Below are 56,251 nucleotides of genomic sequence, written 5' to 3' on the forward strand. Positions count from 1 at the left end.
CATTCGGTAGCCGATGTCCGCTTCGGGGAAGCTGCATCGCGGCGTCCAGCGGGTCGGCCGATGTCTCCTACGGGCCGTACGTGGAGTTGGTAAGGCTGCCTGTGAGGGCTGATGCTGCGCCAGCTCGGATGTCGGCTCAGAGCCCAACCTGCTCGTTCTTCAGGTTGCAGCGAATGGCCGATTTCAGTCGCCGTTGACAGGTGCAGACGACATCTGCGCGGATTTGTGAACGACTACGCCGATTATTACGAGGACCACGCCCAGGGCATCCACACCGCTCGGAACCTGAGTCAGGACACCGGGTCCTGCCGTACCGCGTGGTTCGCGCGGAACTTGATGCCTTGACTGCTTGAGCCGTAAAGCCTGGATTTTTGCCACTTCGCAACCTCAAAGTTCCCGGGTTGGTTCAGCGGATTGGATATATACTTGCAAACTGCATTTAATTGCAGTACGCATTAAATAGGAGTTTACCTCTCCGCAATCAACGCGAAAAACTCTCCAGGGAGGAGATCATGACCTACAAGATGCTCAAGCCTTTGCTTGTGACAGCAGCCATGTTGCCGCTTGCGAGCGTGGCAACGGCTCAAAGCGAAGCTCGTACCGATCTGGTAATCGCTGACCTTGGCCAGCCGGAAACAAACCCTTGGGTTATCAACCGCCATCGTTTTGAACGCTGCGTAGCTGAAGCGCTGGGTGTCGAGCTGAAGGAGTTTGACGATCAGAACTCGGAAGAACAGCACGCGGCGCAAGCTGAATCCATCATCGCAAGCGGCCCGGACGGGCTGATCTTCAACCCGCTGACGTCGCCGGCCGGTATCCAGGTCGCGCGTCTTCTCGAAGAGAATGATATTCCTGGTATTGCCGTCGGTCGACTGGTGGTGTCCAGCTATGACGATGACTATGAAGGTGAGGATTTCATCGCGCAGGTGACCCAGAACAATGACACTTGGGGTCAGGCAATCGGCAAAGCCACCGCAGATCTCGGACACAAGAAAGTCGCGATGGTCTGGAACCAGAAAGGTGTGACTTCTGCGGAAGAAATCTGGGCGGGAGTTCAATCGGAATTGGACGCGGCAGGGGTCGAAGTGATCGCTGAAAGTTGGGATCGTCTGAACCGGGAGAATGGCCAGAAATATGCCGAGCAGTTCATTGCCCGCTTCGGACCCGGCGAGATTGACGCGATCATCGTGCTTGGCGCGGTCGCCGGTCTCGGCAGTCAATTTGCGGTGGAACAGGCAGGGCGTGACGACATCGCCATCATAACCACCGACATTGACGAGCAGGTCGCTCAATTCATCAAGGATGGCAAACTGAGTTTCTCGATCGGTGGCCATTGGATGGTTGGCGGGTTCGGCCTTATCCAACTCTATGACTACTTGCACGGTCACCCGATTGAAGACACCCAGCCGCGGGTCGGCCTCATTCCGGTAACAGCCGACAATGTGGATACCTATGCCAACAGTCTACTGAACGGATGTATTCTTTCACCGGAAACCGTTCGCAGCCTCAGCAAGGTCCATAATCCCGACGCTGATTTGCCCGGTTTCATCGACGCGTGGCAGGCAAACTGGCAAGACTACGTGCAATAACTCCCCTTGCACGCAGCGAGCCCTCCCCCGGTTCAATGGGTCGGGGGACTAAAAAATCAAACTCTTTTCGAGGTCCGCAGATGAGACTTTTCGGATACGCTCCGGAGCGCGGTGCTGCCGCTGGTGATACAATGCCATTCTACCACGATGGCACGTGGCATCTGTTTTTTTCCCAACCCCCTGTGGGCGCGTGGGAATATGTTGAGCGGGCGCGCGTCTCGACCGCTTATCTTCGGTCAGATGACCTCGTAAACTGGGAGGTGATGCCCGACGCTTTTGGCCCCGGCGCGCACGGTGAGTGCGACGGCGATGGGATCTGGACCGGCTCTGTCATTGAGCACAAGGGCGTGTTTCACTTCTTCTACACAGGTTACAATCGTCAATCTGCTTCACCGCAGTCAATTTGCAAGGCAACATCGACTGATCTCAAGTCCTGGGAGAAATCCGGATCCAACCCGATGATCTTCCCCGATCCCCGCTGGTACGAAACCGTCGATTGGCGCGACCCCTTTGTCTACCGCGACGAAGAGGCAGGGTGCTTCAAGATGCTGATCTCAGCGCGCCTCAAGGAAGGTCCGCAGTTTCGCCGGGGCTGTGTTGCCGTTGCCACGTCCGATGATCTGGAAAGCTGGGAGGTTGGCCCGCCGCTGGCGTCCTCGATGTTGACGCATTGCCCGGAATGCCCGGAAATCTTCAAGTTGGGCGACTGGTGGTATCTGGTTGAAAGCCGCTACTCGGAACGAATGCAAACAGTGTATCGGGTGTCAAAATCCCCGGATGGTCCTTGGGAAAGCCGCAAGCTCGACAGTCTTGACGGGCGTCGATTTTACGCTGCCAAATCGGCCAGCGATGGCGACCGTCGCATGAGTTTCGCATGGATACCGTTCCGCAAGCATCATGGCCCCAAGCGCAGCTGGGTTTGGGGCGGAGAACTGGGCAGCCCGCGCGAACTTGTCTCGCTGCCAGACGGCACGCTGACCTGCAAATTGCCCGATAACGTGGACCAGAGTTACGCAGAGACCGTGCCCCACAAGCTGCGCCCCATGTTGGGAGACTGGACCGGCGATGCAGACCCTCGGTGTGATGCGACAGGATCATACGGATACGCGTTCATCGACGGTCCGAACCGGGATGACGTGTTGCTCGATGTAGTGATTGAACCTGATCCCGCCACCGAAGCTGTGGGTATTCTCATCGAACCCCGAGGCGGCGATCATCTGGACAGCGGTTACAGCCTTTCAATCGAGCCCATGAAGGAGCGCGTCCTGTTTGATCGCTGGCCTGCCGCGATGGATCCACTTTGGGACAGCCTGGTGCTCAATGAGCGGCATGGCATTGAGGTCCGTCAGGAGATCGACAGCCCATTGGTCGAGCGTCCGCTCGCCTTCACACCGGAGGATGGGTGTTACCGGGTCCAGATCCTGCGCAACGGGTCGGCCATCGAGTGCTTTGTGGCCGGGCAGGTTGTTGCATCCTTCAGGGTCTATGACATCTCCAATACCGATGCCTGGGGTCTCTTTGTTCAGGAAGGCTCGGCGAAATTCCACAATCTCAACTTCCGCAAGTAAAGGCCTCGCCATGCCCCTTATAACCCTCAGACAATTGCTTGATTATGCGGCGGATCAAGGATTTGGTGTGCCGGCGTTCAACATCTCCAATATGGAGCAGGGCCTTGCGATCATGAACGCTGCGCGCGCCTGCGATGCACCGGTGATCCTGCAAGCCAGCTTGAATGTTCGCAGGGCCTATGCCGGAGATCGGATGATCGTCGCTATAGTGAACGCACTGGCGTCCATGTATCCCGACAACCCAATCTGTCTGCATCAGGACCACGGCCATGATGAGCAGGCCTGCGTCAGCGCCATCGCTGCGGGGTTCACCTCGGCCATGATGGATGGCTCCCTGATGGGCGACGGCAAGACACCCGCCAGCTATGCCCACAACGTCGATATCACGGCTCGCGTTGCACAGATCGCACATTGGACGGGTGCCTCAATCGAAGGAGAGCTGGGTGTTCTTGGATCGCTTGAAACCGGCGAGGCGGGTGAAGAAGACGGGTCCGGGGCAGAGGGCAAACTGGATCACGATCAGCTATTGACCGATCCCGATCAGGCAGCGGAGTTTGTTGCTGCAACCAAGGTCGATGCGCTAGCGATAGCCTGTGGGACGTCTCATGGCGCTTATAAATTCACAAGGGAACCGGATGGCGACATCCTGGCCATCAGCCAGATTGAGGCGATCCATCGTCGCGTGCCGAATACCCATCTTGTCATGCATGGGTCGAGCTCTGTGCCACAGGGTTTGCAGGACTTGATAAACGCCTCTGGCGGTGAAATGCCACAAACCTGGGGCGTCCCCGTCGAAGAGATCGAACGCGGGATCCGGCATGGTGTTCGAAAAATCAACATCGACACCGATTGCCGCATGGCCATGTCCGGCGCAATGCGGCGCTTCTCCCGGGACAACCCATCGAATTTCGATCCTCGGGCGTTTATCTTGGCCGGGATGGCGGAGCTTGAAACGCTGGTCCGTGACAGGTTCGAGAGGTTCGGGGTGGCGGGCCACGGGCGTAAAATCAAGCCGATCCCAGTTGCAGAAATGGCAAAGCGGTATGCTGATGGCGGGCTCGATCCATCCCGGAAGGCCGCGTGAGCCGGGCGCTGTTCATAGGCCGCTCGGTGATGGATGTCACCGCGCTTGTTGAGGATTTTCCGGGTCCGGACGGGAAGACCAAGGCTTTGAGCAATGATGTGATCCCGGGCGGGTCTGCTTTGAACGCTGCCGTTACGTTCGCCCATCTTGGTGGAACGGCGGCGCTGGCCACATCGCTGGGCGCGCCGGGCCCAATGAAGACAATGCTGACGTCCGATCTGAAGGACAGGAACGTTACGGTGCACGACATCAGTAATGACCCGGACTATCGCATCCCTCTTTCGACAGTTGTTTCAACCCGGAGCCTTGGGGCCAGGATGATTGTCAATGGCGCAGGGGATGAGTGCGAAAAGGTGCGTTCTCAAGAGGGTCTGATCCTGACGGAAGGATACGGGTTGATTCAGATCGACCAGTACGAACGGCATTTTGTTGCGGCGCACGCTGACGCCTTACGTGCGTTTGAAGGGCCAATCATTTTGGATGGCGGCGGCTGGAAAGACTGGTCACCGGATTTTCTAAAGCTGGCCGATATTCCAATTGTCAGCGACGTGTTTTGTCCCGAGGGACTGCGCGCCTTTGCCAATATGTGTGAGGAACTGGACATCCAACGCTGGGCAATGACACGGGGTCACGCTGGGGTCGTCTGGCATGATCAGGGACGATGGGGCGAGATACCCGCTTTGGAGGTGGACGTTGTCGATAGCTTGGGCGCAGGAGACATTTATCACGGCGCTTTCTGCCACGCGTATCTCGAGACCGGGTCATTTGTAGATGCGTTGAATATCGCCAACCAGATCGCGGGTAAGTCATGCACCCATGCGGGTACGCGGAGTTGGATGGATGCCTGAGCACCTCGCCGACTATGCCAGCCTTCTGGGCGCAATTGAAAAGCGGATAAGTGCAGGTCAACCGCCGCTCATTGTAGCAATTGCAGGGCCTCCGGCGACGGGTAAGTCTACGCTGTCCGAGCGGCTGTCCGAGGATCTACGCGCTGCCGGGCACATCGCTGCCTACTGCCCGATGGACGGGTTTCACAAAACAAACGCCCAGCTTGAGGCCGAAGGGCTTAGAAGCGTGAAAGGCCGTATCGATACGTTTGATGGCAACGCGTTTGCCCACGCGGTGGAACGTTTGTCCAGGGGAGATGCGTTTTGGTGGCCGCGATATTCCCGGCACATACATGACCCGGTCCCAGAAGGCGCCAGGATCGAAGGAAACGAGGCCCTTTGCATAGTCGAGGGCAACTACATTCTGATGAATGAAGCGCCTTGGATTCGAGCGGCATCGCATTTCGACCTGCGTATCTTTGTAGACACGCCGGATGAACTCCTGAAGCAGCGCTTGAAGCGACGCCACGAGCGTGGCGGCAGAGGTGAAGTCGAGACGCGGGAAAAGATCACCAAGACCGACATGCCCAACGCGGAGAGGATCCGACAAAGTGCTACATTCGCCGACATCCTGTTTCAGGAGGGCGTCGATGCGTAGCACCCGAGAGTTGATTGCAGGTTGCAAGCAAAACTCGCTATGTTTGAGCCAAATTGAAAAAATTGGGGTTCGGACATGAAACTTGCTCAAAAAGGCTTGTCGATCGAAGGTATTCAAGGCCACAACAGGCGCGCCATCCTTGCAGCTTTGCACGACATGGGAGAATGCTCGCGCAAGGAAATCAGCGTAGCCACCGGATTGGATCAGGCGACTGTCACACGTGCGATAGCACCACTTATTGACAATGGCATCGTTGAGGAAGTGGGACTTGTTCGTGGGGGGCGTGGTCGGCGATCGATCAACCTCAGCTTTGTTGGTTCCGGGCGATACATCCTCTGTCTTAGATTGCAACGCCGTAGCTTTTCCATTGCTGCATTTAATCTGCGCGGTGACCTGCTGGAGACCAGTGAATTCCCCATCGCACGGGACGGGTCCGCCAAGCAGACTTTCAAGGAGATCTCCGAGACACTGGATCGCCAGATTGGCAATTTGAAACAGGTCGATGGCATTGGCGTGGCTGTTCCTGGCCCGTTCCTGGAGCGCGATGAACGTGTCATCCTCATGACTGAAAGCCCTCAATGGCAGGGCTTCGATCTGATCCCCGAGCTGCGCTCCCGCTATCCTGACATTCCTGTTCACTCCACACACGACGCCAAGGCAGCAGCCTTGACTGAATGGCGCCATCATGGCCGGGCGCTGGGGGCCAAGGTCATGTTGTACGTGTCTGCCGGTCAGGGGATCGGCTCGGCGCTTGTCGTGGATGGCCATGTGCACCGGGGTGCGCAAGGTCTTGCAGGTGAATTGGGGCATACGTCCATCAGCGTTGATGGCGAGCAGTGCAAATGTGGAAATAGAGGCTGTCTGGAACTCTTCACGTCGCGCATTGCGCTACTGCGTGCCATACGGGAGCGCGCAGAGAACGTCAGCAGTACAACATTGACTTCAGACGCTGATTTTTCTCAGGTCCTTGACGCATACGCAGCGGAAGACGGGCTTGCCAGCGAAGAGGTGCACAGGGTTGCACGCTATCTGGCGCAAGGCATCACCAACTGCATCAACTTCGTCAATCCGGATTTGGTTGTGATCGGAGATGAATATGCCGGGTTCGGTCAAAGGTTTCTGGAACACATCAAGACCCATGTAAAAGCGACGGTTTTGCCAAGCATCTACGATGCCGTCGACATCGAGCTGAGCCAGCAAAGTGAAGATACTGTGCTGCGCGGGGCCTTTCTGGACGTACTTGCACAAACCTATCTCGGTTCTCCCAGAGCCGAGCCAGAAGCCCTTGTTGCTGAAGCAAGCGGATAGGAATGAAGGAGAACCCACTATGAATGACCAGACGGCTCAACCTCTTCTTTCGGTGAAACACGTTTCGAAGTCATTTGGTGGTGTCCAGGCATTGCGTGACGGCTCCTTTGATCTTCATCGCGGTGAAGTTGTCGCGATCGTGGGCGGAAATGGTGCCGGAAAATCAACGTTGATGAAGGTTGTGGCTGGGGCCCATGTTCCGGACGGCGGACAGATCATCATCAATGGCAAGGAAGTATCCCGGGCTGAGCACAGTGTTTCGCATATGCAGGAATGCGGGATCGAAGTCGTTTATCAGGATCTGGCACTGGTTCCCAATATGACGGCGCCCTACAACCTGTTTCTGGGGCGCATCCCCCGCAAATGGGGGATTTTTGTGGATGAACGAAAGATGCGCGAAAAAACCCGTGAAGCCCTCGCGCAGCTCAATGTCACCACCGTTCAGGATCTGTCGCAACCAATCTCCTCCATGTCCGGAGGACAACAACAAAGTATCGCGATCGGGCGCGCAATTGCCTGGGGGAGCGACATCGTAATCCTTGACGAACCGACCGCCGCACTTGGACCGAATGAAACGGCGGAAGTTGAGCGATTGGTTGAGGATGTGCGCGACAAGCAGGGCACGTCATTCCTTTTGGTAAGCCACAATCTCGATCAGGTGCGCCGCCTGGCTGACCGTATCGTAGTGACCCATCACGGGGTCACATCGCGCGAATTCAAACGCGACGAGATTACCTCGGACCGGCTCGTGAAGGCCATAACTCTCGGCGAATGAGGAGAACGACATGACCGAAACAACCGCCTCCCGCCCATTCCTGACGCCCAAACGCGCCGAAATGTTGCGAGACTATGTGCCTTTCATTGCCATTGTTCTGGTAATCTTGTTGTTCTGGGCGATCTCGGGCGACCGCTTCATGTCGATGCGCAACTGGACGTTCATTGCGCAGCAAACGCCTGTCTTGATGTTACTGGCATTCGCGCAGTTGATGATCGTGACAACTGGTTCAATTGATATCTCCATCGGGTCAAGCCTGGCATTTTCGGCGTTTCTGGGTGCACTTGGAATGCTCTGGTTCGGGGATGTGGGCTTGATCCTGGGAATTGTCGCAGGTGGCCTTGTTGGCATGGTCAACGGCCTGATTATTTCACTGCTCAAGATCCCATCATTTGTGACAACATTGGCAATGCTGATCATCGTGCGCGCCGTTGTGATTATCGCATCAGACGGCACGGCGATTTATATAACGGACGATAGCGTGTCAGGCGGCACCAACATCTCGTCTGTCGCAGCACCTTGGCTTCTGTCGATGGGCAAATTCCCCGCGATCTTCATCCTCGCGGCGATTGTCGCGCTGTTTATGTGGGCCTTTTATGAGAGGACTGTTTTTGGTCAACAGTTGCGAGCCGTTGGAGGCAACGAGAAGGTTCTCCGCCTGGTCGGCATCAATGTCACGACGTTCAAGATCAAGGTCTTTGCCGCTGCAGGGCTGATGGTGGGATTGGCGGCTTGCGTCAACCTGGCAAGGGCAGGAGCGGCGACGCCCCAGGCGGGTCTGATGATTGAGCTCGACGCAATTGCTGCGGTTGCGCTTGGTGGTACGCCGCTGACAGGTGGCTATGGCAGTGTGGTCAAAACAATCATCGGGGCATTGACCCTGACAATCGTCCGCAATGGGCTGACAATCGCGGGCGTACCCCCTTCGTGGAGCCAGGTCGCCTTGGGTGTTTTGCTGATTGCTGCAATCGCTATTTCGCTAAACAGAAGCAAGGTAGACGTTGTGAAGTGACAGCGATGACATCGTGGTGTGGCTGCCGGAGCTGTGCGCTACGATGCCGAGGAATCAAATATTGGCTGCGTGCACCGTCGACAATCGCAACGGTCAATGGTGTGCACAGAACCTGAGACATGTAACCGTGGGGAAGGACGTTAGTTGATTGCATTTACCGGCGCAACTATCATGCCAGAGGTCTAACATCGCGTGTTCCACAGCGTTGGAGTGATCCCCGGATGAACATGTTCGAACTTCGCGTACCCTTCTTTCTTCCGCTCTGGCGGCGGGTTGCCGTCACACTCTTGAGCGTTGGATGGGCGATCTTGGAGCTTGTAACCGGGAACTTGTTCTGGGCCATTCTGTTTGGCGCGATTGGGACCATCGCGACCTGGCAGTTTTTCCTTTCTGGTTGGCCGGACGAGGCGTCAGATCAAGAGTCTAAAGAGTGAATCCCCGCGGTCACAGTGCCCTTGATTACTGAACGATTGTGTCACGATGTTTCTAAAGCACTGCAAAAGCAGACGTTTGATCGGTCATCATGTAGGGCAGCAAAGTCCCGCAGATTGTGAGTTTGCCTGTCATGGAACTTCGCGGTCGCAGCGAATGACGGTAATACGGGCTGCGACCGCAGCATCTAGAGTGGTTGCCGGAAGTCCGGATTGGGCCGTCCCCGCCTGTGTTCGTGAGGTTATTGTCAGATGCTGCACTTGCTCCGATGGCAGCAGAGAGCCCAGAGTGGCCCTCATCGTGCAAATCGGAGAGCACTATCGGCTATCGCGTTGGCCTCTATTCCAATTTCACGGAGTTGGCCGGTCGGTGATGCTCGATAACTGCAAAAGTATATCCCGTCTCGCCCGCTATTGGCACCACTAAGCTTGGGTGCACCATCCTGCGTAAGAAGATCGCTGCAATCCGGAAGAAGATTTCGAAGGTCGGATCGAAATCCTGTTGCGAGTATTACCGCATCAAATTTATCGTGAGAACCATCCTCGAATACAACTGTCTGATCTTCGAAAGATTGAATGTTACCTCGTACCTCTATGACCCCGGCTTTGATCATATCCACCGTGCCAATATCAATTAGAGGAACCTTACCATCGGTTCTGATCTGTTCGAGAAGTCCGATTGACGATGCTTTAAGTCCAAGGGCGTTCAAGTTGCCAAAAAAAATCCGTTGAACAGTGCGATTGACCATATCGGCAAGCCAGATCGGCAGTTTTGTTTCCAAGATCGAAAGCGTGAGAATTGGAATTCCCATGACCTCTTTTGGAATGATGTTGACGGGGCTTCGAACGGATAGCGCGACCTTTATATTCTTCTCTGCTAGATCAAGAGCGATTTCCCCACCTGAGTTGCCCAATCCAACGACAAGCACACGCAATCCATCGAAGCGATTGGGGTTTGTGTATTCGGAAGAGTGCAGAATTTTTCCGATGTAGTTTTCTTGGCCTGGCCATGAGGGACGGTTGGGATATGATGCAATGCCGGTCGCCAAGATGACGATGTCGGCTGAATATGTGCCTCGATCAGATTGAACCTCCCATTTCTCGGCACGCCTGATAACAGATACCTCGGCACCATATTCAGGATCCAGACCGTGATGTTCCGCATAAGCTTCGAGATATTCAACAACTTGATCACGTGACGGGTATCTCGGAAATCCACGTGGCATGTGGTATCCGGGCAAATTGGAATGCGACTTGTCGGTGTGCAGATGGAGGCGATCGTAGTGATGCCGCCATGATGACGCCAGCTGAGTTTCGCGCTCCAAAATGGTTGCATCGATGGATCGCTTTCGAAACATAGCTGCGCATGCGAGCCCAGCGGGCCCTGACCCGACAACAATTGCCTTGCTTGCCATCGCTTCCCTCTCGATTTCTGGGTCAATACTATTTGGTTCGAGTGGCCATAACAAATTGAACTCCGCATGAGACCCTAAGGGCCGCAAAAGATCATTGGTTCACGGCTTTGGATCTATTTGTCGTCGCCCGGCTTGGATGAGATGGATGAAGATCGCTTCCGATGGCTGCGGGCGTCGAGCGCACCTCCACTTGCCGGGCCGCGCAGAGGCTGGACCAACATCCGGTCGAGCCAGAGGTCGCGGCGCGTGCGAAACTGCTTAATGCCGACCACCATACCCTTGTGTCCTTTCGCAGGCTGCGCGACGTATGTCCCCAGGAGCCGATCCCACCAGGGTAGATTAAAGCCGAAGTTCGAGTTGGTTTCGCGTGGATCAATGGAATGGTGCACTCGGTGCATGTCCGGGGTGACGATGATCCATCTTAGGATACGGTCTAGCGGGCGCGGAAGATCAATGTTGGCGTGATTGAAAAGCGCGGTCGCGTTCAGGATGACCTCGAACAAGAGCACGGCGACAGCGGGGGGACCCAAGGCTGCAACGACCGCGAGCTTGATCCCCATCGAGATGAGGATTTCTACCGGGTGGAACCGCAAGCCTGTGGTCGCGTCGAAATCAAGATCGGCGTGATGCATCCGGTGCAGCCGCCAAAGCCCCGGCACTGCGTGGAACATCACGTGCTGAAGATAGATCGCAAGATCGAGAAGCAGCATTGAGACCGCGATGGCAACCCAAACCGGTACATCTGTGTTGTTGAAGAATCCCCATCCGCGCTCCTCGGCCATCACCGCAAGACTAACTGCGAGGATCGGAAAAGTCAGCCGCAGGATCGCGGTGTCGAGCACGACGAGCGCAAGGTTATTTGTCCATCGCACAACGCGTGGTATTTCCCGTCGCCGCCGGGGTGCTGCAACTTCCCATAGCGCCATGACCGCCAGAATGCCCAGAAAGGCAACAAGGCGGATGGTCGGCTCAGCTGCGAGGATGGTGTCGGACATGGAGCGTGTCTTTCCGGGTTGTCGGTCGCGGCGGGTCTGCCATCATTTCTCAGTGACGAGTGTTCCTTTGTAAAAAATAGCAGTTTTTTACGTGAAATCATCTGAGGGCAGCTTTATCCAGCACCCAACTGCCTACCAACAATTGCTGCCGTTCATTGAGCAGGTTTGACAGATGCTCCCTGGTCTGAGACGCTCCCAACATTCGCAAGGGAGATTCTAACCATGGACCAGCATACTTTCTGATCCCGCCGCGCGCTGACCTTGATTGGCAGAATGCGCATTGAAACGCTCCTGCGGAGGACTCTGACAATGGACATACGGCGCTAGCCCATCTTGGGCGTTCGCAGTCGAGCATCTGCGCGACTTCAGCTTCCCTTTGTTATGAGGTGCATCATGCCCTTCAAACCACCAAAATCCACCTTCGGGCGGACCCTTCCTGCTGTGGAGGATACACCGAAATCCGCAAAGTTAGTGAAGGCCAAGGCCAAGCCGCAGCGCAATCTGCGTGTGAAGACACCACCGCGTGCGGCCAAACGGATGAACATGCCCGGAAAAGCGGGCAGTCGTTAGAGACTGGTGCGGGGCGTGTTGTGTGCCCCGCGCTTCTAATCATGATGGCCCAAAGCGCCCCACAAACTCCACGCTTCGTCGAACACCCGCATGAACTGGTTTTCAGGTATAGTCATCCCTCCATGGAGCGACCTTTGACTTGCTTGTTGAGATCGCTCACTTTGCGACGGCATCGCTCTCAAGAACTTCGCAAGACCCGGGGCCTCGAAGGTGATCCGCACCAGACATCAAACCAGCGGCAATCGAACCCAGACATCCAAGCGACAGAATTGTAACCGCCACCCATACCTGCTTCGACCGGGACCGCAGACCGATCTGCATGGCGAGGGCTAGACCCAAACCGATCTCGAAGATCAGGAAATACTGGCCGTAGTGGCGTGGATCCCAATAGGACACCGGCGAGCGGAAGATCCAGTTTGTAAACGGCATCCATTGCGCGCGCGCATCTTCATGGTGCAGCAGGAAGTCAGCCCCGACATGCAAAAGAGCGGAGCTGGCGAATATCATCACGATCAAAACCACTTTACGTGGCCACAAAGCAGGTACGAGCAGACCGACGACGCTCAGGGTGATGAGAGTGAGATATGCAGGGATCGAGTTCAGCAGAATTTGAAGCGTCGTCCATGGCTGTTCCCAGTAACGATAGTGGAACACTTCGCATCCGCTGGCCCCCCGCAACCGCTCGATGACAAACATCGCCCACACGTCAGTATCCGGCACTAGCGCGCCAATCAGGCCTGCCAGCACGACTGTACGGTTCCCCGGCCTGGCGAAGACAGCAGCCGCGACCAGAAGATGGGTTTGGGTGAACACTATCACCTCCACTATTTGACATCCAGGTTGTCATATTTAATAATGACACCCAAGTTGTCAATTGGAGACTCGGAGCCCTGTATGACGGAAAGACAAGAAGAGCTTATCGCGCTGATCAGTGAAATCCGGACCGGGTTCAACCGGCTCAAATCAGTCGCCGAAATCCTGCACAGTGATCTGGAAATCAACCCGTCGATGCGGGCGATCCTTCAGGCGCTGGTTATCAAGGCACCGCAAACGGTTCCTGAAATCGCCAAGGCTAAAGGTGTTTCGCGTCAACATGTCCAAAAGAACATGAACGCCTTGCTGGCGAAGCGTCTTATCCAAGCGCAAGGTAATCCGGATCACAAGCGGTCGGGTTTCTACCTTCCCACACCCGCGGGCAAAAAGCTCTTTGCCGAGATTCAAACCCGGGAAGAAGCACCGATGGCTGAGTTGGCTGAGGCCCTGGCCACGTATGACGTTACTGCTTCTGTTCACCTGTTGGCCCGCTTCAATGAAACGATCGAAACCATGATGGAGAAAGGAATCTGACATGGCACAGCAATCGAAACGGCACGGGAAGACCTTCGGGATCGCCTTTTTCGCGCTACTCGTCTGGGGTGTCATCGCCCTTTGGTCCTGGAATACCTTTGCGGTGGAGCTTCTGGGTCTTCCTGAGATGGCGTATCGCCATGCGATTGCCTTCGGCATTCTCGTCCTTTCGGCTGGCGCATTGCTGGTGTTGCCTCTGTGGACTTCTCGGGCAGGCAACACCCAGTGTCTGTGAAGTCGAAGATCGTAGCGCAGTTCGGTCATCCATCGGGCCCGTTTGGTGCTCTGGCCGGCCGGATCATGGCGGCGCGGAAGTCGAACCGCTTTCGAAATGAAAAAACCGTCGAGATAATGGACCTTCGCCCTCACAGCCAGGTGCTTGAAATCGGTTGTGGCCCCGGCCTCGCCCTGTCGCAATGCGCCTCTCTCGTGACGTCTGGCCGGGTGGTCGGTCTTGATCATTCCGGTGTCATGATCCGTCAGGCCCGTAATCGACTGCGCAGACAGGGCGTCGCAGACCGAGTTGATTTATTAGAAGGGGGGATCGACCTGCTCACCGCTTGGCCGGAGACATTCGACCGCGTTTACTCGTTGAATGTCATCCAGTTTCAAAGCGACAAACTCGGCTTTTTTCGTGCCCTGTTTGATACTCTGGCCCCGGGAGGGCTCTGTCTGACCACTTATCAACCACGGCTTGACGCGGATGGCTCCGCGACCGCACGCCGCATGATCGCCGGTATTGAGGACGCGCTCCATGCTGTCGGGTACGAGAACGTGAGAGAAATCAAAATCATTGGCGGTGCCGCTCCGGCGACATGTGTCGTTGGCCAAAAAATGATCCTCACCAAAGCTAACGCGCAACAAGCCAAAGGAGATTGATATCAAAGGCACGAAACGGAGTTTTGAAGGCGACTTACGACAAACCTGTCGCAGTTTAGGGAAATATCCGACCTGGCCTCCGCAATTAAACACGGATGGCTGACACAGCTGATTTGGTGACGGATACCGCAGATTACACCTCGAAATCGCAATCCAGTTTTGATGCGACCATCAATCCGGTGCCTGCAATTCGACATCCATCCAGTAGTTCACCAATGCCATTTCCGCAAATTCACCGAGATCAGGGTGATCGGCAAAATAATGCAAAACCCGTGCCACTACTTCCTTTTGCTCTGGTGTTAAGAGGCTGAACTTGGACTTCCTGAAATCATGCAGCATTTCCTTCGATGTACCGGGATCCAGTGCCAGAAGAGTGCTTTCATTGGCATATTCCGGGCTGTCCGAATTGCGAAGCGTCCAAATCAGATAAGCGGGCAAGTAGTATTGAAATGCCTTTGCGCTGAAAGCTGTGGGGGCAGCGTATCCGTGAATGATCATCTGATCGGTCATCTCCGGCCACCTGACGCCTCCGTAAAAATCAAGAATATCCACGTCGTCCATGCAGTCGGGATGTAAAAGTTCATCATCGTGGGGATGGTCAAGCCCGCCAAATACAGCATTGATCTGGGATATGAGCGCTTTTGTCGTTTTAGAGTCCTTTGACATGGTCAAATACTAATATGGCTTACATCCTGAAATCGAGCGCTTTGGCCGCTAGTCGAATTTGAGTAAGTGCCATGGATTCCAAACATAGGCTTTTTACAGACATCAATCATGAGTTCTACGATGCCTCTATCTACACACTTAAACTGACTTCACCCGACCCGGACAATGATGACTGGACTCTGTTGCAAAATTTGAAGCTGACCGAACACTCTTGGCGATTGCAACGAAACTAGCCAGTCGACTCAACGAATTGTTTGAACGGACAGAGTCCGGGCGTAAATTGGCCTTTGTGGATCATGTGTGACACTTCGATAACCAAGCTGCCATCGGTGCCTCAAAGGCGAAACTTGCCGCTTCCGCATGTTGGGTGGGTTTCAGTCCTCTTTTCTGAGGCGCTCTGCCATCTCCGCAAATCCGCGTAGTTCGGCGTGTTCGAGTGGCGTAGTTCCGTTACGATCGGCAAGCGATCGGTCAGCACCCGCTGCCAACAACGCATCCAGAACTGCAAGATGATCCGGGCCGCCGTCACCAAGCACAACGGCTTCGATAACGGCTGTCCAGTGCAGATTGTTCACATGGTCCAAAGGCGCGCCAGCGGCGATCAGTAGTCTTACAATCTCGACATGACCGAGATGCGCGGCTGCGATCAGAGCCGTTCCTTCATAAGGGCTGGTCGTTAGTCCGGGGTCGTTGCCCAACGCGATTGCGAGTGTCATCAGTTCTGGATCATTAGCAACGGCCGCAATCGTGACCACGTCGTAGGCCTGACCTTCTAGCGCGTTCATGTCGGCGCCGGCGTTAGCTAGCGTACGCAACGCTTCGTCCTCAGAAGCAAAGGCTGCCACATGGGCTGGCGTGCGGCCTCGCGAGTCCCGCGCGTTGACGTTTGCCCCCGCCGCAACAAGCTGCCGGATCGTTTCTTCGTTGCCGGTGTGAGCAGCAGCGAAGAGACCGTCGTAATGCGAGACCTCACCAACCGAAGGTGGCGTCTGCGCCGTACCCGCGTTGGCGGCAAGACCTATCACAAACGTAAATAGTAAAAGACGAAGCATGGCCAATCCTTATTCTTACACATTGGTCAGAAGGGTGCGATAATAGAAGCGGATTTATTCGATGCCAGCTCCATTCAGGCTCGGAATCCTTTCCGAAGAACTGATCTCGCGAAGTCATTGGACAGAAAGGCTGAGTTAACCGACAATCAGACTATGGAGCAGACAGCAACCATACCTGTCCACCTGATCCACGTAGACCCGGACGTCAACATGGCGCGGTTCTATGGCATTGAATTGCAGCCGACGCTGTTTGGTGAAGTTTCTGTGTTTCGTACCTGGGGACGAATTGGCACAAACGGGCAAGCCATGATGGTGACGTATGATGACGAAGCCGAGGCTGCCGACGCGCTCCAAAAACTCGACAGGCAGAAACGTCGTCGAGGGTATGTCCCGGTGGGTGAATAACGTCGAGGTTCATTCTGTCTCTATCTAGCAAATCCCGAGCCTGTCGTCTCGTGACCGGGCTCTAGGTTTCAGCCGGTAGGCCGACTTCCACCCAGAACACCCCAGCATGATCTCCCTGTCCCAGTAGCCCCTGATCCGTCTCTTGCGCGCCGGGGCAGGGGCTTTGGGTCATGGTCGCTCCATGCCGTTGTGATCTGCCCGTTTGGGTGACGATCCCTTTTGCACTCCCGCAGGATCGAAGATCCTTTGGCTTCTTTTGTTTGGTCAGGCGGGATTTGGACAAGCCAAACGCCACCTTCCGGCAGGGGGAAGGCGCGGCCTCCCCCCTCGGACAAGACAAATAGACAAGACCGTGTCCTCGCGCGGGGCGCTGCGGGCCGCACCACTCTTGTCGATTTGTCCTGTCTCGCCCCTCTCCGCGTTCGCCACGGGGCAGGTTTTAGAGACGACGCCCTTTCAGGGCTCGGCTCAAAACCAGCACCAAAGGGGATCAACCCCGGAGGTCACACCACAAAAGGAGAGACGGTTTTGATCCTTGAGACGACAAATGACATTGAGAATGACACCGGCCTTCGGGCGGCTGAAATCGCATCCCAGAATGATCTGTTCCGGAAAGCCCTGATCGATCCGACTACAGCGATTGAGATGCAGACAAAAGGCATTCAGGGGCAGGTGTTCGTCACGCCCGGCGTGTCGGGCGAAGGGGCGGAGTTCCAGACCGCGACTTTGAAGGCAGTGGCGTCGGATGACCGGTTTGACGAGGGCAACGATCCCTATGGCGATCACACTTTCGGAACAGTGATCGTCAGCGGCCAGAAGCTGTTCTGGAAAATTGACCTCTACGACGCGGATTACAAATACGGCTCCGACCGCTCTTTTGACACGTCGGTGACGCGCCGTGTTCTGACCATCATGTGCCCCAGCGAATATTGAGACCAGCCCTGTCCCAACGGGGCGGACCCCGCGCAGGAAAGGCCCCTCTCGGGACATGCAAGCATGCCCTGCCGGACAGTGGGTGAGTTCATGCCAGCAAACACCGGAAAGGGGGTGATCACAATAAATCAGGAAACCTTGCAGCAACGACGGCGCGAAGCCGTTGAGCTGGTCAAGAAGGGAGGTCTCTCCGCCAAGATCGGCCTCGCCTTCTTGAAACAACACGCAGCCGCCTAAGCAGCCCCGCTCTACCCCGGAAGGGGTAGGGCACCCTTAACACGAAGCAAAACTCTCAAACAAGGATTTGCCCCATGAGTAAAATCGAAACATTCGCCGCACCGGAAACCATCGAAACCATCGCCCTGTCCGATCTCTACCTGTCCGACATGAACCCACGGCAGGAGGTTTCTGAGGAAGGCATCGCGCTCTTGGCTGACAGCCTGGTCATGTGCGGCTTGATCCAGAACTTGAGCGGTTTGCGTGACAAGGACGGTAAAGTTGGCATCGTTGCAGGTGGTCGCCGTTTTCGCGCCCTCAACATCGCTGTGACCGAACGCTCCGATCTGGCACAGGTTCCGGTTAAGATCACCGATAACCCCTTTGTGGCCGAGCAGTGGGCCAATGCGGAGAACACGGCCCGCGAAGAACTGGACCCGGTGGACGAGGTCCGCGCCTATGGCAAGATGGCGGAAAAGTCCCTGTCTGTTGTCAAGATCAGCAATGCGTTTGGCGTGACCGAAGCCCATGTGCGCCGTCGCCTTGCATTGGCCGGTCTGCCCGCCGCCGTATTGGATGCGCTCAAGGCGGGTGAGATCAGCATGGGTCTGGCCAAGGCCATGACAGTCAGCACCGAGGAAGAGAAAATTCTACAAGTTCTGGAACAGGCCAAAGAATGCCAGTGGTTCAGTGAGCATGATGTGAAACAGGCCCTGATGTCGGAGGCTGTCAGCAGCACCAACCGCAAGGCCGTGTTTGTGGGGCAGGAGGCTTATGTTGAAGCGGGTGGCACGGTCACCGCTGATCTCTTTGCCGATGAAACCCTGTTCAATGATGGCGAGCTACTGGATCATCTGTTTGCTGAGAAACTGGCGGCAGAAGCAGCAAAACTGCGCGAAGCGGAAGGCTGGGACTGGGTGGACACCCATGATAAAAGCTACATTCCCTATGGGTTCTCAGGCACAGAAGGCATGCACCGTTTGGAGATAGTGAGCCGGGAGTTCACCGAAGAACAGTCTGAGCGGTATGACGAACTGGCCGAACTCTATGAAGGTGAGGCTCTGGACACGGATGGCGAGAAGGAGCTTGCGGCGCTCGAGGACCATGTCGCGCCGTTCTATTCTGATGATCAGCGCAAGCTGTCCGGTGTGTTCCTCTATGTCGGCAACACCGGCGAGATCAAAACATCATCTGCCTATGTCGCGGCGGAACATGTGCAGGCCGCCATTGAGGCCGGTGTACTGGCCCCGGTCAAAGAGCAGGAGATCAAAGAAGCACCAAGACCGGCCTATTCGCAAAAGTTCATTGATGACATGGTGGCGATCCGGCTGGCGGCAGTTCAAACAGCTTTGCTGGACAAGCCTGATTATGTGTTGAGCCTGTTTGCCTTCTCCACCACCCCGGCCTCTGGTCTGACCAGCACCCTGTTTGGGTTTGGCTATGGTGGGGCTGAGCGGAACACACCCGAGATCGATGACCAGTTCATCCTCGACCCGCGCCTTGGCGGAGAGCGGGATGAGGTGACAGAGGCGGCTTATGGCCAGTTCCAAGAGATTGCGGCAACAGGCAGCGTGGAGGCGTTCAAAGCGTTTCGCGATCTGGGCAAGAAGACCCGCAATGGAGAGATTACGGGTTTTCTGGCGCGGCGGTTCCTGACCCAACAACTGGAGTTCATGGCCGAGATCGAAGCTGAGATTGGTGCTGACATGCGCGCAATCTGGACGCCCTCGGCTGAGAACTGCTTCAAACGCCTGAAAGGCTGGCAGCTGGATGATCTCTACAAAGACCTGTTGGACCTGCATGTCGATACCGACATGTTCAAAGCCTTCGCAAAATCCAAGAAAGGCGCAAAGAACGAGGCGCTGCACAATCTCTTCAACGACAAAGAGCATCAGACGGTACTGGGCGTGACCGAAGCACAGAAGGCCCGGATTGATGCTTGGGTTCCTGATTGCTTCTGAAACAATCGGGTGGGGCGCCTAGCGCCCTACCTGCCAGCAGCGTTGTTCTATTTTAATTCAATGCTTTACGTTTCCTTCACTTGAAAGGATGTAGCTTGTAGGCTACATATAGGTATGATAGAAATTCGCAAGACTGCCCTGTTCGACAAATGGCTCAAGGGCTTGAAGGACCAAAGGGCAAAAGCCAGGATTTTGGTTCGCATCACGCGGTTGAGCCTGGGCAATCCCGGTGACGTGAAGCCGGTTGGTGAAGGTGTGAGTGAACTGCGTATTTCTGAGGGTAAGGGGTATCGCGTTTACTACGTGTCGCGCGGTTACGTTTTGATCGTTTTGCTTTGCGGGGAGACAAGTCATCCCAGCAATCGGACATCAAAACCGCCAAAGCGATGGCAAAAGAGTTGGAGTGAAAAATATGGGTGTCAAAACAACGAAGTTTGAAGCGGCTGACTATCTGGACAGCCCCGAAGCCATTCAAGCCTATCTTGAAGCGGCTTTTGAAACCAGTGACACGGCCCTGATCGCATCAGCGCTTGGCGATGTTGCCAAGGCTAAAGGTATGTCGAGCGTAGCCGACAAATCCGGCCTGTCTCGGGAAAGCCTCTATCGTGCGCTTAGCGAAAACGGCAATCCGGAATTTGGCACCATCCTCAAAGTGCTGAGTGCTGTGGGTGTGACACTCACCCCGAAAATGCACGTGAGTTAACCGTTTTAGAAGGCAACCCGCCATGTCTACCGATGCAGCTGCTTCAACAGCCGAGAAGACCATTCGCCGTGTCTGGAAATCCGCGCAGATGTTTGTCGGGTTTCATACGGATCAGAAGGGCAAGCCGCGCACGCAGCCGAAGCTCTGGCCGCCAAAGAACGGCAGCGCGTCGATCCATAGTGACCCAGACGCGCAGGAAGCAATTGTTGTTGTCAAAGCCGCTGATGCAGAGACCGCTCAAGACGTGCAGATCAAGCTGCATCCGAACCGCATTGTGGTGCGCCGCGATGCAGATATGTGGTGGCAGGGCGTGGCCGTGGACGAGCATTGTGTGACTGTGAGGATGGCCGACAACACGATCATCGAAATCCGGCATGACGGATCGGTGAAGCGTCGCTCGGCGGAAGACGAAACCCATGTCGAAGCAGATGGCAGCATCTTCAAGTTCACCGAGTTTGCTGAGGCGCATATGACGGGGGATGGCGTTGAAATGACCCGCCGCACCGAGGACCGCATTGCCACGATCACAGCTGACGGTGTTGTCGATCGCGCGCGCAAGCGGTAGCCTGTATTCAATACCTCTAGAGTTCCCTGAGGTGTACTGACTGGCCCGCTTCGGCGGGCCTTTTCTTAATGTGAACGATTGTCAATTGAGGTTCCGCCTCGGCTGCTTCATTCGCCCCCAATGGCCGTTTCAAACCCATATTGACTGTTGTTGCGATCGTCGCCAATGTCGCGCGTTCCCATTGGTGCATCTGCCTCAGCGTACATGTGGTGGAGCCGACCCAAATCCAGAAGGAAACGCAAGCAACATGACTGACGACTGGAATGACTATGCCGATGGTTGGGACGACAACAGCGACGTCAGATATTACGCCAGTTGCGCTTTTGCCTCGCTCGACGCGCATCTGGACCTTTGTGGAAAGAACTGGAAATCGAAGCGTGTGCTCGACTTTGGATGTGGCACCGGATTGCTGGCGGAGAGAATTGCACCGCATGTGGCGGACGTTGTCGCGGTTGATACCTCGGAGAAAATGATTGCGGTCCTGAAGGACAAGAACCTGCCCAATGTCAGGGCCGTTCACGGAGATATGCTGGCGGGAAATGTACAGGAGGTGGAGACCGGGGTCTCAGATTTCGATTTGATCTGTGCCTCTTCCGTTTGCGCCTTTCTCCCGGACTACAGGGGAGCCGTGGCGGTGCTGGCGGGTCTGCTCAACAAGGGTGGACAGTTCGTGCAGTGGGATTGGCAGGCGTCAGATGATGGCGGCTTTGGATTGACGCTGCATCAAATGAAGACCGCGCTTGAGGCGGCACGGCTTGGCTCCATTCGGGTCGAACAGGTATTCGAAATCAATTCGGATGCGCGGACTATGCCCGTTTTGATGGGAGCGGGTATTCGCAATCCGGAATGAATTTGAGTGTGGATGCGGGAGTATCCCGTGTGTCCGCTTAACCAAACATTGGCAATTTCGAATTGCGTTCAAGATCTTCGGATGAACAAGTAACCCCTCTTGGAAAGCTCCGTGCTCCAGTTCGATTGGTGAGATTGGATCACGTCCTTGAACCCGTTGATGTTGGATGCCTCATCAGCGATCAGAAGCCAGCCATCAACATCAACATGATCGAGTAACCGTTCCAATACGGCCTTTTGCGCTGTGGCGGAGAGCATGTGCAAAGTTCGGTCGACCAAAACCACATCAAACTTGCCCTCTGGCTCGTATGCGGTGATGTCGGCTACAATGCCTTCAACAGTCAGCTCTTCTGAATGTGCCGCCCTGATCAGGTCCTGAATACCGTTAGGGGAGATATCGACACCAACAACATGGTGACCACGTCGCGCGATGAACAGTGCATCTCTGCCTTGTCCACACCCAACGTCGAGAACGCGCGCACCCGTTTGATCGAACTGATCAAAAAACGCGACGAACACTTGTGTGGGTTCGCCGAGGGCGTTTGGTTTTTCACCGTAAAGTTTGTCGTAATTGTAAGCCATGAATCGGCAGATAGTAGATTTGACCGCAGAACGCTAAGTGAATTATTTCGTGATCAGCAGATGCTCACCTCACTGGCGGCGATACATTGGGATCGGGTATTCTCGTTTGCGGGGGCCAAGCTCACGCCTAACTGTTAGCGGCAACTATTTGGTCAGATATCGCCGGTTCAAATTGAGTCCGGCTGATTACCTGATCCGCGCTTGCGCGGATCAGGGCCGGACCGTCCGGCCTTTGGCCTCCGCCAATTGGAAAGGGCGGTTTTCAGCGCCAGTGACCCTCCATTCTTTGCCGCGAGGGTCATTCCGACCCAGAAAGGCTACCCGCACTCCGAATTGAGCACTGCGCCTGTGATGGACCGAGGTAATGTAGCTGCCACAAATCGTATCGCTTTGTCCAAATGACCCGCGCGCAGCGATCCCAGAGATTTTTCCCTTCATTTGGTCTGACAGGTTCAAACCCCGTTGCCGGAGATGATCCTCGGCTGCCGTGTTTCTGAAGGGATGAACATAAGCGGGCAGTCGGGGAAGACGCGCGGTGCCCGGTTTGGGCGCCGCGCTTCAACAGGTAATGTCCCCTGCGCCTGCGGCGCATTCCGCGCGGACCAAATTACCTGCTGACATCCCCTTGATGCCCGCTTTTCCCATGTTCATCGAAACACGCCAAAGCGAGGATCAAACAATGGCAACTCAAACTCTGAAACTGAACGTCAAGACCGGTGAAAAAGAAGGCAAGACCTTCTGGGATCGCTGTGGGGTCCTCTTCGTCAACACCGATGAGGCCGGCAACATCACCTCGATCCAGGTCAAGCACAGCATGTTCCCCGGCGTCGAGATGGTGGCCTTCCCGAAGCGGAACGATGACGATGCCGTCACCGAATGACATGAGGGCAGGGCGGCGCAAGCCGCCTTTTCCTCTGCTCCGGCCAAGAGAACCGGACCATTTGTGCGCCACAAGTGGCGCGAGGAATGAAGACCGGGAAGGGACAGCCAGCTCTTTTCAAAGCGGCAATCCTGGACGATTGAACCGGACAATATTCAATGGAAAATCCCACGCACGCACTGTCTGGCCTTTCCTTGGCTCATTCCGTTGTTGCCCACATCTACTGGCCCAAGAATTTTGGAATGGCCTCTCCGCTTGCGCGGCCGAGGGTTATCCAGTCGGGTCAATTTCAACCCCGGGCGAAATTGGCCTGGCCGAAGCAGGCTGTAAGCAGAGACACCAAATATCTCAGCGTCAGCCTGTGGTTAACCCTCGGCCAGCGGCGCCCTGGCCGCCAGCGTGACATCAGAGATTGGCGCAGTCAGACCAAATCAGGATCAGTGCAGTGTTTGATCCTTTATCGTCGTGCGGATCATTTTTGCGATTTCTTTGTCATTTTCCAACATCACTTGCCGGAACAACCTTCCGACATTCACACTCGCTCGCAGAGCAGGTGGAACATCTTCTAGCAGGTCCAGTATTTCTCTTTCAACTTCACCACCTTCAGGAGCCGAAATCTGGAACCGGATCGGTGTACGCACGTCACTCTTGATTTCACCAGTGGCTTTTTTTGCGCTTGGTTATTTTGCGTCCCCATTCAGGTTGTTCCGGATCATGGCCGCAATGACGGCATCGTTGTCCTGCAGAACCTCTTTGAAAAAGGCCCTAAGGTTGAAGTTCTTCTGAAACGCGGCAGGTATGTTGCCGCGGACTTCTTCAAGTGCAGCCGCAATCTCGCTGCCGTCTGAGGTTGATATCTGGACCCTGATCGGTTGCCCTGCCACGCTAGGCCCTTCGGATCTCGCAGGGGTATCTTGCTTTGGCCTGCCCGTGGCTGGTTTAGACCTTTTGGGTTTCTGGGTTGGTGCCTGATCTGCGACCGTTTCGGTTTTCGCCGGTTTGGCGGGGTCCGGTTTAAGTTCAGCCGAGGGTTCATCCTGCCGTTGTTTTTTAAGCTCTGTCACGGTTGGCGCGATTTCGGATTCCGACCCCTCAAACAGGCTCTCAATGCTCTTAGGCCGCGACATGATGCACCTCACTTTCCTTCAGAGCGTTCAGCACATAGTCGGCGTTGCTCAGCGCCTTTTTGCATCGATCCGCCATGCGGCGGGCATTCGACCTGGCCGTCTGGGTTTCCGCCTGTTCCATGGCTTCCTCAGCAAAACCCATCAACCGCCCGATCGTTGTCCCCGCCCTTAGCGCGTCATCCATCGCGGCGGAATCGGCAATGCCACCAATGCAGGTAAACTGCTTTGCCAGAGCTTGTTTGCCCTTCTGGATACCGGCTGACTGCGCAACGGACTGCCGGGTAAACATGATGCGGAATTTTTCTTTCGGGTCTGCCGTGCTGCCGATTTGCTGCAATGCCGCTTCGCAGGATCTGTACGTGACCATGATGGGCTTGTATTCCGCTGACGATCCATCAGACGGGCACAGCACCATGTCGGCAACAGCCATCGCCATCGCGGCCGTCATGCTGGGTTCGCCTTTGGTGTCGATCAGCAGGTAGTCAAAGCCCCCTGCCTTTTCCACCTCAAGAATGTGGGCATAAGCCAGTTTCGCATTCTCTGCATCTTCCTTGGCAAACTGCCCGGCCTCGATCAGTAGTTCATCGGCTGGGATCGATTCCAGTCCGTTTTTCGGATTCAACCATTCCGAGAGTGTCCCTTGTGAATCCAGATCGAGGATACGAACACGTTTGCCCTGATGGTGCAAAGCGGAAGCAAAGGCGACGAGCATGGAAGATTTCCCAGCTCCGCCTTTGGAGTTTACAGCGGCATAGATTTTCAATTTGGTCTCCGGGTCTGCGCCCGAAAGCCACGCCGCAGAGCGGCGTGCCACAACCGGGCTCGCGATTTCAAGTTATCGCGCGATCCCGCACCCGCGCTGAAATCTACGCTATTGCTTTTCTAAGCAATCATCAACGGTCAACCAGCTAGAAAGCCAAATTGCTATTGGCATCAGACATATGCCACATGCTTAATAGCGGCTGGCAACACGACTAATACCAACCGCCAAACGGCTGTTGTCGTATGCCAAATGGCGTTAGTCAGCGACCAAACGGCGGCAGCAATAGGGCATCGGCCACGCACCTACCGCCATGCGGCAACTGGCGTTCGGCAGGCGGCAAACGGTTGCGCCTCGTGCTACAGATCTTCTACATCCTTCGCTTACTTTGCGGGATATTAGTGAATGTAGTACCGACATTCATTAGGACTTGCAGTCGGCTTACAGATCAACTTACACTTGAATCACCATATGCGCGGCCTGCGGGGGCCTCGCCCGATTTCTGATCGAGGAGAGCCGCCCCGATGCCGTCTGGCATACCCAAATCACTTGTAAAATCCATGCGCTTTGATGAGGACGAATGGTCGTTCCTTGAACAGCGCAGGAAGGCCATGCGGCTGCGCAGCGTCACCGGCCTGGTGCGTATGTGCCTGCGTGTGGCCTTCGGGATTCCGACCAAAGAAGAATTCCGAACGCTGCAGTTCAAAGAACACCTGGTTCAGCTGATCGGTATGGCCAACAACCTTAACCAGATGACCAAGGCTGCGAACGCAGGGAAGTTCCGGCTCAACAAGCGCACCGAAGATCAGATCAAGGCCATGAAGGTCGAGATCCGCGAGTTGCGTCAGTTGTTCGCGGATTACTCGGATGCGGCCCGTGCGCGGTCTTTTACCCGCGCTCTTGAGATTGAGCGGCTGGCGGAAATCCAACGCGCGCATCGTGTGTCACCCAACGCAAAGAGTGACGGATGAGCAGCTTGACCTCCGCATATGATCCGGCCTGGGACGCGCTCTTTGGAGAGTTTCAGTTGATCCCGGATCTGAAGCCGCGGCCTGGTCAGAACCTTGCGCGGTCGCATCGGCGGCCGGCACAACGAGCGAACGCATCCAGTGGGGCAGCTGGCATGATCGCCAATGCACTTCTGACCAATCAGGCGGTAGTCAAGGTTGTCCGCGGTGGAAGCGTCACGGCATCCGGGCGTCTGGGTGGCCAGCTGTCTTACATCACCCGCAAGGGCACCGTCGAAATGGAACGCGGCGATACCGGCGAGCTGACGCATGGGATGGATGGTCTGCGCGACGTGCAGGACGACTGGGCGAAGGATTGGGCCCAGATGGATGCGCGTGTCACCAGCTACACCTACCATGTGATCCTGTCCTACCCCAAGGACACGGACCGGGAGGCCGCCAAGCAGGCTGCGCGCAGTTTTGGCGAGCGGTTGACGAACGGCGAGTATGGCGACCGCTACAAATACGTCATGGCCCATCACGACGACACTGGGCATCCACATACGCATCTGGTGATCAGCCGGGCAGGGGCCTTGGGCAAGACTCTTCAGCTGAGCCGGTACGGGATTAGCCCCCAAGATCTACGTGAGCTGCAGGTTGAGACCGCGCGGGACGTTGGCGTTGTTCTGACCGCTACCAGCCGGTTCAGCCGCAACCTGCGCCCCGAGCGCGAAAGCAGCGCACGGGTTCATGCACGGCGTGACGGCCGGGATCTGCGCGAGCGGCCAGCCCAAGAGCGGCGCAGCGGTTTCCCTTTCTATGGCATCGGCCGGGAGCAGCCAATTGCACCGGACCAGCTGCGGGTCCTGAACGACCAACGCAATTCCGAATACGCCGCTTTGGGCGAAACACTCCAGTCACATCAGGCCGGGGTCGCGCAGGGCATTTTCACAACACAATACCCAGGGCGGGCCGAGACCTTGGGCAATTTTTCAACGGCTGTTCTCGGCGCAGCTAATATCCTGTTGCGGGGCGGGGTTCTCAACAATGAGGAAATCGACATGAACGCTCAAGTTGCCAACCAGATGGACCCGACCCACGCGTCAGGAATAGACGGCGAGATGAAGGCCATTGGAACCGATGTACGTGAGTTTATCACAGGCATGGACGCCAAGGCCGAGGCTATGGAGAATGAAGAAAAGCGCATCCAGACCGAGGCTGCGATTTCTCGGGTTCTGCGGGACTATGAACCGCTTATGGATGAAGAGACTAGGACGTTCTTTGGCAAGCGGTTGGAACGGGACGATGAGGTTGAGGTAGGCCGCGACGATGTGGACCCGACACGCCAGCGTCGCGCAGCAGAGCGGGATGCAGCAGATCCATCACGCACCCAGCCCATCAGACAGGCGCGGACAGGCTCAGAGGGTCGGGAGCGCGCCGCTGCAAACGATCCGCGCGCTGCTGCCGCCAAGGCTGTGCTGAAGGAGGCCGACAGACAAGTGGCCGAGCGTTTGGAGGCAATGGGCATCAATGGCGACCTGGTGTTGTCGCGCATCCGCAATGGCGCCGACGTGGACAAGCAGACCCGCGAGAACTGGTTTGAGCGCGACGTAAAGACTTTGGCGAATGCCCACTCTCTCAGCGAGAACCAGGCGCGCGTTGATATGAAGGCCGCATATAAGGATGCTTCTGAGATCTACCGCGATGCCCGTGGTGAGATTCGTGACATCAACCGTGCCTTTGCCGAGGGCAGGGGAGAAGACTTCCTGCAGGAGAAGATCAAGACTGGCGTTCAGGATGAAATCCAGACCATGAAGGGGCAGGGTTTTGATCGGGCCGCGATCGGTGGACGATTGCTTGAGATTGAAGATCGGGTGCAGGAGCGTGTGACAGGTCGAACACCGGATCGTTTTGAGGGCGACACGCGCCCAGGTCCGGAACAGCAAGGGCAGGCACCAAATGCAAAAGCAGTCAGCTCAGCCCGGTATCGCCCTGATCTGGACGCAGGCGTGCGCGGGCAGATCGTCGAGGTTGGGTCTGCGCTCTACAAAGAAGACGAGAAAGGCAGCCTGTCGCCTTACGTCGATCTGAAAGTGGACGGCCGGGACAAACCTCTCCGCGTCTGGGGCGTCGATTTGCCCGACCTGATGCAGCGCGAAAACCTCAACATTGGTGATACGGCCACGCTTGCCCATGATGGCTACAAGAGAGTGACAGTGACCAAGATCGACAAAGAGACCGGCGAAGAGAAGACCATCGAGGCAAACCGCCGCGCCTGGAAAGCAACCGATATCGAGCGCGCACCGCGTGAGGAACAACGCGGGCTTGAGCCACTGCACGAGGCCGCGCGTATCAAAAGGGATGCGCACCAAGACCGGTCAGAAGAAGAGGGCGAGCAGGACCGTACTGTCGGGCAGGAGGTCTCTGTTGAAACCGGTGTCACGGGTGTCATCGTCGATGCCAAAGAGGCTCTGGTGCGCCCCGACGATCCAAACAGCAAGTCGTTCTATGTCGATATGAAGGTCGAAGGCAAAGATGAGCCGGAACGCATCTGGGGCACCGCCTTGCAGGACCAGATGGCTCGGAACAACATCTCAATCGGTGACACGGCCACGTTCGTCAAAGTGGGCAAAGAAGAAGTCACCCGGTCACGCCGGAACCCTGAGACGGACGAGCCGGAGCGCGTCAATGTCACCCGCACGGCCTGGGATGTGAAGAGCGTCGATCGACAGATTGACCGTGATCCGGCGGTACAGGAGCAGCGGCGTCGGGAACGGGAAGAACGGGCCAAGGGTGATCGGGGTGTCAGTCGATGAGCCGACACCTTGAAAGCACATTGAAACGTGTGTTCGGAGAGCAATTGCTCTCCGATCCTCTCCTGTCTGAAATCGTCCTGAATCCGGACGGTCGGGTCTGGATTGAGCGCAGCGGCGAGCCCGCCATGCGTCAGCTGGACGAGCCTATGGGAGAAGACGACGCTTTGGCGCTCGCGCAGGACCTGGCCGGTGAAAATCCCATTTCCAGCAAAACGCCGCTGGCCGGTTCGCAGTTCGAAATCGACAGGTCATTGTGGCGGGCGCAGGTCGCGGTCAAACCTGCTGTTGAGGCTGGCGTTGCGTTTGCCCTGCGCCGGGCCGTGGCAAAGCAACTGTCGCTCGATGATCTGATGCAGGGCTTGCCGGACCTGGACGCCAACATGGCTGATCTGAAATCTGGCGTTGATCCCGCCGATGAGGCTGTTTTCGATGCCTACGAGAACAAAGGTTTTGGTGATTTCCTGCGCGCGGCCGTCAAGGCCAAATGGAACATCCTTTTGTCGGGCGGGACATCCTCTGGCAAAACGACCTGGTTGCGCGCCTGTCTTGGCGAAGTTGACCACTCAGAGCGGATCATGACCATTGAGGATGTGTTGGAAATCCGGCCCAGCCAGCCCAATGCGGTGTCTCTGGTCGTCAACAAGAACGCACCGAGCAGCGATCTATTGAAAGCCTGTCTGCGATTCCGGCCGGAGAGGATTATCATGGGGGAGCTGCGCGGGGCCGAAGCCTATGACTTTCTGTCTGCCATCAACTCGGGCCATCCGGGCGGGATATCCACGCTGCACGCCGCATCACCGGAATCCGCACTTTCACGCCTGGCCCTGATGGTCCTGCAGGCGGATACCGGCCTGACCTATTCAGAGATCCTGGAATACTGCCGCTCGATGATCGATGTGATTGTGCAGTTTCGGAAAACCGGGGATCAGAGGCGACCAGTTGCCGTTAGGGTGTTGAGGGAGAAAGCGGTATAGGGTTCTCTAAACGTCGATGGGGAAGTGGCCGAAGGAGGTTCTTTCGGTCGCGCAGATTGCCAGTGGGGTCAAGCCGACGTTCAAGCAACCTGCAGAAAATGACAGCAAAGAGCCCTGAGCGGAAGTGTCAAAATCTTGCAGTGCGCGCTCGCAGCACAGGTTTTTTGCGGTTTCTGAATTATGGTTGTCGCAACGCGGCGAGTAAATCGGCCATTCGATCAGAGCGCAGCGAGATTCGTTGCACGAATAAACAGATCGCGGACATCGCTGCCGTTGGCCGAGTGTCGGCTTTACAAGGACAAAGCGACTCTTCGTTGCGCCCGAATGAATATGGGTTTTTGCATGCGCAATATTTCTATCGGGGCTCGCATGTTTCTAGGTGGCAGTTAGGCGATCCCATCCTGCGCGCCGAGGGCCAAGCCGTGGTCATTGGCCTGTGTAGCAGCATCCCGCCGGTGTGGTCTATGAAGAGCGTCCCGCACCGGATGGGATCAGGCGGCTACACCAGATATTGCTTCTATCAGCCGAATGTTCTCAGCGCGTGTTCGCAACGATACTCTGACTGAGGGCACACTTTCAAGGCCACGAAACGAGGTTGCGTCCACCACGAGAACCCCGTGTCTGGCCAATGCCCCAACAAACTCGGCGGCTGGCATATCGTCCACGGAGATTAGCATCATGTTTGAACACGATCCACGAACGCTTAGACCGGGGAAGTTTTCCAGTTCAGAGACCACAAATTCACGCTCAGCCCTAAATGCACTGCGCGTGGTTGCCAGAAAATCATCGTTCTCGAGAGCTGCCATGGCCATTCTGGCCGAGAATCCGGACACATTGAAAGGCGGCCTTACCGATGTCAGGGAAAAGACGGTGTCGGGCTGTCCCACGGCGTATCCAACCCTTAGTCCCGCCAGGCCGAAATATTTCGAGAAAGTACGCAACACCACGAGGTTGGAATACACATTGACCATTGGTATCGCGCCGGTTTCGCCTGGGTCTGCAAGGGCTTCGTCGACGACAAACTTCGTGGCAGGAAACTCTGCGACCAGATTTTCGATGTCCTTGACATTGATGCGGGCGCCTGTCGGATTGTTGGGAGAGCATAGATAGGCGACGTCAATTTGCTGTGCGTCCAGTGCGGCCCGGATCCTGGGTATGTCGATTTGCCAGGGTGTCTCTGATTCAACAAACACCAGGGAGGCATCCACGATTCGGGCTTCAAGCTCGTATCGCGGGAAGGTGGGGATGTGAACCAGCGCCACCTTGGAAGGGCCAAGCCACGCCTGGGAAATCAGTTTCAAAACATCATCTAACCCTGCGCCAAACATGAAACTCCCCTCGTCCAGGCCGTGCCGTCTGGACAGCAGTTGCCTCAGGCCCTTGAGGTGAAGATCAGGGTAAACGCCACAGGCTTTGATGGCCTTAGCGGCTTCGTCGAAAACAACCGGGGGCGGGGCAAACGGGTTCACATTGACCGAGAAGTCAACAATGTCACTGACATCTATTCCGAACTTCCGGCTGATGGCCTCGGGCGAGCTTTCCTCCTCGTACAGGCGCATTTTCTCACTTCCTGGATCTTGTCTCATGTCAACTCCTGGTGGGTGCCGTTCGGCGATGTTTGGTAGTTACTTGACATAGGTATATAATTGTATATGCATTTAGATACTAGAAAAAATATCACCGAGCGGCGTAATAAAATTACGCAAGATATGCGTTGCCGTTCCCACAAAAGGGGAGATGCCCAGATGAATTTACCTTTCACCACCACTGCAGCGCGGCTTGCAACGACCATCGCCATGGCCGGTGCGATCGCGCTGTCCGGCACCGTTGCAGCCAAGGCAGATGTGCTGGACGATGTAATCGCGAGCGGCACGCTGCGTTTCGGAACTGAAATGCAATATCCGCCTTTCGACATGATCGTTGATGGCGAATATCAGGGCGTCAGCCGTGATATGGCCGATGCAATCGCTGCACATATCGGTGTGAAAGCAGAATATACAGACCTGCCTTGGTCCAGCGTTCTTCCGGGTCTCGAAGCCGGGCGTTTTGACGTGGTGAATGCCCCGGTTACTGTGACTTCCGAGCGCATGACGCGCTATGCGTTCACGATCCCTTTCGCAACCGGCACGGTTGGGTTGGTCAAACGCGCCGATGACGACAGAATTAAGCAGCCCAGCGATATCGCAGGTCTGCCTGTGGGTGGGCAAAAGGCGTCGTCCGAGTTCAATCAGCTAAAAGACTATGTTGCAACTTTGGATGGCGGCGCTGATCTGCGTGAATATGTCGACAACAATCAGGCCTATTCCGATCTGATGGCCGGGCGTGTCGATGCCGTGGCCGGACCACTGCTCAACCTGGCCTACCTGACGCAATCGCGTACGGAGTTTGCAATCGTCGAGCCTGCCTTCGGGACGCCGACCTACTTCTCCATGGCACTGCGCCTTGACGGTGATTCCGAAAGCCTGAAGGCGGCGATTGATGATGCGATCAAGGCCATGCATGAAAACGGTGAGCTGGCGAAAATTCAGGAAAAATGGTTTGGGACTACGATTGATCTGCCGACCGAAGTTCCAGAGCCCAAAATCTGAGCATAGCTCACCCGCCCCCGCGCCAGCTTTTGGCGCGGGGATCGAATTGAACCGTTTCGCCGGAGGGCCGTATGGACATTCAGGTTGTCATTGATGCTTTGCCGTTTCTGTTTCAGGGGTTGATGGTCACCCTTGTCATGTCCCTGACAGGAATGCTGTGCGGTTTGCTGATCGGCGTGACGGTTTGCGCCGCGCGTGTTTCCGAACGCAAGGCCATCCGCCGAATTGGGGGCGTATATGTCAGCATCTTCCGCGGCGTCCCGCTGGTTGTGCAGTTGATGCTTGTCTACTACGCCCTGCCTGTCATCGGCGTTTCGCTGCCTGCCTTTATCGCCGGCCTGATCGCCCTGTCGTTTTGTTCGGCCGCCTATATCGGAGAGATTGTGCGCGGTGGGCTGATGGGGATTCCAAAAGGACAGATCGAAGCCGCCCGGGTGCTGGGATTTCCGATGACGCAGGTCTGGAAAAAGATCCTTATTCCGCAAGCTCTCGTTATTTCGCTGCCCTCGCTGATCAACGAGCTGATCCTGTTGCTGAAAGCGTCGTCCTTGATTTCGGTGATAGGCATCGCTGAACTGACCCGCACCAGCCAGAACATCGCGGCCTCGACCTATCGGCCTTTGGAAATCTATCTGGCGGCTGCGGCCCTTTACCTGGCCCTCAACCTTGTGATCGCCATGGCCGGTCGCGCGGCAGAGCGCAAACTCTCGCCTGCGCTTGGAGGAACATAATATGGATTTCGACCTGTTCACGCGCTACGGTCCAGCCCTTTTGAGCGGATTTGGCGTTACGATCCTGTGTTGGATTGCCGGGACAGTCCTGGGCGCATTGCTTGGCTTTGTTCTTGCCCTTGGCATCCGCGCCAAGATCAAGTTTCTCAACCCCATTCTGCGTGCCTATGTCGAGATCATCCGCGGCACGCCGTTTCTGGTCCAGCTTTTCATCCTTTACTATGGCGGGCCGTCGTTCGGCCTGGTTCTGGATCCGATCCCTGCCGGTATCGTCGGGCTGACCATCTACAGCAGCCCCTATTTCGCCGAGATTTTCCGGGCCGGGTTCGGCGCGGTCCCCCCCGGGCATATCGAGGCGGCGCAAATGCTGGGCATGTCACGGTTCACGATCATGCGCCGGGTGATGCTGCCGCAGATGCTGATTTCGATCATACCGCCACTGACGAATTTCTCGATCATCCTGACCAAGGAAACCGCCGTGCTTTCGGTGATCACGGTCCCGGAACTGCTGTTCGAAGTGACCACGATGTCAACCGAAACCTTCGCGTTCTTCGAGGCGACGCTGATCCTCGCTCTGTTCTACTGGATGCTGGTCGAGTTGACCTCGTATCTGGGCCGTTTGGCTGAATCGCGCTTCACACGCCATCTCACGATCCGCAAATAGGAAACCCCATGACCAAGTCACAAACACCCGTTGCGATCTCAGTGCAGAATATCAGCAAGACGTTCGGCGATTTTCAGGCGCTGAAAGACATCTCTCTGGATATCAATGAATCCGAAGTCGTGTGCCTGATCGGGCCAAGTGGCTCCGGCAAAAGCACATTGCTACGGTGCATGAGCTTTCTTGAGCAATACAACGAAGGATCGGTTCTGATCGAAGGTGAGCTTCTGGGATACACTGACAAGGGGGGCTCACGCTCTCTGATGTCCGAGAAAGAGCTTTTGCACGCCCGCCGCAACATCGGCTTTGTGTTTCAGCAGTTCAACCTGTGGCCCCATATGACCGTTCTGGAAAACGTGAGTGATGCGTTGGTGCGCGTGCGCAAGTTGAAACTGGCAGAGGCCCATGTCAAGGCGAACGAGGTGCTTGAAAAAGTCGGGATGCTTGAAAAGGCGGGCAGCTATCCGTCGCAACTGTCGGGCGGTCAGCAACAGCGGGTCGCCATCGCGCGCGGACTTGCGATGGAACCGCATCTGATGTTGTTTGATGAGCCGACCTCGGCGCTTGATCCTGAACTGGTGGGCGAGGTGCTTGAAGTGATCAAGGCCCTGGCCGCTGAAGGCATGACCCTGGTTGTCGTGACCCACGAGATGGGTTTTGCCGCGCATGTCGCCGACAAGATCGCCTTCCTCGATAAAGGCCAGCTTGTGAAATACACAACCACATCGGAGTTCTTCCAGGAAAATTCGGAACAGAGGATCGTGGATTTTCTGGAGTCTTACAAAGAGCGGAACGTCTTCTGAAGTGACAGTACTGCGGCGGCCCAACGGTCAAGCGACAAGCCCCCCGCGACACCTATTGTGAGTTCATTCTTCGCTAGGGTAGGTCAATCGAGTCGCATCCGTTGCGCATTGCGAGCAGGTGATCCGGTGCAAGGTCTCTAATATTGGGCAAGGGCGCTGCTTAGCGGCAACAACTGCCGATTCAAGTCACTTAATTATATAGGGACCCCAGGGGTCGGCCCTAAGGCCATTTCATACGAAACCGGTTAAAGCGGTGCAGGTTCGTCATTGAGATGGAAACAGTGAACAATTTGCACTAACACTTGCATCGAAAACACCGGTGCAGTCCATCCGCGCATAATGTAAATTCGAGTGAGCTTCGCTTTGCCAGAACAAAAGAATCAACCGATCTACAAGCATATTCAGGATTTTGTCAGGGAAGAGATCGATTCCGGTTTGCTGGTCCCGGGGGATAAAATCCCGACGGAACATTCTTTGATGGACAAATTTGACGCATCCCGGATGACCGTTCATCGGGCTATTCGGGGGTTGTCGGATGAAGGGCTGGTACAACGCATTCCCGGTTCGGGCAGTTTTGTCGCAGAAAAGAAATTCGGATCGTCCGTTCTGAAAATTGCAGACATTGCAGAGGAAATCGTGGCACGTGGGCACAGCCATCAGTGCAAAGTTGTGAAACTGACAGAAATTCTCTCGGACATTTATCTGGCTGAGCGATTCAACATCACACCCGGCCATCCGATTTTTTTCTCTAGCGTCGTTCACTATGAGGGCACGATCCCGCTGCAACTGGAAAACAAATTCGTCAATCCCTATACTGTTCCGAATTATCTTGAGCAGGACTTCAACTGCATGACAACCTATTCCTATATTCAAAAAATCAGCCCAGTCACACGTGCTGTGCAGTCGATTCACGCGATCATGCCCGACGCTGACACGCAGCGACATCTTGATATAGGCAAGGAGGTCCCTTGCTTGATGATTGAGCGAAAAACCTGGAGTGGCCGCACGGTGGCGACAACGAGCAACCTTATTTATCCGGGCAACCGCTATCACCTAAGCAGCTCTATTGAAAAAATCTGAATAGTCGACACTCATCAAGTGGGTACAAAAAACCGGCCAGAGCGATTGCTCTGGCCGGGTTCAATTGGGGAAGATGCACTTTTATGTAGAAGCTGCGGCCGCGGTTTCTTCGGTTCTCACTTCAGCCAGTTCTTCGTTAGTCATTTTACTGATCGTGATGCCCAGATACCCATATGCGATCGTCACCAGCGGCGATAACCAACAGAAGAATGCAAAGGGTGCATAGGCGATTGTTGGAACGCCCAACGTGGCCGTTTGATAGGCTCCGCCTGAACTCCAGGGAACCAGATTAGCGGTTACCGTGCCTGAATCCTCAACGACGCGTGAGAGGTTTTCAGGCGAAAGACCGCGGCGGCGATATTCCGGCGCAAAGGTACGCGCTCCAACGACGATGGACATATACTGTTCTGCCATCACAACGTTCGCCCCAAAGGTCGTAAGGGCAGTTGTCAGGATCAGCGAGCCGTTCGATTTGGCCAATGTCAGGATCTTGTCTGCCAGAACCTTAAGCTGACTGGTGCGCTCCATGACGCCACCAAACATCAGTGCCGAAATAATAAGGCCGAGCGTCCACATCATTGAATTCATGCCGCCACGTGACAAAAGCTTGTCAACGTCTTCAACTCCGGTATCCGCCTTGAACCCTTTGAAGCTAGCATTCACAAGATCGTCATAGCCCGCCCCTTGCAAACCGATGGCGCAGAGTGCCCCTGCGATAACGCCAAGCGCAATACCTGGTATCGCCGGAACTCTCTTGTAAGACACTACGGCAACAACAATTGGCGGGATAAGAAGCACGGGGTTGATCGTGAAGTTGGCCTCCAGGGTAGTGAGCATTGTCTGAACCCGCTCAAGATTTTCGGGACTATTACCGCCGTAAGAAAGACCCAGAAAATACTCAATGATAAGGGTTAGAATGATTGCTACTCCGGAGGTATAGGACATGTGCTTTATGTGGGTGAACAGGTCAGTTCCCACCAAGGCTGGTGCCATATTCGTCGTATCCGACAATGGTGACATTTTGTCCCCGAAATAGGCACCGGAAAGAACTGCTCCTGCGACAATGGGAAGGGGGAAACCAAGGCTTGCCCCAATACCGATCAGGGCTACACCAATCGTACCCGTAGTACCCCAGCTGGTCCCGGTTGCCAGCGAAGCAATCGAGCAGATGATCACCGTAGCAGGCAGAAAGATGCCAGGCGACAGAACCTGAAGGCCGTAGTAAATGAGCGTCGGCACCACACCCGCAAGAATCCAGACGCCGATCAAAATTCCGACAACAATCAGGATGATCACAGCAGGCAATGCGTTGGTTATGCCCCGAACCATGCCATTCTGGATGCTTTGCCAAGGGAATTTGCAGCGTAGTGCGACTGCACTTGCGACCGTCACACCCAGAAGCATTGGAATGTGTGGGTCAAGCCCGTACACGATAATGGACACCGCTATGCCCACTACCAAAGAAAGCAGTGAAATCATTGCTTCCCAAAATGTTGGTAGTCTTGCGCCTTCCGGCAATGTCGTCTTCATTTTTTCCTCCTGTTCGCATTTAAATTTGCTGCCTTCATCCTCCACAGCAGCGATCGCCGGATCTGTTCGACCCGGCGCAATTTTTCAGCCGAGAATGGCGGGCAGTTTCAGACCATGTTCACGGGCACAGTCTTTGGCGATTTCATAGCCGGCGTCGGCATGGCGCCAGACACCCGAGGCCGGATCGTTCCACAGAACCCGTTCCAGCCGTTTGGCCGCGTCATCGGTGCCATCTGCACAGATCACAACGCCCGAATGCTGGCTGAAGCCCATGCCAACGCCTCCGCCGTGGTGCAGCGAGACCCAGGTAGCGCCGGACGCAGTGTTGACCAATGCGTTCAGGAGCGGCCAATCGGAAACGGCGTCTGAGCCGTCCATCATCGCTTCGGTTTCTCGGTTGGGCGAGGCAACCGAACCTGAATCCAGGTGGTCCCGACCGATCACAACCGGAGCGCTCAGCTCTCCGTTCTTGACCATCTCATTGAAGGCCAGTCCCAGCCTGTGACGATCCCCCAGACCGACCCAGCAAATACGTGCCGGAATGCCCTGGAATTCGATCCGGTCGCGGGCCATGTCCAACCAGTTGTGCAGATGCGTGTTATCGGGCAGCAGTTCCTTCACCTTCTGGTCGGTCTTGTAGATGTCTTCCGGATCGCCGGACAGGGCTGCCCAGCGGAACGGGCCGATACCGCGACAGAACAGAGGACGGATATAAGCGGGCACGAAGCCAGGGAAGGCAAAGGCGTTCTCCAGCCCCTCTTCCAGTGCCATCTGGCGGATGTTGTTGCCATAGTCCACGGTTGGCACGCCGGCGTCATGGAAGGCAACCATGGCCTCGACCTGAACTTTCATCGAGGCACGCGCGGCTTTCTCTACTTCTTTGGGAGCGGTTTCGGCCTTGGCTCGCCACTCAGCAACAGTCCAGCCTTGTGGCAGATAGCCGTTGACCGGGTCATGGGCCGAAGTCTGGTCAGTGACGATATCGGGGCGGATGCCACGTTCGTTAATCTCGGGGAAGATGTCGGCCGCGTTGCCGATCAGAGCTACGGATTTTGCCTCGCCCGCCTTGGTCCAGCGGTCGATCATCTCAAGCGCTTCGTCAAGGCTGTGCGTCTTTTCATCGACATAGCGGGTGCGCAGGCGGAAATCTGCGCTTTTCTCGTCGCATTCCACCGCCAGGCAGCAGGCACCGGCCATCACGGCTGCCAGAGGCTGGGCACCGCCCATGCCACCCAGACCACCGGTCAGGATCCAGCGGCCTTTGAGGCTACCATCAAAATGCTGGCGGCCCGCTTCCATGAAGGTTTCATAGGTGCCCTGCACGATGCCCTGGCTGCCGATATAGATCCAGGAGCCCGCGGTCATCTGGCCATACATCGCCAGACCCTTTTTATCGAGCTCATTGAAGTGATCCCAGTTGGCCCAATGCGGCACCAGGTTCGAGTTGGCGATCAGAACACGTGGCGCATCTTTGTGGGTTTTGACAATGGCGACCGGCTTGCCGGACTGCACCAAGAGGGTTTCATCCTCTTCCAGGTTTTTCAGGCTTTCGACGATCAGATCGAAATCTTTCCAGGTCCGTGCCGCGCGTCCGATACCACCATACACAACCAGCTCATGCGGGTTTTCTGCCACGTCCGGGTGCAGGTTGTTCATCAGCATCCGCAGGGGTGCCTCAGTCAGCCAGCTTTTAGCATTCAGTTCGGTGCCCGTGGGGGGATAAATGTCACGGGTGTTTTTGCGAGGATCGGTCAAATCTCTCTCCCTTTCTTGATAAGCGCGTGTAAGCGCGCGAGTTCAGCTAGTCTTTCAAGAGCCTCCTGCAAATACAGGCGCACGCGGCCAGCACGGTCGACGTCATATTTCCAGGGTTGGGCTTCGCGCATGTAAGCTCGCTGGGCAATCTCCATCTGGATGGCATGAATGCCGATCTCTGGTTGGCCATAATGTCGGGTGGTCCAGCCTCCTTTGAACCGACCATTCAGAACCGCCGATAGGTCAGAGTTTTTGACCACCTGATGAACTGCGCGTTCAATTGCCGGTGCACAGGTTTCCCCGTCATTGGTGCCGGTGTTGAAGATCGGCAATTCACCTTCAAACAGAAACGGGATGTTGGAGCGGATCGAATGGCAGTCAAACAAGATGGCAATGCCGTGTTTGGCGCGGACCCGCTCCAACTCGGCCTTCAGCGCGTCATGATAGGGTGCGTGATAGGCTTGGCGACGCTCTTCGATCTCATCGTCCGACGGCTCCTGACCTTCTGACCAGATGGATTGGCCATCAAAATCGGTCAGTGGCACCAGCGTCGTGGTGTTTAGCCCCGGATAGAGCGAAACACCCACAGGATCACGATTGGCGTCAACGACGTAGCGATGCACATTGGATTTCACCACGCTTACGCCGGGCAGAAGCCCGTCATAAAGCCGGGTGATGTGCCAATCCGTATCTGCCAGCCCGGTGCCGGTTGCATTGAACCGGGCCGCGATAGCATCAGGCACAAACGTCCCGCCATGTGGCTGGCCCAACACAATTGGGCCATCACCAGTTATGACGTCAAAGACTTGCATCAACCAAGCTCCGGCAGCGCCGCGCCCATGGCATGCAGGATCGCGCCAGTCGCAACCAGATCATGGGCCGCCTTCAGATCGGGTGCCATATAGCGATCTTCCTGAAGGCTGGTGACATCCTCACGCAGACGCGTGATGGCCTTTTGCAGCGGCGGGCTGGTTTGCAGAGGCGCGCGGAATTCCACACCACGGGCCGCACACAGAAGCTCGACACCCAGAATATTGTTCAGGTTATCGACCATTTGGCGCAAGCGGCGCGCACCATGGGCCGCCATCGACACGTGATCTTCCTGATTGGCCGATGTGGGCGTTGAATCGGTCACACAGGGGTTGGCCAGATGCTTGTTTTCGCACATCAGCGCCGCTGTTGTGACTTCGGCAATCATCAAGCCCGAGTTCAGACCGGGATTGGGCGTCAGGAACGGCGGCAAATCAAAGCTGAGCGTTGGATCAACCATCAACGCCACGCGACGTTGTGAGATCGCACCGATTTCCGACAGGGCCAGCGCGATCATGTCGGCGGCAAATCCAACAGGTTCGGCGTGGAAGTTTCCGCCCGACACGATCAAGCCCGCCTCGGTCAGCACCAGTGGGTTGTCGGTGGCGGCATTGGCCTCGGTCAGCAGCGTGGTGGCGGCCTGACGCAGCACATCCATCGCCGCGCCCGTCACCTGCGGCTGACAGCGGATGCAATAAGGGTCCTGCACCCTGGTGTCGCCTTCGCGGTGGCTTTCGCGGATTTCGGAGCCGTCCAGAATGGCGCTCATGGTATTTGCCGCTTCAATCTGGCCACGGTGACCGCGCAGGATGTGGATTTCGGGCTGCAACGGGGCAGTTGACCCCATGATCGCATCTGTAGACAGCGCCGAGATTGCCAGAGCATTGCCCGACGCGCGCCAGACATCGAACAGACCCGCCAAAGCGTAGGCGGTGGAGAACTGCGTGCCGTTGATGAACGCGAGCCCTTCCTTGGGGCCCAGTTCAATGGGCGTCAGCCCGGCCTTGGCCAGTGCCTCGGCGCCGGGCATGACAGTACCGTCAAATTCCGCCTCGCCCTCACCGATGACCACAGCCGTCATATGCGCCAGAGGGGCCAGATCGCCCGACGCGCCGACGGAACCTTGTGCCGGAACAACCGGCGTGACGCCCTTGGCCAACATGTTTTGCAGCTGTTCGACCAATTCCCAACGCACACCGGAAGCACCGCGCCCAAAGCTGAGCAGTTTCAATGTCATCATCAGACGCACCAGGGTCCGTGGCATCGGATCGCCAACACCACAGCAATGCGACAGGATCAGATTGCGTTGCAGGGTCGCTGTATCTTCCGGTGCCACCTTCACGGAGGCCAGTTTGCCGAAACCGGTGTTCACGCCATAAACAGCGATGTCACCGGCTGCTGCGTCTGCAATGCGACCGGCCGCGTCTTCGACGGCGGGCTTGCAGGAAGGGTCCAATTGCACTGAAGTGGCGTTGCGGTAAATGTCTTCCAGTTGTGGCAGGCTTGCCTGTCCGGGAACGAGGGTGAGAATAGTCACGCGTGACCTCCATATATACGTTTATAAAGCGGGTTGAACCCGATGCGATAAGACAGCTCGGCGGGGCGGGCGACGTCCCAAATGGCCAGATCAGCGCGCATACCGGGGGCGATTGCCCCACGATCCCGCAGGCCAAGGGCACGCGCGGCATTGCGTGTCACACCTGCCAATGCCTCTTCGGGCGTCATGCGAAAGAGCGTGCAGCCCATGTTCATGGTCAGCAGCAGCGAGGTCAGCGGCGACGAGCCGGGGTTGCAATCCGTGGCCAGCGCCATCGGCACCTTGTGTTTGCGCAAAAAATCCACTGGCGGCTGCTGAGATTCGCGCAGCGTATAGAATGCGGCGGGCAGAATAACGGCGGTGGTGCCAGCGTTCGCCATCGCAATGACGCCCTCTTCATCAAGGTATTCGATATGGTCCGCCGACAGCGCCCCATAAGAGGCGGCCAGTTTTGTGCCACCCAGATTGCTGAGCTGTTCGGCATGTAATTTCACCGGCAGGCCCAGGGATTTGGCTGCATCGAATACGCGCGCAATCTGATCAGGTTGAAAGGCAATACCTTCGCAGAAGCCGTCCACCACATCTACCAACCCTTCGGCATGGGCTGCGTGCAGCGTGGGGATCACAACCTCGTCGATATAGGCGTCATCGCGGCCTTTGTATTCGGGGGGTGTTGCGTGAGCCCCCAGGTATGTGGTGTGAACCGTAACAGGCCGCAGTCGGGCGATCTCGCGCGCGGCGCGCAGCATGTTCAGTTCGGTGTCGCGTTCCAAGCCGTAACCGGATTTGATCTCAATCGTGGTCAATCCTTCGGCGATCATCGCGTCAACGCGGGGCACAGCCCCCTCGACAAGTTGCTCAAGACTGGCTTCCCGTGTTGCGCGTACCGTCGAATTGATGCCGCCACCTGCGCGGGCGATCTCTTCGTATCCGGCACCGTTCAGACGCATTTCAAACTCTTCGGCGCGGTCGCCACCAAAGACAACATGTGTGTGGCAATCGATAAGGCCGGGAGTGACAAGGCGCTGTTCGAGGTCCTCGACAGGGAAATCGGCGTATTGTACGGACACTTCACCGGCCTGTCCGACCCAGGCAATCACACCGTCCGAGATCACAACCGCACTGTTGGCGACTAGGCCGTACGGACGCTCAGAAGTCTGAAGCGTTACCAGGGTCGCGTTTGTGTAAACTCTGTTCTTGGACATTCCAACCGATTCTCAAGTTGCATAATGTGGAGCGTTTGTATAATGATAATATCATAATGTCTATACAAATGAGAAGATGATGGAGATCTACGCAAGAACAGTATTGTTGGGTCGTGAATGGGTTAGTTGTGTTCGTGTCGAATGTAACAATGGCCATATCGTGAAGATCACGCGCGATTGCGTGCCCCAGCCGGATGACCATCGTGTTGACGTCCTGCTTCCTGCTCTCGGCAATCTGCATAGCCACACGTTTCAGCGCGCGATGGCAGGCATGACCGAGTTTCGCGCTGCGGGGCGCGAAAGCTTCTGGACGTGGCGCGAACTGATGTATCGCTTTCTGGAACATCTGACGCCAGAGCAGTATGAAGCAATCGCTGCTCTGGTATTCATGGAAATGCAAGAAGCAGGGTACGCGTCAGTTGGCGAATTTCATTATGTGCACCATCAGCCGGATGGCAGCGCCTTTGGGCAGCTGTCGGAGCTGAGTGACCGGATCTATGCCGCAGCCATCCAGACAGGTATCGGCCTGACCCATCTGCCGGTGCTCTACACCTATGGTGGCGTCAATCAGGAGCCGTTGGCAGGTGGTCAACTACGCTTTTCCAATGATGTGGATCGCTTTCTGTCTCTTGTTGATACATGCAAAGCAAGGCTTGGCGATTTGCCCGCTGATGCGCAGGTTGGTATTGCGCCCCACTCGCTGCGGGCAACATCACCTGCTGATCTGGCCCGGGTGCTGAATGCTGTGCTGGAGGGCCCCGTGCATATTCATATCTCCGAGCAACTCAAAGAAGTGGCAGATGTCGAAGCCAAGCTGGGCCAACGCCCGGTTGCCTGGCTTCTGGACAATGTGGATGTCACTGATCGCTGGTGCCTGATCCATGCGACCCATATGACCGATGCCGAAACCCTCGCAATGGCCAAAAGCGGTGCCGTCGCCGGACTGTGTCCGATCACCGAGGCCAATCTGGGCGATGGCCCATTTAATGGCCCAACCTATCTTGAGCATGATGGCGCGTTTGGCCTGGGCTCTGATTCCAACGTGCGCATATCATTGACCGAAGAACTGCGGACGCTGGAATATTCGCAACGGCTGCGTGACATGTCCCGCAACGTGTTGGTGGTTGGTGAAGGATCAGTTGGCCATACGCTCTATACCGGTTCAGCCCGAGGCGGCGCGCAGGCGCTTGGTCGTGATGCTGGTGTAATTGCTGAAGGAAAATTGGCCGATCTGGTCGCCATCGACCGGGACCACCCGTCCCTCTGTGCTTTGAAGGATGAACAGGTACTCGATGGCCTGTGTTTCGCGGCACCCGACGATGTTGTCACCGACACATGGTCAGCTGGCCGTCACATGGTCAAATCCGGCCGCCACGTCGCCCGCGACAGCATTGTGACGCGGTACAGGGCTGCAATTGGCGAACTGGTGTCGGGCCTCTGAGGTGTTATGAGAGATCAGCGATGTGTCAGCGAAACGCAGATGCATCGTTGATCTTGTGTCAACGCAATCAAAGGCACCGGGTTGTCCAGCAGACAAGTATCCCCCTGGTCGAGCGTGACAGTGTCAGTGATGCTTATGCGTTCTGACAGAGCATAGATGGCACTCACTCCGGCTGTGGTTGTTTGCCCCATGTCAGAAGACCAGGCAGACAGAACATGGACGGTCGCCGAAATCAGGTTAGGGTTAAATATCAGATTAAAATTCTCGACCGGGCCGTTGTTACATGCGCCATTCAGAACAATGCCACCCGAGAAACACAGTGGCTGGAACGGGTCCGCGCGATAGGTTTTCCCCTCACCGGTCAGGATCATGCCGTCACCGGATATGACTGTCAGAATGCGCTCGAACCCCTGAAACATTGAAAATGGACCGTCAGAGGTGACACGCGCAAGGCTCAACCGCCAAACCAACCTGTCGCCATCATGCACACAGGTGATCTCTTTTGTAACACCAAGACCATTTTTCCAAGGCTGGGTCAGGTAGTCCTGTTTGCCAATAATTTTCATGATGCCATTCATCACAGATAACCGGATATGAACAGAACGAATGCAATTCGTAACCGGCGACACACCACACATCGGGCAAAGGCACGACCACTGCAATTTCTCAATTTGTCCGCTTCTTGAATATCGAAACCGACCGCAGCGAAAGGGTGCATGAATCCAGACAAGTTCGGCAAGATTGAACGGCTGGTCTGGGGACATTGGCTGCAACGCAGCAAATTCCTTGCTTCAAGCGCGATCGATTTCTGCGCAAGCATTGGCAGCGTCAGCATAAGGCTGGTTTGTCCGGCTTCTTGCCAGTTCATGCCCCACGCAGCGAATGGCCACTGATCTTCACGTTTTTGCCGCTGAACAGTGGCATCAGCCTTTTGACCAGCTCGTCAGGTGAGAGCCGATGTGCCAGATCGGCAAGCTTGGGCTCACTGTCCGGGCTGATCGTTGCCAGGTTCAAGAGGTTACCGAGGTTGTCCGCAAAGCTGGGTGCTTTCACCGTTTGGATTGCTTGCGTTAGTTGGCGGTCCTCGGCTGTTTCCTCGTCATCGGCAGTCTCGCGCGGATCTTCGAAGTATCCGTAGCCGGCCACACCTTGATCAAGATACCCCTCATACTCAGGCGGATCATATGAGCGTGGTCCAGTGACAGCCGCGCGCTGCGACAAGGGAGGTTTGGCGACAGGCTCAAGCTCCGGTTCTCCGGCCTCAGCCGATTTGGCCGACCCGGCACTTTTCAGGAATTCATCATAGCGGGTCACAACGCCATCCTTGACCACAGGCACATCCGGCCAAGACTTGCCCTTTTGGCTGTCATTCAGCGCTTTGAACCGATGGTCTTTGTAATAGGACACCCGGTTCGTGCGGATCGGGAACATACCCTTGCCGGTTATAATGACCTCTTCTTTGCCCAACCGGCCGATTTCTTCGGGGGTCAGCAGTGCCCGGCTTTTCTCTGACCAGCTTTCAGACCGGCCGGGCTCTTTAGACCAGTTGCGCCCCGAGACGGATTTCTGTGTCACCGTTTTGTTGCCAAGCGCCTTGGACAGCTTTTGTTTTGTCTCCTCAGAATTGGGCGTCAGCCACACATGCAGGTGCGAGCTTTCAGTCAGGATTTCCTCACCTGCAGGGCCATAGTGTTCGCGCAGCGATGCCGGCGATTGTACGACCAGGCACAGCCGGCCACCATAGCCGGGTAGGGTGGTTACAGCATCGAGGACGCCTTGCATTTTCCCCAGCGAATGAAATTCATCGATCAGAAACAGAACCGGCAAGAAATCCTCACCCGAAGCCATGAGCCGTCGGCGTAGCGCGTTGATGGCGCATTGGATGAACAGACGCACCAAAGGCCGCGACACCTGCTTATGCGCTTCCGGAATCGAGATGTAGCAAGTTTGAGGTTCCCAACGCATCGATTCAAAGTCAAAATCATTGGTCTTTGTCGCGCGCACGATCGCGGGGTTGCGCCACGCATTAAGACCACCGCCCATCAGGACCGACAGGTAGATCCCCAACTGCTTGTTGTCCTGGCCCGCCATGCGCAGCATCGCGCCTTTCGAGACTGGATCAGGCGCGCGCGGGGCAAGGGCGGCAAACATAGCTTTGTAATCTGGAACCTCATCGTCACCAGCGACCTCCGGCGTCAACACCTGCAGTACGCGCCCAAGCGAGGGTTCCGGCTCGTTACAAACTATCGCCGCCGCGGCCTCAAATATTTCCTGTGCATCTTCCATCAAAGACGCCTCAGCGCCGGTTGTGCTTTTAGGGGCCAACAGTGCCGCGCTGATTTCAGAGATCCGCACAAGCCGGTCTTCGAGATCTGCCATTGCGGCGACCTCGATCAGCGGGTTGAAGCTATGCGACCGGCCGACAAGCGAGCCATCCGGATTGTTGGGGAACTGGACGTCAAATGGCGACAGGACCCGTACCTTGTCCCCCTTGCCCAGCCGTCGCCGCGACGTGGTTTCGAAGAGTTCGCCCTTCACGTCATAGACAATGAGCGAGCCGGGATAGTCGAGCAGGGTAGGGACGATGATACCAACACCCTTGCCGGATCGCGGCGGACCCGAGACCAGCACCGTGCCCTGGTCATCGGTATGGGCGCGCAGATGCGGGGCTTTTCTCTCCGGTTTGCCCAGCTTGCCCAGCACCAGTCCCCAATCGCTGATCAGACGCGCTGCGCGGATCTCTTTGGCCGTGGCCCAACGCGCGTCGCCGTGGGCATCAGTCGCGGTCACACCAAACACCATCCCGCCAAAGAGATAGGCAAGGCCCGCGCCGGTCATCAGCCCGAGTGTCATGCCACCCCAAAGGACCAGGTCCCAATCCTTCTGGTGCAGCGTGTTGCGCTGGCTGAGCAAGAGCCACGGCCGCCATGTTTCAATATCGCCATTCACCTTCCAGGCTATCAAAAGCGCGGCCCAGAGCGGGATGCTGAGGACGCCTGCTGCAATCGTATAAGGGAGGTGGGTCTTTGCCTGTATGGTGCTCATGGCATTCTCCTTCAGGGCAAGAGTGTCAGGGTGTCGCAGGCTTCAAAGGAAAGCGGGGCACAACCCATGTTGCGCCCCGCTTGGAATGATGCTCAAGGCGTCACATATAGAGGTCTCGCGATACGAACACGTTGATGTTCTCCCCCTGGTCCACCCAGATTGTCGGCGGGATCGACAGGTACTCCTCAAAGGCATCCTGACCGGAATTCGCAAAGCCATCGGTTCCGGTGGACAGATCGTTCTCGCTCAAAGTGCGATTTCCGAAGCTGGAAATCCCCGAGAAGATCGAGATAAAGAACGCCGCTTCAAACTTGAGGCCAAAGTGGTGCTGCACATTGCCTGTCAGACCGGCGCGGCCCAGACCGTCGACGCCGCGCGAGCCGATCATGATGGAACGCTTATCCGTCGTGATCACCCGGTTCCAGGCCACCAGAACCCGGCGCTGACCAAGGGAGATATCCGACGAGTATTCACCAATCAGCGTTGAGCCTTTGGGGATCAGGATCGTGGTTGCATCCGCTGACCACACATCCAGGCTTATGGTGGCTTTCAATTCACCGGGAAGATCGGACGATATTGCTGTATCCAAAACGCCCGGAATCATGGTGCCTTGCGTGATCAGGCGATGCACATCCTGCAACTGGGTTGCCCGCGCTGTCTGGACTGTACGCGAGGCGGCGGCATCGAGGAAATCGTTGCCCGTGCTGTTATTCGCATTGCCGCCAGCACCCGCCCCAGCAGCATTGCGTCCAAGGCTATTGGTCAAAGGCTGGGTCAACCGATCTTCTTCAGCCGCAACGGCATCCCGTGCCGGATCGCCTTGCTGTGCCGGTTCAGACGCTTGGCCCGGTTCCGTGATCGGCCTGTTCGCTTGAATCCGCGCGAGCAGTTCCCGTTGCCGGCGCTCATCCGCAAGCCGATCCTCTTCCAGCTTCTTCAGGAACGCTTCAAGGGCCTTTTCTTGTCGCGCGGTGCGTTTTTCGAGCGCTGCGAGGGCCGCCGCGTCCAGATCCGAGGCGGGCGCTTGCGGGGCGGCCTCCTCAACAGGTGCCTCGGCCTGCGCGGCTTTGATTAACTTGCGCAATTCCGCCAGCTCAGCCTCCAGAATGGCAACGCGCGGGTCTGGCTCTTGTTCGACCTGGGGCAAAGGTCCCGTTGGCACGGCTCCGAATAGGGTGCCCCCCTGATTGCGCTGGTCCGGTGTCTCGTTGACTTCGGGAATGATGCTGCCGCGTCGGCCGGTTTCATCCCCGCCACTGTTGATCCAGAAGAACAGGCCAACAAAGGCAACGAATGCGCTGATGCCGAGGATCATGGGCAGGTTCAGGCCGCGTTTTTCCTCCTCAGAGCCTTCGATGCGGTTCTCAAGCAGTTTGTTTTTCTCAGACATCAGCGGTTCTCCCCACCATGACTTGAATTGCGCTGAGATGTGGATGCCGAAACCCTGCGTGGTTTGTTCGGGTTCCGGTTCTGGTCGACTTCATAGAGGGGGATGTTGAACACGCAGACCACATAAGGCCCGTCGCGCAGGACCAGGCGCGGATAAACACCGGTCACGACAATGGTGCCATCGGCCAGATCCGTTGAGTTGACCAGACGTTCGCGCCCTTTTGCGTCCATGGCGAAGACTGCAGGCCGCACGCTTTGCTGTTTCAGGCGCAGATAGGTTTTGCGCCCATCATCAAACGCCACTTCCGGCCGCAACAACCTGTCACCGCTGGCGCTGTATTGCAGATTGGCAGGCCGTCCGGTGGTGTTGAATGCAGTCTGGATGTTACCGGCCTGTCGCGGTTTGAATCCCTTTTTCTGATCCGGATAGCTGAACCGATAGAGAAACCCGATATTATCAGGTGGACCGGCTTCATGCGCCTGAAGGAGAAACACATAGCTTCGCAGGTTGGTTTGCAGAATGAGGTTGCTCGCCTGCGTGGTGGCGTGTTTGGCTTTCAGGACAAAACCGTTGCCAGCGGTCAGCGGGATGAAGTCCCAGGTCTTCGGATCGCCCCGGACCTCATCGACCATCTGTTCACCGTCTTGAAGGTGAATACTGAGAGCATAGCCCCGCGACACATCGATCTTGTAAACCTCGTCAGGGTGATACACGAGCGTGCGCACGCGCGCGTCCGTGCGGGTTCCCCGTCCATTTTGTTCAGCTGAGACAGAAGTCGCGCCAAGCGCCAGCATAACAGCCACAGTGCAAAGTAAACGCAGCATTATCGCGCCTCCTCATCCAGTCGGTAATTGGCGACACAAAAGCCGGTTGGATTGTTCCAACGCTCTTCCAGTGTCATGTTTCCGGTGCGGTCGAACTCGTATCCCATTGTCACCACGAAATTCCGCGTTGAGACCGGAGCGCCCTGTTGTTGGCGAGCGCTTTTCGTGATGCGCAGCGTCGCCGAGTTTGAGTTGTTCAGCGTGACAGACCGAATACGGACATCAACGCGCCCATAGTTGCCATAGATGTTCATGGGGCTGTTGGGATTGTCTTCGTCATAGAGCGCAGCCAGATCCTCGGCGGCTCCGCCACAGGTCCGCCGGTACACATCGGTCAGCCGCTCGCGCTGATCGTGCGCGTCATAGGTTTCCCGATCACGGGCATACTGAAACAACAGCGCCTGCGTGACATACTCATCATCGTCCAGCGTCAGATCACCCAGACGGGATTCCACGTTGACCAGGCCCGTATGTTTGTCGACCGTCATTGTGATGGGCACGACCTGTTTGAGCGGAGCCAGACCCATCACAGCCGCAACGCCCATCACGCCGATCAGCGCGCCAACTCCGGCCACGACATAGGCCATCTTTGTCCTGCGCCGCATGGACAGATACATCTCATCTTCCCAGCGGTCGTGACCGTCGTGAATGGTGGTCGTGTCCGGCAGGGGAGAGCCCTGATACTGCCCGTCAGGATTGAGCGGATCGGGCCTCAAATCTGCTGCTGCATGTTGCATCTGGTGACTCCTCGTCTGTTGCGGGGCCAGCCCGCCAATGATTTCAATGAGTTTTGATCAGCTTCCGCGCCGTCGTGCGTCTTCGGCCATGCGTTCGGCCCCGCGCTTTACAGAATCCCGAATGCGCTGGTTGTTTGCCTCAGTTGAGGATGGCCTGTCGGCCTCATTTGCAGCACTGGCACGCTGGTTGGAGACGTCGCCTAGGTTGTTGCCGCCAGAGTTTGCGCCTGTAATCTGGCCGCCCAGAAGTTTCATTCCAGCCAGAGAGGCTCCCTTAATCTGGGACTCGCCCAAGTTCAAAGCCGCACCACCGATACGTTGTGCAATCATCGGACAAATGAGTAACAACCCAGCTGTAATTCCGCTGATGCCCGCGAGCTTGAACATTTCCAGAGGTATATCTGAACCAGAGTCGATGCCGGAAGAGACAGCATCCGATACGCTCTGCGTGGCAGCCAGTGCAATCCCCATAACTCCAAAAAGCAAAACTTGGAACAAAACCAGCATGGTAATGCCGCGCACCCAGCCGTTGAAGATTTCTGCCGAACTGCGGAGGTAGGCCCAAACTGCAAGCACCGGAAAGATAGCCAGAAGGATCGCCAACAGGACCTTAGAAGCAACGAGCAGGGCGAGAGCGACAATGATCATTAGAAGGATGAAAAACGCGGCAAGCAACGCGAACAGCAAAACACCAAGTGCGTCTCCTGCGAGGTAGTCTGTCACGCCATAGGACCCTATGGCTGTCACAATGTTGTCGAAAGAAGTATCAGCAACATCGGCAAATGCGGTAGCCACACCACCAGCGTCACCCCCACCTCCAAACCTGCTGATGATGGTGTTGCCAACATCGACCGGGAACTGAGTGATAAAAGGATAGATGAATTGGGTCCAAAGCGCGCCTCCGGACACCGCCAGATAGAACAAGGTAAATCGAAAAACAAAGGCAATGAATCCATCGAGGGAGAAGCTACCCCGGTATGCTGCGGTGACCGCCCAGACTGCCAGTGCAGCCCCGGCGAGCATAGTCAGGAATTGGGCGCTGGGGATTGCAAGGGCCTGGAACACCTGTTGCGACCCACCGTTGATAATGTTGTCAAAGCTCTGATCGGTGCCAACAAGGAAGTCTCTGATGCTCATGACCCATCATTCCTCTTTCTGAACTTCAGGATGCATTCATTCATCATTTTCCGCGCTTCCCTGTTTGCATCCGAAGCCAGCCCGTATTGATCTGAAATCTCTTCTACGGTCATGCCCAACAGATCGTCGTCGATCTCGACCTCCTCTGTGATGCGCACATCCGGTTCTGGCATAGGTTCACCCGAAGCAAAGGCGACCTCGCATTTTTCAGCATAGTCATTTCGGACCTCAGCCCTTTTTCTGGTGCGAGATACTGTTAATGCCTTGCCCAAACGAAACTCCTCGCGCTTTTCCTCTGCCGTCAGGGCAAGCGCTGGCTGACCCGCCGCCAGAGTTGAGGCGACGGTTGCTGCGATGAGAAAGATGGTTGTGGGGAAGCGCATCAGTTTGATCCTTCAGGTCTGTACGCCTGGCGCGCGACGATATCCTGGCCGCGCAGGCGCTGGTTGACGATTGCGGCGTCCAGCTGACCTTGTGCAGAGAGGGTCTGCAACAAAGTGGCGAGCATCATGCCATTCTCAATCGCTATGCGTGTGTTCAGATCAATGCTAGCTTTCAGATCATCGGTCGCGGAAATCTGCTCACGATAGCCGTCATAGCGCTCCATCGCTTCGCCAGCCCCGGCAAAGCCTTCCTCGGCAATCGCCAACCCGGCCATGCTCGATCCGGAAACCAGATCATGTGACCTTGTGGCCGGATCTTCAGCCGAACGTCCCAGCGCCTGCAACCCGCTCAGCGGCTGGAAATCCACCCGCAACTCTTCCATGTGATTGCTCAGGCGGCGGTTCACCGAATTGCCAGTCATGGAGAGCGTGGAAAGGGACGAGGATAGCTTGCGCGGTGTGATATCGCCGTTGAACAAGTTGCTGATTGTTTCGCGGGCGCCCGTGATGGCACTGTGCGTCGCTCGCGCCTGGCGCAATTGCTCCTGAAGCTCTTGCAGCTGCAATAGCGCATTGTCGAGGATCTGCGTATTCAGACCAACCATTTCGCCACTGGAGTTCAGCAGCGCGATCAGTTCGGCATGTTCGGTCACACTATAGGTAGGCACGCCCTGTGCTTTGGCAGTGTCGGCCGTCCCGACAATACCGGCCAGGACAAAGGTTGCGGCTGCGGCAGTGTTTTTGAAAATGGTTTTCATCCTAAAGTCCTTTCAGGGGGTGGATCAGATTTTGCCGATGCTGAGCGGCGGAGTGGTGGCAAGGCCGGTTTGGGGGACCGACTCTGCGTCTGCGATGTTGCAATTGGCCTTCAGCTCGCGCGGCGGATCGAGAGCATCTCCGGTAATGGTGCAGGCTCCGAGAAGCGGCAGGCCAAGGGCAACGAGTACGAGTGTGCGGATCATTCGGAGGTCTCCTCTGGGGCTTTGGGGGTCATGAAGGCATCGAGCCAGCCATCCTCGCCATGCTCGGTGCGCAGCTGGTCCATCTCGGCGACGCTGTCACCCGTGGCGGACAAGACCCGATAGAATTGCTCGGGCAGCTCAAGCCGTGTCGACACAACGGCTGATCCGTCGCCATCGTTGATCAGCACCAGACGGGATTTGGGTGGCATGGATGAAACAGCGCTGAACTCGGCCTCCGTGAGCCGGAACGCATCAACATAGGTTTTGTGATCGGCTTTGGGGTTGGCAAAGAAGATGCGGTTTTCTGTCGACTGGATCAGCGTGTCCGAGATTGAGGATTTGGCCGCATCCGATGTTTCCTGCGTCATAAACACCAGAATGCCATCCAGCTTTCGGATTGTTTTGATCCAATCCTGGATACGGGGACCAAACCGGGGATCGTCAAACAAGGCCCAGGCTTCATCAACCATAATGATAAGCGGTTTGCCCTGCGCCAGTTTGCGCTCGATCCGATAAAACAGGTAATCCAGCAGGGGCAGGCGGATATCGGAGGCTTTAAGCAGCGCCGTCATGTCAAAGGCGGTCACGGCCTGATCGAGGCTGAAACTGTCCTCAGTGTTGTCGAACAGCCAGGCGCGACTACCGGACCCATGCCACTTGCTGAGCGCATCGAGCAGCTGCACCGGTGCGTCCGCATCATCGACAGACCGCAGCGTGGTAATGAAGTCCGAGAATGTGCGCAGGGCGGGATCACCCGATGCGAGGCGGCGCAGGCCAGTGGCAATCCGGCGCTCTTGCTCTGGGGTGAGTTTTTTCGCGCCGGTCAGGCGATGAATGAAGCCTTCAAGCCATTCGATCCCAACCTCATCGGTGGCGACAGCAAAGGGGTTGAAGCCGAGATTCATACCGGATTTCAGCTGAAGGTAGGTGCCGCCAATAGCTCGAATAAAGGTTTCCGATCCCCGGTCTTTGTCAAAGGCAATAAGGTGAGGGTGTTCGGGCAGGCGGTAGCAGCAGGACATCAGGAAGTTCGCCAGTAGGGTTTTACCCTCGCCGGTCGCCCCAAAGATGGCTGTGGTTCCCGGTCCCTTGGATTTGTCAGAGCCTTCGCGGTGGAACGAGAACCAATAGGGCGTACCGCCCAGCGTACGGAACGCCGCCACGGGGCCACCCCAGCGCAGTTTTTTCCGCGATCCCGTCGGCCAGGAATGCAGGTTGGCGAAATCGGCAAAGTTCTTGTCGGACACAAAGCGCTTTTTGCTCCGGGTCTGATAGGCGAAGTTGCCGGGCAGCTGCGCCCACCAGGCCGCCTCTAAACCGATATCTTCGCGCCGGGTGCGCAGGTCCGCGCCCGTCAGACAGGAGTTCACCCGTGTGGCCGCATCTTCCAACTCTACGCGCGTGTCGCCCAGAACAGAGACCGTGAAGTGATGCCGCCCAATTGACATGGCGCGGGAGGCAACCGCATCGCGCGCCTCATTTAGATCCTTTTGCAGAGATTCCGCTTCGTCGCCCGCGTCTTCCATGCCCCTCTTGGCGTCACGGATCTTTGTGCCGCCCGAGATGCGATCCATCGGCGCGTAGCATTGGGTCGCAATGAACTCGCAGCGCTCCCCAGAAGCTCATCGAACATGTAGTATTTAGACCGTTCGGGATATGCGTTGACCGCAAATACCGCGGCAAAACGATCCTTGTCCCCGCCCGGTGACAGGCTGTGAACATGATCTTTGCGGAAAGTGATGCGCCCGTTTGGAACGCCATCGGCCAGATGGGTCCAGACGGATGGGGCCGTTTGCCAAATCCCGCTTTGCAGCATCGAGAGGAATGACAGCGTGCGGCTACGATCCGCCTCTGTTCCCGTGAACCTCCGCGCACCAAACACCGACAGATCCCGCATCGCCCGTTCTGCGGCCACATGCAGGGCTTTGCGGTTCTGTTCGCGGGCTGCACTTGTTGCCGGGTCGGTTGTTGCTGATCGTAGAGACCGCAGCCCGGCATCCAGCAGCCGCTTGCCGCTGGTGTAAGGGCGTCGAACGATCGTCAGGAAATGGTGCAGTTGATAGGTTTCGTCCTGGTCCAGCTGGTCTCGGTAGTGCTTGTCCAGCTTTGCAGAGAAAGCGGGCTCGCCTACGGGCGGCAGCGTATCGGCTAATTGGATTTTGGTACGGATGATATGGCTGTAGAACGCTGTCCGATTGTCTTCAAAGCTGGAGGCGAGCCGGGCGAGCGTATCATTGGCGGCCTTGATTGCCGCCCGGTCTGCGGTTTCGTGGATGAACCCCTTGAGTTCCAACACTGCCACCAAATCCCCGTTGCGGGTGGTGAATGTCCCATCCGACAGGAAGCGCACAAACGGGATATGGGTGGTTGCTGGCACCTCTCGCGCGGCGCGGCGCGCGGATGGTATGGCTTTTTGAATCTCGGGGTGCATGTTCATATCGGGTCAGTCTCCGGCGTAGGAATTGCCGCCCCAGTAGGGCTTGTTTTTTGTGAACAGTTTGCAGTCGGCCATGGTCGCCACATGATCTGGCAGATACGGATCGACGCTGACGATCCAGCGGGCGGCGGCATAAGACGGGGCGATGGCGAGTAACCCCCAGAAGCCCAAAAAGCCCTGGGTCATGATAAACGTCATCAAAGGGATGCTGAGCGCCACAATGTGAAACGTCATAGGCATCCCGGCCCGTTCAGAGGGCCGGGTAATAGCCTGGAATATGCGGTTATCGTCGCTCATCAGGTCGCAAATCCCTGAATGGCTTCGGCAATGCCAAACGCACCGTAGAAGATGCCCAGTACGACGAGGATCACAAAGAAATGGCCCCATGTGACCGGCACGCGTGGGCTGGCGGCCGAGATCCCAGCCAGCGCAATGGCTGCACCACCGAGCAGAATACCGTTGGCACCTGTCACAAAGGTTCGGATTTGGGTCAGGATGGACACCGGCGCATCAAACAAGGATTGCGCCAATGCCGGACCGCTGAAGGCCACAAGGGCCATCGCGGTCAGCAAAGCGACGTTTTGAGGGTTACGTTTCATTTAAAGTAGTCTCCTTGGACGGGGGGTGTTCAGGTGTCGGGCGGGAGCCCGGCCCCTTCGAGAACGGTTGCGACGTAATGGGTGGTTTCCGAGTAAGGCGGGACGCCCTCATAGCGTTCGACGGCGCCAGGCCCGGCGTTGTACGCGGCCAGTGCCAGCCGCCATGTGCCGAATTTCAGGAACATGGCCTTGAGATAGCGCGCGCCGCCATCGAGGTTTTGCACCGGGTCATGCGGATCTACCCCGAGGGCGGCAGCCGTTGGGGGCATCAACTGCGCTAACCCAAGCGCACCTTTTGGGCTGACTGCGTTGGTATTCCAGCGGCTTTCCTGATGGACCAGCGCATGAAACAGCGGCACTGGAACACCGTGGCGTTTGGCAGCGCGTTCCGCTTCTACTGCCCATTCGCCCTTGGCACGCGGGGTTGAGTTTCTGGAGACGATCTGTTCAGCATCGCCCCCATCCTCATAGTGCAAGCAAACCATTGCACCTGCCCGGAATGCGGGTTCCAGGCAGGTGCGGGCGGGGGCGGTCGCGCAGAGCAAGCGCCCTCCACTCAACAGCGGGCCATCACGGCTCGCGCAAATTGCTGCCTCGTCATTCTGCGCCTGGGCAGATGAAGCGAATGCTGCGATTAAAGGGAGGCTAATCAGCAACGGTTTGAACACGTTTTTCATGTGGACCGACTGTTCTTTTGTGACA

At 56.5% G+C, this 56,251-nt stretch carries 60 protein-coding genes (1 of these 60 cut by a window edge); 30 read left to right on the forward strand and 30 right to left on the reverse strand.

Translation table 11 applies throughout. The features are described from left to right. Positions 1–512: 512 nt before the first annotated feature. From AC2FLE_RS19290 to AC2FLE_RS19330, 9 genes are all read left to right on the forward strand, one after another. Positions 513–1,589: a sugar ABC transporter substrate-binding protein gene (locus AC2FLE_RS19290; RefSeq protein ID WP_299664530.1), complete on the forward strand. Its 1,077-nt coding sequence runs from the start codon at positions 513–515 to the stop codon at positions 1,587–1,589. 80 nt (positions 1,590–1,669) lie between these two features. Then, a complete protein-coding gene (locus tag AC2FLE_RS19295; protein ID WP_299985811.1) occupies positions 1,670–3,157 on the forward strand; it encodes a family 43 glycosylhydrolase in 1,488 nt (495 codons plus the stop codon). A 10-nt stretch (positions 3,158–3,167) separates the two neighbouring features. Then, positions 3,168–4,241: a class II fructose-bisphosphate aldolase gene (gene fba, locus AC2FLE_RS19300; RefSeq protein WP_299664535.1), complete on the forward strand. Its 1,074-nt coding sequence runs from the start codon at positions 3,168–3,170 to the stop codon at positions 4,239–4,241. Continuing rightward, positions 4,238–5,089 (forward strand): PfkB family carbohydrate kinase, encoded by an 852-nt coding sequence (locus AC2FLE_RS19305; protein ID WP_496699068.1) that lies wholly within the window; start codon positions 4,238–4,240, stop codon positions 5,087–5,089. The genes fba and AC2FLE_RS19305 overlap by 4 nt, the downstream gene beginning before the upstream one ends. After that, positions 5,082–5,726 (forward strand): AAA family ATPase, encoded by a 645-nt coding sequence (locus tag AC2FLE_RS19310; RefSeq protein ID WP_299664539.1) that lies wholly within the window; start codon positions 5,082–5,084, stop codon positions 5,724–5,726. Before AC2FLE_RS19305 ends, AC2FLE_RS19310 begins: the two co-directional genes overlap by 8 nt. 75 nt (positions 5,727–5,801) lie before the next feature. Then, positions 5,802–7,034 carry an ROK family transcriptional regulator gene (locus tag AC2FLE_RS19315; protein ID WP_299664541.1) on the forward strand — a complete coding sequence of 411 codons (1,233 nt, stop codon included), beginning with the start codon at positions 5,802–5,804 and terminating at the stop codon, positions 7,032–7,034. A gap of 19 nt (positions 7,035–7,053) precedes the next feature. Beyond that, positions 7,054–7,809, forward strand: a complete 756-nt coding sequence (locus tag AC2FLE_RS19320; RefSeq protein ID WP_299664544.1) for an ATP-binding cassette domain-containing protein — start codon at positions 7,054–7,056, stop codon at positions 7,807–7,809. Between the two features lie 10 nt (positions 7,810–7,819). Further along, on the forward strand, positions 7,820–8,821 hold the full coding sequence (locus AC2FLE_RS19325) for an ABC transporter permease (RefSeq protein WP_299664546.1): 1,002 nt from the start codon (positions 7,820–7,822) through the stop codon (positions 8,819–8,821). A gap of 227 nt (positions 8,822–9,048) precedes the next feature. Then, positions 9,049–9,255, forward strand: coding sequence for a hypothetical protein (locus tag AC2FLE_RS19330; protein WP_496676962.1), 207 nt, complete (start codon positions 9,049–9,051; stop codon positions 9,253–9,255). A gap of 293 nt (positions 9,256–9,548) precedes the next feature. Here the strand turns inward: AC2FLE_RS19330 and AC2FLE_RS19335 are convergent, their stop codons facing one another. Next, positions 9,549–10,721: a flavin-containing monooxygenase gene (locus tag AC2FLE_RS19335; RefSeq protein WP_496699072.1), complete on the reverse strand. Its 1,173-nt coding sequence runs from the start codon at positions 10,719–10,721 to the stop codon at positions 9,549–9,551. A gap of 59 nt (positions 10,722–10,780) precedes the next feature. After that, positions 10,781–11,662, reverse strand: coding sequence for a sterol desaturase family protein (locus AC2FLE_RS19340; protein ID WP_496699074.1), 882 nt, complete (start codon positions 11,660–11,662; stop codon positions 10,781–10,783). A gap of 393 nt (positions 11,663–12,055) precedes the next feature. Between AC2FLE_RS19340 and AC2FLE_RS19345 the strand changes: the two genes are divergently transcribed. Beyond that, entirely contained in the window at positions 12,056–12,232 is a 177-nt protein-coding gene (locus tag AC2FLE_RS19345; RefSeq protein ID WP_496699075.1) for a hypothetical protein, read from the forward strand. A 156-nt stretch (positions 12,233–12,388) separates the two neighbouring features. Here AC2FLE_RS19345 and AC2FLE_RS19350 read toward each other — a convergent pair whose 3' ends face one another. Beyond that, positions 12,389–13,045, reverse strand: a complete 657-nt coding sequence (locus tag AC2FLE_RS19350; protein ID WP_496699077.1) for a hypothetical protein — start codon at positions 13,043–13,045, stop codon at positions 12,389–12,391. Positions 13,046–13,126: 81 nt separating this feature from the next. Between AC2FLE_RS19350 and AC2FLE_RS19355 the strand changes: the two genes are divergently transcribed. From AC2FLE_RS19355 to AC2FLE_RS19365, 3 genes are read left to right on the forward strand one after another with little or no spacing between them, the layout of a single operon-like run. Continuing rightward, positions 13,127–13,579: a MarR family winged helix-turn-helix transcriptional regulator gene (locus AC2FLE_RS19355; protein WP_496699079.1), complete on the forward strand. Its 453-nt coding sequence runs from the start codon at positions 13,127–13,129 to the stop codon at positions 13,577–13,579. Between the two features lies 1 nt (position 13,580). Beyond that, entirely contained in the window at positions 13,581–13,814 is a 234-nt protein-coding gene (locus tag AC2FLE_RS19360) for a hypothetical protein (protein WP_496699081.1), read from the forward strand. Then, complete coding sequence (locus AC2FLE_RS19365) at positions 13,811–14,458, forward strand: class I SAM-dependent methyltransferase (RefSeq protein ID WP_496699082.1); 648 nt, start codon at positions 13,811–13,813, stop codon at positions 14,456–14,458. Before AC2FLE_RS19360 ends, AC2FLE_RS19365 begins: the two co-directional genes overlap by 4 nt. A gap of 171 nt (positions 14,459–14,629) precedes the next feature. Here the strand turns inward: AC2FLE_RS19365 and AC2FLE_RS19370 are convergent, their stop codons facing one another. Both AC2FLE_RS19370 and AC2FLE_RS19375 read right to left on the reverse strand, forming a co-directional pair. Beyond that, positions 14,630–15,124 carry a DUF6714 family protein gene (locus AC2FLE_RS19370; RefSeq protein WP_496699172.1) on the reverse strand — a complete coding sequence of 165 codons (495 nt, stop codon included), beginning with the start codon at positions 15,122–15,124 and terminating at the stop codon, positions 14,630–14,632. Between the two features lie 374 nt (positions 15,125–15,498). Further along, positions 15,499–16,176, reverse strand: a complete 678-nt coding sequence (locus tag AC2FLE_RS19375; RefSeq protein WP_496699084.1) for an ankyrin repeat domain-containing protein — start codon at positions 16,174–16,176, stop codon at positions 15,499–15,501. Between the two features lie 153 nt (positions 16,177–16,329). On the opposite strand from AC2FLE_RS19375, the gene AC2FLE_RS19380 reads away from it, so the two are divergent. The 7 genes from AC2FLE_RS19380 to AC2FLE_RS19410 all read left to right on the forward strand — a co-directional run bounded on the left by AC2FLE_RS19380 (position 16,330) and on the right by AC2FLE_RS19410 (position 21,809). Continuing rightward, positions 16,330–16,581 carry a WGR domain-containing protein gene (locus AC2FLE_RS19380; RefSeq protein WP_496699086.1) on the forward strand — a complete coding sequence of 84 codons (252 nt, stop codon included), beginning with the start codon at positions 16,330–16,332 and terminating at the stop codon, positions 16,579–16,581. 528 nt (positions 16,582–17,109) lie between these two features. Beyond that, positions 17,110–17,514, forward strand: coding sequence for a DUF3768 domain-containing protein (locus tag AC2FLE_RS19385; RefSeq protein WP_496699088.1), 405 nt, complete (start codon positions 17,110–17,112; stop codon positions 17,512–17,514). Positions 17,515–17,825: 311 nt separating this feature from the next. Beyond that, positions 17,826–19,691, forward strand: a complete 1,866-nt coding sequence (locus AC2FLE_RS19390) for a ParB/RepB/Spo0J family partition protein (protein ID WP_496699090.1) — start codon at positions 17,826–17,828, stop codon at positions 19,689–19,691. A gap of 114 nt (positions 19,692–19,805) precedes the next feature. Then, complete coding sequence (locus tag AC2FLE_RS19395) at positions 19,806–20,129, forward strand: type II toxin-antitoxin system RelE/ParE family toxin (protein WP_496699092.1); 324 nt, start codon at positions 19,806–19,808, stop codon at positions 20,127–20,129. Then, positions 20,104–20,394 (forward strand): addiction module antidote protein, encoded by a 291-nt coding sequence (locus tag AC2FLE_RS19400; RefSeq protein ID WP_170766490.1) that lies wholly within the window; start codon positions 20,104–20,106, stop codon positions 20,392–20,394. The genes AC2FLE_RS19395 and AC2FLE_RS19400 overlap by 26 nt, the downstream gene beginning before the upstream one ends. 22 nt (positions 20,395–20,416) lie before the next feature. Continuing rightward, entirely contained in the window at positions 20,417–20,959 is a 543-nt protein-coding gene (locus tag AC2FLE_RS19405) for a hypothetical protein (RefSeq protein ID WP_496699093.1), read from the forward strand. Between the two features lie 247 nt (positions 20,960–21,206). Beyond that, complete coding sequence (locus tag AC2FLE_RS19410; RefSeq protein WP_496699095.1) at positions 21,207–21,809, forward strand: class I SAM-dependent DNA methyltransferase; 603 nt, start codon at positions 21,207–21,209, stop codon at positions 21,807–21,809. Positions 21,810–21,877: 68 nt separating this feature from the next. Here AC2FLE_RS19410 and AC2FLE_RS19415 read toward each other — a convergent pair whose 3' ends face one another. Then, the gene (locus AC2FLE_RS19415; protein WP_496699097.1) at positions 21,878–22,390 is read right to left on the reverse strand and encodes a class I SAM-dependent methyltransferase; all 513 of its coding nucleotides are present in this window, start codon (positions 22,388–22,390) and stop codon (positions 21,878–21,880) included. Between the two features lie 679 nt (positions 22,391–23,069). Here AC2FLE_RS19415 and AC2FLE_RS19420 point away from each other — a divergent pair. Then, entirely contained in the window at positions 23,070–23,270 is a 201-nt protein-coding gene (locus AC2FLE_RS19420) for a hypothetical protein (protein ID WP_496699099.1), read from the forward strand. 680 nt (positions 23,271–23,950) lie between these two features. Here AC2FLE_RS19420 and AC2FLE_RS19425 read toward each other — a convergent pair. Continuing rightward, complete coding sequence (locus AC2FLE_RS19425) at positions 23,951–24,397, reverse strand: hypothetical protein (protein WP_496699100.1); 447 nt, start codon at positions 24,395–24,397, stop codon at positions 23,951–23,953. Next, positions 24,384–25,160, reverse strand: a complete 777-nt coding sequence (locus AC2FLE_RS19430) for an AAA family ATPase (RefSeq protein ID WP_496699102.1) — start codon at positions 25,158–25,160, stop codon at positions 24,384–24,386. Before AC2FLE_RS19430 ends, AC2FLE_RS19425 begins: the two co-directional genes overlap by 14 nt. Positions 25,161–25,681: 521 nt before the next feature. Between AC2FLE_RS19430 and AC2FLE_RS19435 the strand changes: the two genes are divergently transcribed. From AC2FLE_RS19435 to AC2FLE_RS19445, 3 genes are read left to right on the forward strand one after another with little or no spacing between them, the layout of a single operon-like run. Further along, complete coding sequence (locus tag AC2FLE_RS19435; RefSeq protein ID WP_496699104.1) at positions 25,682–26,128, forward strand: MobC family plasmid mobilization relaxosome protein; 447 nt, start codon at positions 25,682–25,684, stop codon at positions 26,126–26,128. Beyond that, positions 26,125–28,920: a relaxase/mobilization nuclease domain-containing protein gene (locus AC2FLE_RS19440; RefSeq protein ID WP_496699106.1), complete on the forward strand. Its 2,796-nt coding sequence runs from the start codon at positions 26,125–26,127 to the stop codon at positions 28,918–28,920. Before AC2FLE_RS19435 ends, AC2FLE_RS19440 begins: the two co-directional genes overlap by 4 nt. Next, the gene (locus tag AC2FLE_RS19445; protein WP_496699108.1) at positions 28,917–29,894 is read left to right on the forward strand and encodes an ATPase, T2SS/T4P/T4SS family; all 978 of its coding nucleotides are present in this window, start codon (positions 28,917–28,919) and stop codon (positions 29,892–29,894) included. The genes AC2FLE_RS19440 and AC2FLE_RS19445 overlap by 4 nt, the downstream gene beginning before the upstream one ends. Positions 29,895–30,385: 491 nt before the next feature. Here AC2FLE_RS19445 and AC2FLE_RS19450 read toward each other — a convergent pair whose 3' ends face one another. Then, entirely contained in the window at positions 30,386–31,480 is a 1,095-nt protein-coding gene (locus tag AC2FLE_RS19450; protein WP_496699110.1) for a pyridoxal phosphate-dependent aminotransferase, read from the reverse strand. 159 nt (positions 31,481–31,639) lie between these two features. Between AC2FLE_RS19450 and AC2FLE_RS19455 the strand changes: the two genes are divergently transcribed. From AC2FLE_RS19455 to hutC, 5 genes are all read left to right on the forward strand, one after another. After that, complete coding sequence (locus tag AC2FLE_RS19455; protein WP_496699112.1) at positions 31,640–32,482, forward strand: transporter substrate-binding domain-containing protein; 843 nt, start codon at positions 31,640–31,642, stop codon at positions 32,480–32,482. Positions 32,483–32,553: 71 nt separating this feature from the next. Then, complete coding sequence (locus AC2FLE_RS19460) at positions 32,554–33,213, forward strand: amino acid ABC transporter permease (protein WP_496699114.1); 660 nt, start codon at positions 32,554–32,556, stop codon at positions 33,211–33,213. Position 33,214: 1 nt separating this feature from the next. Next, positions 33,215–33,877 carry an amino acid ABC transporter permease gene (locus tag AC2FLE_RS19465; protein ID WP_496699116.1) on the forward strand — a complete coding sequence of 221 codons (663 nt, stop codon included), beginning with the start codon at positions 33,215–33,217 and terminating at the stop codon, positions 33,875–33,877. An 8-nt stretch (positions 33,878–33,885) separates the two neighbouring features. After that, on the forward strand, positions 33,886–34,677 hold the full coding sequence (locus tag AC2FLE_RS19470) for an amino acid ABC transporter ATP-binding protein (protein ID WP_496699117.1): 792 nt from the start codon (positions 33,886–33,888) through the stop codon (positions 34,675–34,677). Positions 34,678–35,028: 351 nt separating this feature from the next. Continuing rightward, on the forward strand, positions 35,029–35,757 hold the full coding sequence (hutC, locus tag AC2FLE_RS19475; protein WP_496699119.1) for a histidine utilization transcriptional repressor HutC: 729 nt from the start codon (positions 35,029–35,031) through the stop codon (positions 35,755–35,757). Between the two features lie 81 nt (positions 35,758–35,838). On the opposite strand, the gene nhaC is transcribed toward hutC, so the two are convergent. Genes nhaC through hutI form a run of 5 tightly spaced genes read right to left on the reverse strand, consistent with a single transcriptional unit; the run spans position 35,839 to position 42,594 of the window. Continuing rightward, positions 35,839–37,332 carry a Na+/H+ antiporter NhaC gene (gene nhaC, locus AC2FLE_RS19480; RefSeq protein ID WP_496699121.1) on the reverse strand — a complete coding sequence of 498 codons (1,494 nt, stop codon included), beginning with the start codon at positions 37,330–37,332 and terminating at the stop codon, positions 35,839–35,841. A 39-nt stretch (positions 37,333–37,371) separates the two neighbouring features. Further along, a complete protein-coding gene (hutU, locus tag AC2FLE_RS19485) occupies positions 37,372–39,042 on the reverse strand; it encodes a urocanate hydratase (RefSeq protein WP_496699122.1) in 1,671 nt (556 codons plus the stop codon). Continuing rightward, positions 39,039–39,854, reverse strand: coding sequence for an N-formylglutamate deformylase (gene hutG / locus AC2FLE_RS19490; RefSeq protein WP_496699124.1), 816 nt, complete (start codon positions 39,852–39,854; stop codon positions 39,039–39,041). Before hutG ends, hutU begins: the two co-directional genes overlap by 4 nt. After that, positions 39,854–41,383 carry a histidine ammonia-lyase gene (hutH, locus tag AC2FLE_RS19495; protein WP_496699174.1) on the reverse strand — a complete coding sequence of 510 codons (1,530 nt, stop codon included), beginning with the start codon at positions 41,381–41,383 and terminating at the stop codon, positions 39,854–39,856. Before hutH ends, hutG begins: the two co-directional genes overlap by 1 nt. A 2-nt stretch (positions 41,384–41,385) precedes the next feature. Continuing rightward, positions 41,386–42,594, reverse strand: a complete 1,209-nt coding sequence (gene hutI / locus AC2FLE_RS19500) for an imidazolonepropionase (protein ID WP_496699125.1) — start codon at positions 42,592–42,594, stop codon at positions 41,386–41,388. A gap of 76 nt (positions 42,595–42,670) precedes the next feature. On the opposite strand from hutI, the gene AC2FLE_RS19505 reads away from it, so the two are divergent. Beyond that, on the forward strand, positions 42,671–44,035 hold the full coding sequence (locus AC2FLE_RS19505; RefSeq protein ID WP_496699127.1) for a formimidoylglutamate deiminase: 1,365 nt from the start codon (positions 42,671–42,673) through the stop codon (positions 44,033–44,035). A gap of 14 nt (positions 44,036–44,049) precedes the next feature. Here the strand turns inward: AC2FLE_RS19505 and AC2FLE_RS19510 are convergent, their stop codons facing one another. The 16 genes from AC2FLE_RS19510 to AC2FLE_RS19585 form a co-directional block, all read right to left on the reverse strand. Beyond that, positions 44,050–44,601, reverse strand: a complete 552-nt coding sequence (locus AC2FLE_RS19510) for a HutD/Ves family protein (RefSeq protein ID WP_496699129.1) — start codon at positions 44,599–44,601, stop codon at positions 44,050–44,052. A gap of 11 nt (positions 44,602–44,612) precedes the next feature. Further along, the gene (locus AC2FLE_RS19515) at positions 44,613–44,903 is read right to left on the reverse strand and encodes a hypothetical protein (RefSeq protein WP_496699131.1); all 291 of its coding nucleotides are present in this window, start codon (positions 44,901–44,903) and stop codon (positions 44,613–44,615) included. After that, positions 44,900–47,080: a type IV secretory system conjugative DNA transfer family protein gene (locus AC2FLE_RS19520; RefSeq protein WP_496699133.1), complete on the reverse strand. Its 2,181-nt coding sequence runs from the start codon at positions 47,078–47,080 to the stop codon at positions 44,900–44,902. Before AC2FLE_RS19520 ends, AC2FLE_RS19515 begins: the two co-directional genes overlap by 4 nt. 100 nt (positions 47,081–47,180) lie before the next feature. After that, complete coding sequence (locus AC2FLE_RS19525; RefSeq protein WP_496699135.1) at positions 47,181–48,470, reverse strand: TrbI/VirB10 family protein; 1,290 nt, start codon at positions 48,468–48,470, stop codon at positions 47,181–47,183. After that, complete coding sequence (locus AC2FLE_RS19530) at positions 48,470–49,294, reverse strand: TrbG/VirB9 family P-type conjugative transfer protein (protein WP_496699137.1); 825 nt, start codon at positions 49,292–49,294, stop codon at positions 48,470–48,472. The genes AC2FLE_RS19525 and AC2FLE_RS19530 overlap by 1 nt, the downstream gene beginning before the upstream one ends. Further along, complete coding sequence (locus AC2FLE_RS19535) at positions 49,294–50,031, reverse strand: VirB8 family type IV secretion system protein (protein ID WP_496699139.1); 738 nt, start codon at positions 50,029–50,031, stop codon at positions 49,294–49,296. Before AC2FLE_RS19535 ends, AC2FLE_RS19530 begins: the two co-directional genes overlap by 1 nt. Before the next feature lie 57 nt (positions 50,032–50,088). After that, positions 50,089–51,168 carry a type IV secretion system protein gene (locus AC2FLE_RS19540; RefSeq protein ID WP_496699141.1) on the reverse strand — a complete coding sequence of 360 codons (1,080 nt, stop codon included), beginning with the start codon at positions 51,166–51,168 and terminating at the stop codon, positions 50,089–50,091. Then, positions 51,165–51,551: a hypothetical protein gene (locus tag AC2FLE_RS19545; protein ID WP_299985884.1), complete on the reverse strand. Its 387-nt coding sequence runs from the start codon at positions 51,549–51,551 to the stop codon at positions 51,165–51,167. The genes AC2FLE_RS19540 and AC2FLE_RS19545 overlap by 4 nt, the downstream gene beginning before the upstream one ends. Then, a complete protein-coding gene (locus AC2FLE_RS19550) occupies positions 51,551–52,309 on the reverse strand; it encodes a type IV secretion system protein (RefSeq protein WP_496699143.1) in 759 nt (252 codons plus the stop codon). Before AC2FLE_RS19550 ends, AC2FLE_RS19545 begins: the two co-directional genes overlap by 1 nt. Before the next feature lie 24 nt (positions 52,310–52,333). Next, positions 52,334–52,513 carry a hypothetical protein gene (locus tag AC2FLE_RS19555; RefSeq protein ID WP_496699145.1) on the reverse strand — a complete coding sequence of 60 codons (180 nt, stop codon included), beginning with the start codon at positions 52,511–52,513 and terminating at the stop codon, positions 52,334–52,336. Then, positions 52,510–54,087, reverse strand: coding sequence for a TraG/VirB4 family ATPase (locus AC2FLE_RS19560; RefSeq protein WP_496699147.1), 1,578 nt, complete (start codon positions 54,085–54,087; stop codon positions 52,510–52,512). Before AC2FLE_RS19560 ends, AC2FLE_RS19555 begins: the two co-directional genes overlap by 4 nt. Then, a complete protein-coding gene (locus tag AC2FLE_RS19565; RefSeq protein WP_496699148.1) occupies positions 53,994–54,950 on the reverse strand; it encodes a hypothetical protein in 957 nt (318 codons plus the stop codon). Before AC2FLE_RS19565 ends, AC2FLE_RS19560 begins: the two co-directional genes overlap by 94 nt. A 6-nt stretch (positions 54,951–54,956) precedes the next feature. Continuing rightward, positions 54,957–55,247 (reverse strand): VirB3 family type IV secretion system protein, encoded by a 291-nt coding sequence (locus AC2FLE_RS19570; protein WP_496699150.1) that lies wholly within the window; start codon positions 55,245–55,247, stop codon positions 54,957–54,959. Beyond that, a complete protein-coding gene (locus AC2FLE_RS19575; RefSeq protein WP_496699151.1) occupies positions 55,247–55,549 on the reverse strand; it encodes a TrbC/VirB2 family protein in 303 nt (100 codons plus the stop codon). Before AC2FLE_RS19575 ends, AC2FLE_RS19570 begins: the two co-directional genes overlap by 1 nt. 29 nt (positions 55,550–55,578) lie before the next feature. After that, the gene (locus tag AC2FLE_RS19580) at positions 55,579–56,034 is read right to left on the reverse strand and encodes a lytic transglycosylase domain-containing protein (protein ID WP_496699153.1); all 456 of its coding nucleotides are present in this window, start codon (positions 56,032–56,034) and stop codon (positions 55,579–55,581) included. A gap of 188 nt (positions 56,035–56,222) precedes the next feature. Further along, positions 56,223–56,251 carry the end of a DUF1173 family protein gene (locus tag AC2FLE_RS19585; RefSeq protein ID WP_496699155.1) on the reverse strand. 1,408 nt of this gene lie beyond the right edge of the window, so the window shows 29 of its 1,437 coding nt (coding positions 1,409–1,437); its start codon lies beyond the right edge, outside the window — the gene reads right to left on this strand; the stop codon is at positions 56,223–56,225.

It is taken from the genome of Ruegeria sp. CDSA077 (genome assembly GCF_059612265.1).

Bases quoted from the DNA above. Each gene is read 5' to 3' on its own strand.
- AC2FLE_RS19550 (WP_496699143.1), bottom strand. From the start codon at position 52,309: ATGAAAACCATTTTCAAAAACACTGCCGCAGCCGCAACCTTTGTCCTG.
- AC2FLE_RS19535 (WP_496699139.1), bottom strand. From the start codon at position 50,031: ATGCAACATGCAGCAGCAGATTTGAGGCCCGATCCGCTCAATCCTGAC.
- AC2FLE_RS19320 (WP_299664544.1), top strand. From the start codon at position 7,054: ATGAATGACCAGACGGCTCAACCTCTTCTTTCGGTGAAACACGTTTCG.
- AC2FLE_RS19470 (WP_496699117.1), top strand. From the start codon at position 33,886: ATGACCAAGTCACAAACACCCGTTGCGATCTCAGTGCAGAATATCAGC.
- AC2FLE_RS19575 (WP_496699151.1), bottom strand. From the start codon at position 55,549: ATGAAACGTAACCCTCAAAACGTCGCTTTGCTGACCGCGATGGCCCTT.
- AC2FLE_RS19460 (WP_496699114.1), top strand. From the start codon at position 32,554: ATGGACATTCAGGTTGTCATTGATGCTTTGCCGTTTCTGTTTCAGGGG.
- AC2FLE_RS19370 (WP_496699172.1), bottom strand. From the start codon at position 15,124: ATGTCAAAGGACTCTAAAACGACAAAAGCGCTCATATCCCAGATCAAT.
- AC2FLE_RS19415 (WP_496699097.1), bottom strand. From the start codon at position 22,390: ATGGCTTACAATTACGACAAACTTTACGGTGAAAAACCAAACGCCCTC.
- AC2FLE_RS19510 (WP_496699129.1), bottom strand. From the start codon at position 44,601: ATGAAAATTATTGGCAAACAGGACTACCTGACCCAGCCTTGGAAAAAT.
- AC2FLE_RS19435 (WP_496699104.1), top strand. From the start codon at position 25,682: ATGCCGTCTGGCATACCCAAATCACTTGTAAAATCCATGCGCTTTGAT.
- AC2FLE_RS19565 (WP_496699148.1), bottom strand. From the start codon at position 54,950: ATGAACATGCACCCCGAGATTCAAAAAGCCATACCATCCGCGCGCCGC.
- AC2FLE_RS19505 (WP_496699127.1), top strand. From the start codon at position 42,671: ATGATGGAGATCTACGCAAGAACAGTATTGTTGGGTCGTGAATGGGTT.
- AC2FLE_RS19400 (WP_170766490.1), top strand. From the start codon at position 20,104: ATGGGTGTCAAAACAACGAAGTTTGAAGCGGCTGACTATCTGGACAGC.
- AC2FLE_RS19425 (WP_496699100.1), bottom strand. From the start codon at position 24,397: ATGTCGCGGCCTAAGAGCATTGAGAGCCTGTTTGAGGGGTCGGAATCC.
- AC2FLE_RS19340 (WP_496699074.1), bottom strand. From the start codon at position 11,662: ATGTCCGACACCATCCTCGCAGCTGAGCCGACCATCCGCCTTGTTGCC.
- AC2FLE_RS19420 (WP_496699099.1), top strand. From the start codon at position 23,070: ATGGCAACTCAAACTCTGAAACTGAACGTCAAGACCGGTGAAAAAGAA.
- hutI (WP_496699125.1), bottom strand. From the start codon at position 42,594: ATGTCCAAGAACAGAGTTTACACAAACGCGACCCTGGTAACGCTTCAG.
- hutG (WP_496699124.1), bottom strand. From the start codon at position 39,854: ATGCAAGTCTTTGACGTCATAACTGGTGATGGCCCAATTGTGTTGGGC.
- AC2FLE_RS19325 (WP_299664546.1), top strand. From the start codon at position 7,820: ATGACCGAAACAACCGCCTCCCGCCCATTCCTGACGCCCAAACGCGCC.
- AC2FLE_RS19530 (WP_496699137.1), bottom strand. From the start codon at position 49,294: ATGCTGCGTTTACTTTGCACTGTGGCTGTTATGCTGGCGCTTGGCGCG.
- AC2FLE_RS19515 (WP_496699131.1), bottom strand. From the start codon at position 44,903: ATGAACTGGCAAGAAGCCGGACAAACCAGCCTTATGCTGACGCTGCCA.
- AC2FLE_RS19560 (WP_496699147.1), bottom strand. From the start codon at position 54,087: ATGGATCGCATCTCGGGCGGCACAAAGATCCGTGACGCCAAGAGGGGC.
- AC2FLE_RS19445 (WP_496699108.1), top strand. From the start codon at position 28,917: ATGAGCCGACACCTTGAAAGCACATTGAAACGTGTGTTCGGAGAGCAA.
- AC2FLE_RS19455 (WP_496699112.1), top strand. From the start codon at position 31,640: ATGAATTTACCTTTCACCACCACTGCAGCGCGGCTTGCAACGACCATC.
- AC2FLE_RS19380 (WP_496699086.1), top strand. From the start codon at position 16,330: ATGGAGCAGACAGCAACCATACCTGTCCACCTGATCCACGTAGACCCG.
- AC2FLE_RS19540 (WP_496699141.1), bottom strand. From the start codon at position 51,168: ATGAGCATCAGAGACTTCCTTGTTGGCACCGATCAGAGCTTTGACAAC.
- AC2FLE_RS19440 (WP_496699106.1), top strand. From the start codon at position 26,125: ATGAGCAGCTTGACCTCCGCATATGATCCGGCCTGGGACGCGCTCTTT.
- AC2FLE_RS19570 (WP_496699150.1), bottom strand. From the start codon at position 55,247: ATGAGCGACGATAACCGCATATTCCAGGCTATTACCCGGCCCTCTGAA.
- AC2FLE_RS19310 (WP_299664539.1), top strand. From the start codon at position 5,082: ATGCCTGAGCACCTCGCCGACTATGCCAGCCTTCTGGGCGCAATTGAA.
- AC2FLE_RS19450 (WP_496699110.1), bottom strand. From the start codon at position 31,480: ATGAGACAAGATCCAGGAAGTGAGAAAATGCGCCTGTACGAGGAGGAA.
- AC2FLE_RS19555 (WP_496699145.1), bottom strand. From the start codon at position 52,513: ATGATCCGCACACTCGTACTCGTTGCCCTTGGCCTGCCGCTTCTCGGA.
- AC2FLE_RS19290 (WP_299664530.1), top strand. From the start codon at position 513: ATGACCTACAAGATGCTCAAGCCTTTGCTTGTGACAGCAGCCATGTTG.
- AC2FLE_RS19390 (WP_496699090.1), top strand. From the start codon at position 17,826: ATGAGTAAAATCGAAACATTCGCCGCACCGGAAACCATCGAAACCATC.
- AC2FLE_RS19355 (WP_496699079.1), top strand. From the start codon at position 13,127: ATGACGGAAAGACAAGAAGAGCTTATCGCGCTGATCAGTGAAATCCGG.
- AC2FLE_RS19465 (WP_496699116.1), top strand. From the start codon at position 33,215: ATGGATTTCGACCTGTTCACGCGCTACGGTCCAGCCCTTTTGAGCGGA.
- AC2FLE_RS19330 (WP_496676962.1), top strand. From the start codon at position 9,049: ATGTTCGAACTTCGCGTACCCTTCTTTCTTCCGCTCTGGCGGCGGGTT.
- AC2FLE_RS19295 (WP_299985811.1), top strand. From the start codon at position 1,670: ATGAGACTTTTCGGATACGCTCCGGAGCGCGGTGCTGCCGCTGGTGAT.
- AC2FLE_RS19525 (WP_496699135.1), bottom strand. From the start codon at position 48,470: ATGTCTGAGAAAAACAAACTGCTTGAGAACCGCATCGAAGGCTCTGAG.
- AC2FLE_RS19315 (WP_299664541.1), top strand. From the start codon at position 5,802: ATGAAACTTGCTCAAAAAGGCTTGTCGATCGAAGGTATTCAAGGCCAC.
- fba (WP_299664535.1), top strand. From the start codon at position 3,168: ATGCCCCTTATAACCCTCAGACAATTGCTTGATTATGCGGCGGATCAA.
- AC2FLE_RS19345 (WP_496699075.1), top strand. From the start codon at position 12,056: ATGCCCTTCAAACCACCAAAATCCACCTTCGGGCGGACCCTTCCTGCT.
- AC2FLE_RS19410 (WP_496699095.1), top strand. From the start codon at position 21,207: ATGACTGACGACTGGAATGACTATGCCGATGGTTGGGACGACAACAGC.
- AC2FLE_RS19405 (WP_496699093.1), top strand. From the start codon at position 20,417: ATGTCTACCGATGCAGCTGCTTCAACAGCCGAGAAGACCATTCGCCGT.
- AC2FLE_RS19520 (WP_496699133.1), bottom strand. From the start codon at position 47,080: ATGAGCACCATACAGGCAAAGACCCACCTCCCTTATACGATTGCAGCA.
- AC2FLE_RS19395 (WP_496699092.1), top strand. From the start codon at position 19,806: ATGATAGAAATTCGCAAGACTGCCCTGTTCGACAAATGGCTCAAGGGC.
- AC2FLE_RS19360 (WP_496699081.1), top strand. From the start codon at position 13,581: ATGGCACAGCAATCGAAACGGCACGGGAAGACCTTCGGGATCGCCTTT.
- AC2FLE_RS19580 (WP_496699153.1), bottom strand. From the start codon at position 56,034: ATGGTTTGCTTGCACTATGAGGATGGGGGCGATGCTGAACAGATCGTC.
- AC2FLE_RS19375 (WP_496699084.1), bottom strand. From the start codon at position 16,176: ATGCTTCGTCTTTTACTATTTACGTTTGTGATAGGTCTTGCCGCCAAC.
- AC2FLE_RS19545 (WP_299985884.1), bottom strand. From the start codon at position 51,551: ATGCGCTTCCCCACAACCATCTTTCTCATCGCAGCAACCGTCGCCTCA.